This window comes from Pseudomonas sp. 910_23 (assembly GCF_052850795.1).
The window spans coordinates 115,344-165,125 of sequence record NZ_VXCZ01000018.1; the positions used below are offsets into that span (position 1 = coordinate 115,344).

The 49,782-nt window shown below is 60.4% G+C and carries 43 protein-coding genes (1 of these 43 cut by a window edge); 17 read left to right on the top strand and 26 right to left on the bottom strand.

Going from position 1 to position 49,782, the window contains the following annotated elements:
• The 4 genes in view from FW800_RS20855 to FW800_RS20870 are tightly spaced (each overlapping or abutting the next) and all read left to right on the top strand, a layout consistent with a single transcriptional unit that may run on beyond the window.
• A protein-coding gene (locus tag FW800_RS20855) for an amino acid ABC transporter permease (RefSeq protein ID WP_005783759.1) crosses the window boundary here: on the top strand, positions 1–569 show its 3' portion. Its footprint begins 97 nt before the window's first position; the window shows 569 of its 666 coding nt (coding positions 98–666); the start codon falls outside the window, past its left edge; its stop codon occupies positions 567–569.
• Positions 550–1,209: an amino acid ABC transporter permease gene (locus FW800_RS20860; protein WP_078820016.1), complete on the top strand. Its 660-nt coding sequence runs from the start codon at positions 550–552 to the stop codon at positions 1,207–1,209. Before FW800_RS20855 ends, FW800_RS20860 begins: the two co-directional genes overlap by 20 nt.
• Positions 1,206–1,982, top strand: a complete 777-nt coding sequence (locus FW800_RS20865; RefSeq protein WP_005783763.1) for an amino acid ABC transporter ATP-binding protein — start codon at positions 1,206–1,208, stop codon at positions 1,980–1,982. Before FW800_RS20860 ends, FW800_RS20865 begins: the two co-directional genes overlap by 4 nt.
• Positions 1,979–2,827 (top strand): transporter substrate-binding domain-containing protein, encoded by an 849-nt coding sequence (locus FW800_RS20870; RefSeq protein WP_122734780.1) that lies wholly within the window; start codon positions 1,979–1,981, stop codon positions 2,825–2,827. The genes FW800_RS20865 and FW800_RS20870 overlap by 4 nt, the downstream gene beginning before the upstream one ends.
• A gap of 145 nt (positions 2,828–2,972) precedes the next feature.
• Here FW800_RS20870 and FW800_RS20875 read toward each other — a convergent pair whose 3' ends face one another.
• Positions 2,973–4,133, bottom strand: a complete 1,161-nt coding sequence (locus FW800_RS20875) for an AAA family ATPase (protein ID WP_446438374.1) — start codon at positions 4,131–4,133, stop codon at positions 2,973–2,975.
• Between the two features lie 121 nt (positions 4,134–4,254).
• On the opposite strand from FW800_RS20875, the gene FW800_RS20880 reads away from it, so the two are divergent.
• The 4 genes from FW800_RS20880 to FW800_RS20895 all read left to right on the top strand — a co-directional run bounded on the left by FW800_RS20880 (position 4,255) and on the right by FW800_RS20895 (position 11,866).
• Positions 4,255–5,337: an efflux RND transporter periplasmic adaptor subunit gene (locus tag FW800_RS20880; protein WP_248135701.1), complete on the top strand. Its 1,083-nt coding sequence runs from the start codon at positions 4,255–4,257 to the stop codon at positions 5,335–5,337.
• Positions 5,334–6,404 (top strand): efflux RND transporter periplasmic adaptor subunit, encoded by a 1,071-nt coding sequence (locus tag FW800_RS20885; protein ID WP_446438375.1) that lies wholly within the window; start codon positions 5,334–5,336, stop codon positions 6,402–6,404. The genes FW800_RS20880 and FW800_RS20885 overlap by 4 nt, the downstream gene beginning before the upstream one ends.
• Positions 6,401–9,466, top strand: coding sequence for an efflux RND transporter permease subunit (locus tag FW800_RS20890; RefSeq protein ID WP_078820019.1), 3,066 nt, complete (start codon positions 6,401–6,403; stop codon positions 9,464–9,466). The genes FW800_RS20885 and FW800_RS20890 overlap by 4 nt, the downstream gene beginning before the upstream one ends.
• A 210-nt stretch (positions 9,467–9,676) precedes the next feature.
• Positions 9,677–11,866 (top strand): glycoside hydrolase, encoded by a 2,190-nt coding sequence (locus FW800_RS20895; RefSeq protein WP_446438376.1) that lies wholly within the window; start codon positions 9,677–9,679, stop codon positions 11,864–11,866.
• Between the two features lie 109 nt (positions 11,867–11,975).
• Here FW800_RS20895 and FW800_RS20900 read toward each other — a convergent pair whose 3' ends face one another.
• Positions 11,976–12,602, bottom strand: a complete 627-nt coding sequence (locus FW800_RS20900) for a class I SAM-dependent methyltransferase (RefSeq protein WP_032878428.1) — start codon at positions 12,600–12,602, stop codon at positions 11,976–11,978.
• A gap of 177 nt (positions 12,603–12,779) precedes the next feature.
• Here FW800_RS20900 and FW800_RS20905 point away from each other — a divergent pair, with 177 nt between their 5' ends.
• A complete protein-coding gene (locus FW800_RS20905; protein WP_248090632.1) occupies positions 12,780–13,883 on the top strand; it encodes a hypothetical protein in 1,104 nt (367 codons plus the stop codon).
• Between the two features lie 307 nt (positions 13,884–14,190).
• Here FW800_RS20905 and FW800_RS20910 read toward each other — a convergent pair whose 3' ends face one another.
• The 12 genes from FW800_RS20910 to FW800_RS20965 form a co-directional block, all read right to left on the bottom strand.
• Positions 14,191–15,456, bottom strand: a complete 1,266-nt coding sequence (locus tag FW800_RS20910) for a hypothetical protein (RefSeq protein WP_446438377.1) — start codon at positions 15,454–15,456, stop codon at positions 14,191–14,193.
• A gap of 92 nt (positions 15,457–15,548) precedes the next feature.
• Positions 15,549–16,193 (bottom strand): methionine ABC transporter permease, encoded by a 645-nt coding sequence (locus FW800_RS20915; RefSeq protein WP_446438378.1) that lies wholly within the window; start codon positions 16,191–16,193, stop codon positions 15,549–15,551.
• Positions 16,183–17,298: a methionine ABC transporter ATP-binding protein gene (locus FW800_RS20920; protein ID WP_446438379.1), complete on the bottom strand. Its 1,116-nt coding sequence runs from the start codon at positions 17,296–17,298 to the stop codon at positions 16,183–16,185. The genes FW800_RS20915 and FW800_RS20920 overlap by 11 nt, the downstream gene beginning before the upstream one ends.
• Positions 17,295–18,110: a MetQ/NlpA family ABC transporter substrate-binding protein gene (locus tag FW800_RS20925; RefSeq protein WP_446438380.1), complete on the bottom strand. Its 816-nt coding sequence runs from the start codon at positions 18,108–18,110 to the stop codon at positions 17,295–17,297. Before FW800_RS20925 ends, FW800_RS20920 begins: the two co-directional genes overlap by 4 nt.
• A 153-nt stretch (positions 18,111–18,263) precedes the next feature.
• Complete coding sequence (locus tag FW800_RS20930; RefSeq protein ID WP_446438381.1) at positions 18,264–19,616, bottom strand: LLM class flavin-dependent oxidoreductase; 1,353 nt, start codon at positions 19,614–19,616, stop codon at positions 18,264–18,266.
• Positions 19,616–20,809, bottom strand: coding sequence for an SfnB family sulfur acquisition oxidoreductase (locus tag FW800_RS20935; RefSeq protein ID WP_446438382.1), 1,194 nt, complete (start codon positions 20,807–20,809; stop codon positions 19,616–19,618). Before FW800_RS20935 ends, FW800_RS20930 begins: the two co-directional genes overlap by 1 nt.
• A gap of 40 nt (positions 20,810–20,849) precedes the next feature.
• A complete protein-coding gene (locus FW800_RS20940; RefSeq protein ID WP_032803216.1) occupies positions 20,850–22,091 on the bottom strand; it encodes an SfnB family sulfur acquisition oxidoreductase in 1,242 nt (413 codons plus the stop codon).
• A 187-nt stretch (positions 22,092–22,278) separates the two neighbouring features.
• On the bottom strand, positions 22,279–23,073 hold the full coding sequence (locus tag FW800_RS20945; RefSeq protein WP_148854262.1) for a hypothetical protein: 795 nt from the start codon (positions 23,071–23,073) through the stop codon (positions 22,279–22,281).
• A 371-nt stretch (positions 23,074–23,444) separates the two neighbouring features.
• Positions 23,445–24,191 carry an L-cystine ABC transporter ATP-binding protein TcyN gene (gene tcyN / locus FW800_RS20950; RefSeq protein ID WP_446438383.1) on the bottom strand — a complete coding sequence of 249 codons (747 nt, stop codon included), beginning with the start codon at positions 24,189–24,191 and terminating at the stop codon, positions 23,445–23,447.
• Between the two features lie 3 nt (positions 24,192–24,194).
• Positions 24,195–24,860 carry a cystine ABC transporter permease gene (tcyL, locus tag FW800_RS20955; protein ID WP_032878420.1) on the bottom strand — a complete coding sequence of 222 codons (666 nt, stop codon included), beginning with the start codon at positions 24,858–24,860 and terminating at the stop codon, positions 24,195–24,197.
• The gene (tcyJ, locus tag FW800_RS20960; protein ID WP_103733992.1) at positions 24,860–25,654 is read right to left on the bottom strand and encodes a cystine ABC transporter substrate-binding protein; all 795 of its coding nucleotides are present in this window, start codon (positions 25,652–25,654) and stop codon (positions 24,860–24,862) included. The genes tcyL and tcyJ overlap by 1 nt, the downstream gene beginning before the upstream one ends.
• Positions 25,655–25,826: 172 nt before the next feature.
• Positions 25,827–26,822, bottom strand: a complete 996-nt coding sequence (locus FW800_RS20965; RefSeq protein WP_446438384.1) for a D-cysteine desulfhydrase — start codon at positions 26,820–26,822, stop codon at positions 25,827–25,829.
• A 167-nt stretch (positions 26,823–26,989) separates the two neighbouring features.
• On the opposite strand from FW800_RS20965, the gene epsC reads away from it, so the two are divergent.
• From epsC to mgrA, 3 genes are all read left to right on the top strand, one after another.
• Positions 26,990–27,916 carry a serine O-acetyltransferase EpsC gene (gene epsC / locus FW800_RS20970; protein ID WP_005783794.1) on the top strand — a complete coding sequence of 309 codons (927 nt, stop codon included), beginning with the start codon at positions 26,990–26,992 and terminating at the stop codon, positions 27,914–27,916.
• Positions 27,917–28,255: 339 nt separating this feature from the next.
• Positions 28,256–30,217, top strand: coding sequence for a choline transporter BetT (gene betT, locus FW800_RS20975; RefSeq protein ID WP_164366000.1), 1,962 nt, complete (start codon positions 28,256–28,258; stop codon positions 30,215–30,217).
• A gap of 126 nt (positions 30,218–30,343) precedes the next feature.
• Positions 30,344–31,381, top strand: coding sequence for an L-glyceraldehyde 3-phosphate reductase (mgrA, locus tag FW800_RS20980; protein WP_005783797.1), 1,038 nt, complete (start codon positions 30,344–30,346; stop codon positions 31,379–31,381).
• Positions 31,382–31,541: 160 nt separating this feature from the next.
• Here mgrA and tauD read toward each other — a convergent pair whose 3' ends face one another.
• The 7 genes from tauD to FW800_RS21015 all read right to left on the bottom strand — a co-directional run bounded on the left by tauD (position 31,542) and on the right by FW800_RS21015 (position 39,759).
• Positions 31,542–32,378, bottom strand: a complete 837-nt coding sequence (gene tauD, locus FW800_RS20985; protein WP_223018004.1) for a taurine dioxygenase — start codon at positions 32,376–32,378, stop codon at positions 31,542–31,544.
• A gap of 14 nt (positions 32,379–32,392) precedes the next feature.
• Complete coding sequence (gene tauC, locus FW800_RS20990) at positions 32,393–33,229, bottom strand: taurine ABC transporter permease TauC (RefSeq protein WP_078820031.1); 837 nt, start codon at positions 33,227–33,229, stop codon at positions 32,393–32,395.
• A complete protein-coding gene (gene tauB / locus FW800_RS20995; protein ID WP_032878412.1) occupies positions 33,226–34,005 on the bottom strand; it encodes a taurine ABC transporter ATP-binding subunit in 780 nt (259 codons plus the stop codon). The genes tauC and tauB overlap by 4 nt, the downstream gene beginning before the upstream one ends.
• A gap of 18 nt (positions 34,006–34,023) precedes the next feature.
• On the bottom strand, positions 34,024–35,001 hold the full coding sequence (gene tauA, locus FW800_RS21000; RefSeq protein WP_446438385.1) for a taurine ABC transporter substrate-binding protein: 978 nt from the start codon (positions 34,999–35,001) through the stop codon (positions 34,024–34,026).
• Between the two features lie 252 nt (positions 35,002–35,253).
• Positions 35,254–36,837: a glutamate--cysteine ligase gene (gene gshA, locus FW800_RS21005; protein WP_248128497.1), complete on the bottom strand. Its 1,584-nt coding sequence runs from the start codon at positions 36,835–36,837 to the stop codon at positions 35,254–35,256.
• Positions 36,838–37,051: 214 nt separating this feature from the next.
• Positions 37,052–37,435 carry a PaaI family thioesterase gene (locus FW800_RS21010; protein WP_050549370.1) on the bottom strand — a complete coding sequence of 128 codons (384 nt, stop codon included), beginning with the start codon at positions 37,433–37,435 and terminating at the stop codon, positions 37,052–37,054.
• Positions 37,435–39,759: a Tex family protein gene (locus FW800_RS21015; protein ID WP_032878409.1), complete on the bottom strand. Its 2,325-nt coding sequence runs from the start codon at positions 39,757–39,759 to the stop codon at positions 37,435–37,437. Before FW800_RS21015 ends, FW800_RS21010 begins: the two co-directional genes overlap by 1 nt.
• 357 nt (positions 39,760–40,116) lie before the next feature.
• Between FW800_RS21015 and ompR the strand changes: the two genes are divergently transcribed.
• A complete protein-coding gene (gene ompR, locus FW800_RS21020) occupies positions 40,117–40,857 on the top strand; it encodes an osmolarity response regulator transcription factor OmpR (protein ID WP_003187669.1) in 741 nt (246 codons plus the stop codon).
• A gap of 116 nt (positions 40,858–40,973) precedes the next feature.
• Complete coding sequence (locus tag FW800_RS21025; protein WP_005783812.1) at positions 40,974–42,287, top strand: ATP-binding protein; 1,314 nt, start codon at positions 40,974–40,976, stop codon at positions 42,285–42,287.
• 140 nt (positions 42,288–42,427) lie between these two features.
• Here FW800_RS21025 and rimK read toward each other — a convergent pair whose 3' ends face one another.
• From rimK to rimA, 3 genes are read right to left on the bottom strand one after another with little or no spacing between them, the layout of a single operon-like run.
• Positions 42,428–43,333, bottom strand: a complete 906-nt coding sequence (gene rimK / locus FW800_RS21030; protein ID WP_003187674.1) for a 30S ribosomal protein S6--L-glutamate ligase — start codon at positions 43,331–43,333, stop codon at positions 42,428–42,430.
• Positions 43,330–43,812 carry a retropepsin-like aspartic endopeptidase RimB gene (gene rimB / locus FW800_RS21035; RefSeq protein WP_446438386.1) on the bottom strand — a complete coding sequence of 161 codons (483 nt, stop codon included), beginning with the start codon at positions 43,810–43,812 and terminating at the stop codon, positions 43,330–43,332. The genes rimK and rimB overlap by 4 nt, the downstream gene beginning before the upstream one ends.
• 12 nt (positions 43,813–43,824) lie before the next feature.
• On the bottom strand, positions 43,825–44,604 hold the full coding sequence (gene rimA / locus FW800_RS21040; RefSeq protein ID WP_446438387.1) for a S6 modification regulatory phosphodiesterase RimA: 780 nt from the start codon (positions 44,602–44,604) through the stop codon (positions 43,825–43,827).
• 116 nt (positions 44,605–44,720) lie between these two features.
• On the opposite strand from rimA, the gene FW800_RS21045 reads away from it, so the two are divergent.
• Positions 44,721–45,128: an RNA-binding S4 domain-containing protein gene (locus FW800_RS21045; protein WP_005783819.1), complete on the top strand. Its 408-nt coding sequence runs from the start codon at positions 44,721–44,723 to the stop codon at positions 45,126–45,128.
• Between the two features lie 135 nt (positions 45,129–45,263).
• On the opposite strand, the gene FW800_RS21050 is transcribed toward FW800_RS21045, so the two are convergent.
• Entirely contained in the window at positions 45,264–46,067 is an 804-nt protein-coding gene (locus FW800_RS21050) for a phosphatase PAP2 family protein (RefSeq protein ID WP_148853146.1), read from the bottom strand.
• Positions 46,068–46,191: 124 nt separating this feature from the next.
• On the opposite strand from FW800_RS21050, the gene hslO reads away from it, so the two are divergent.
• Together hslO and FW800_RS21060 are read left to right on the top strand one after the other, a co-directional pair.
• Entirely contained in the window at positions 46,192–47,094 is a 903-nt protein-coding gene (gene hslO / locus FW800_RS21055; RefSeq protein WP_005783822.1) for an Hsp33 family molecular chaperone HslO, read from the top strand.
• 179 nt (positions 47,095–47,273) lie between these two features.
• Complete coding sequence (locus FW800_RS21060; protein WP_005783824.1) at positions 47,274–48,815, top strand: phosphoenolpyruvate carboxykinase; 1,542 nt, start codon at positions 47,274–47,276, stop codon at positions 48,813–48,815.
• 57 nt (positions 48,816–48,872) lie between these two features.
• On the opposite strand, the gene FW800_RS21065 is transcribed toward FW800_RS21060, so the two are convergent.
• A complete protein-coding gene (locus FW800_RS21065) occupies positions 48,873–49,736 on the bottom strand; it encodes an EamA family transporter (RefSeq protein WP_446438388.1) in 864 nt (287 codons plus the stop codon).
• Between the last annotated feature and the right edge of the window lie 46 nt (positions 49,737–49,782).

Genomic DNA, 49,782 nt, shown 5'->3' on the forward strand with positions numbered 1-49,782 from the left:
CCTTGCTGGTGGCGCTGATCAATGCAGCCTTGTTGGTGTTTCGCACGCCGTACCTGTCACGGCTGGTAGCGCTGTATGTGGAGCTGGCGCGGAACACGCCGCTGTTGATCCAACTGTTTTTCGTCTACTTCGCACTGCCGGCCCTGGGTTTGAATATCTCCGGGTTCTGGGCGGCAATCATCACCATGACCTTTCTCGGCGGCGCCTACCTCACTGAAGTGTTGCGCGCCGGTGTGGAAGCGGTGCCGCTGGCGCAGATCGAGTCGGGCAAGTCCATTGGCCTGTCCGACTGGCAGCTGTTGCGCCATGTGATTCTGCCCCAGGCCGGCATCCTCAGCCTGCCGGCGCTGTTCGCCAATTTCATCTTTCTGCTCAAGGAAACCACGGTGGTTTCCGCGGTGGCGGTGCCGGAGATTCTCTACACCACCAAGAGCTACATCGCCCTCTACTACAAGACCTACGAGATGCTCGCCGTGCTGACGCTGATTTGCGTGCTGCTGTTTTTGCCGTTGTCGTTGCTGCTCAGCCGTTTGGAAAGGAGGCTCCAGCATGGCCAGTTCGGGTCTTGAGTTGCTGTGGGTGTCGTTGCCACAACTGGGCAAAGGCGCTGCGCAAACCCTGTCGATTTCGTTTTTGAGCATCGCTTTCAGTACGGTCGGCGGCGTGCTGTATGGCGTGCTGCGCACCTTGAATAACAAGGTGATCAACGGTGTGCTGCGCATCTACCTGGAGCTGTTCCGGGCGATTCCGGTGCTGGTGTGGTTGTACCTGCTGTTTTTCGGCCTGCCGATTTTCTTTGGTGTGAGCCTGCCGAGCTTCTGGTGCGCGGTGCTGGTGTTGTCGCTATGGGGCGCCAGCGAAGTCGGCGAGGTGGTGCGCGGTGCATTGCATTCGCTGCCGCGTGGCCAGCGTGAAGCGGGCTTGTCGATTGGCCTGTCCGACCCGCAGTTGTACGGCTACGTGCTGCTGCCCCAGGCCCTTAAACGCATGACGCCGCCGACCATCAACGTCTACACGCGCATCATCAAGACCAGTTCCCTTGCGGTGCTGATTGGCGTGGTGGATGTGATCAAGGTCGGCCAGCAAATCATCGAGCGTACCTACGAGTCGGTATTGATCTACGGCGCGCTGTTCCTGTTTTTCTTCTTTATCTGCTACCCGTTGTCGGCCGCCTCCAAGGTGCTGGAACGGCGCTGGGCCCACGCATGAGCGCATTGATCGAGTTCCAGGGTTTCAACAAATTCTTTGGCCAGGCACAGGTGCTCAAGGGCATCGACTTGAGCGTGCAAAGCGGCGAAGTGGTGGTGATCCTCGGCCCCAGCGGCTGTGGCAAAAGCACCTTGCTGCGCTGCCTCAATGGGCTGGAAGTCGCGCACAGCGGCAGCCTGCGGTTTGCAGGCGTTGAGCTGCTGGATAAAAACACCGACTGGCGCCAGGTGCGCCAGGACATCGGCATGGTGTTCCAGAGTTACCACCTGTTCCCGCACATGAGCGTGCTCGACAACATCCTGCTCGGCCCGCTGAAAGTGCAAAAGCGTGACCCCCGCGAGGCACGTGAGCAGGCGCAAAAACTGCTGGAGCGCGTGGGCCTGGCCGACAAGCGCGACGCGTTCCCGCGCCAGCTCTCCGGCGGCCAGCAGCAACGCATCGCCATCGTGCGTTCATTGTGCATGAACCCCCAGGTCATGCTCTTTGATGAGGTCACGGCGGCTCTTGACCCGGAGATGGTCAAGGAAGTGCTGGAAGTGATCCAGGGCCTGGCCCGCGATGGCATGACCCTGCTGATCGTCACCCACGAAATGGCCTTCGCCCGCGCCGTCGCTGACCGCGTGGTGTTCATGGAGGCCGGTCGCATCCTCGAACACAACACCCCCGAGGCATTCTTTACGAACCCGCAGACCGCACGCGCGCAGCAGTTCCTGGAGAAGTTCTCCTTCGTTTCAACACTGCCAAAAAAGATCAAGGAACTGGAGCTGATATGAAAAAGTTACTGCTGCCACTGTTTGCCGTCGCCTTGCTGGCCGGTTGCGATAAAAAGGCCGAAGAGCCTGTAAAACCCGCGGCTGTCAGCTACATCGACAAAATAAAAGCGCGGGACAAGCTGATCGTTGGCGTCTTCACGGACAAGCCACCGTTTGGCTTTGTCGACGAGGCTGGCCGCTACGTCGGCTTCGATACCGACATTGGCCGTCAATTCGCCAAGGACCTGTTGGGCGACGAAAACAAGGTGGAGTTTGTCGCCGTTGAGCCCGCCAGCCGCATTCCGTTCCTGCAAAGCGACAAGGTCGACCTGATTCTCGCCAACATGACGGTGACGCCCGAGCGCAAGGAAGCGGTGGACTTTACCAACCCCAACCTGAAAGTCGCGGTGCAGGCCCTTGTACCGAATGACAGCACGGTAAAAAGCCTGGATGACCTGGCCACTCGCACCACCATTGTCACCACCGGCACCACCGCCGACATCTGGCTGACCAAAAACCACCCGGACTGGAAGCTGCTCAAGTTCGAGAAAAACTCCGAGTCGCTGCAAGCGCTGTCGGCCGGGCGTGGCGATGCCTATGCCCAGGACAACCTGGTGCTGTTCAGCTGGGCCAAGCAGAACCCGGGCTACCGTGTGCTGGAAGAAAAGCTGGGTGATGAAGCACCGATTGCTCCGGCGGTGAAGAAGGGCAATACCGAACTGCGCGACTGGGTGAATGCCGAGCTGGCAAAGCTGGGCGAGGAGAAGTTCCTGCTCAAGCTCTATGACCAATATGTGCGCAAAGAACTGAGCGATGACACCAAGCCTGAAAGTGTGATTGTTGAAGGTGGGAAGTGGCAGGGCTGAAACCTGACTTTTTGTGTTGGCTGCACCGGCCTCATCGGGAGCAAGCCCCCTCCCACACTGGATCGGGTTCACACATTCCGATGTGTGAATACAGGTCAAAATGTGGGAGGGGGCTTGCTCCCGATGAGGCCGGTACAGTCACCACCTACTCCGGCCAATGCCAGGCCGGCCCATCCAGAATCCCTTGCCCCACGATCCGCGTTTCCCCCAACACCTTCTCCAGCACAATCGAATTGCACCCCTCATCCTGCTGCAACGCCGCAATCAAGCGGCTGGCATGGGACACCACCCACACCTGGCACTGCTTCGACGCCTGGATAATCAAGCGCGCCAATGCCGGCAACAGGTCCGGGTGCAGGCTGGTCTCCGGCTCGTTCAGCACCATCATGGTCGGTGGCCGTGGCGTCAGCAGTGCGGCGATCAGCAACAAGTAGCGCAGGGTGCCGTCTGACAGTTCCGCCGCCGACAACGGCCGCAGCAAGCCTTCCTGATAGAACTCAATGGCAAAGCGTCCGCCTTGCAACGGTTCAATGTTCAGGCGCGCCCCCGGGAATGCATCGCTTACGGCACGTTGCAGCGCCTCGGGGTCGCCGATCTCGCGGATAGTCTGCAACGCGGCCGCCAAATCGCGGCCATCGTGATGCAACACCGGCGTACGCGTGCCCAACTGGGGCTGGCGCACTGGCGCGTCCACGTCGCTGCGAAAGTGATCATAAAAGCGCCAGCCACGAATGCTTTCACGCAACAGCAGCACTTCCGGCGAGCCGCGCAGGCTGCCGACCTGATCGAACAGGCTGTGGTAGTTGGGTGTGTGCTGCGCCAGTACATCCCAGGCACGGCCTTCGCGGGCACGTACCATGGCACCTGAGCGCTGCACCAACAGGCTGGCCGGGCGGTAGACGTGGCCGGCCCAGATGCATTCCCTCTTCACTTCGGGGTCGAGGCTGAAGAACGACGAGGTTTTTTCCGGCAATCCCAGAGAGATTGCGTAGCTGAAATCTTCGGCGGCAAACCCCAGGCGCAGGCGTTTGAGGCCCTGGCGCACATTGGATTCGATCGGTACTTCACCAGTGCGCATACGCCGGCTGATGGTTTCCGGCCCGGCCCAGAAGGTCGAGTCCAGCCCGCCTTCACGGGCCAGGGCATTGATCACTCCGCCCTGGGCGGTTTCTGCCAGCAGGCGCAGGGCCCGGTACAGGTTGGACTTGCCGCTGCCATTGGGCCCGGTGATCAGGTTCAAGCGGTCCAGCGGCACTACCAATTTGTTGATCGAGCGGTAATTGGCCACCGCGAGGGTTTTCAGCATATGCATTTAATCGGCTGGGGAACCATTGGAGTATGGGATCCTCCATGCAGATAAGGAACCCTGTTCTAAGCTCACAGTCGCATACACACTTGTACGTGAGCATCACGCAAAAGGAGCCTGCATGGGCGGTCGCGCTTCGACATTAATTTTCAGCCTTGGCCTCCTGGCGCTGCTGAGCGGCTGTGGCCAAGACAAAGCCGAGCCCAAGCAGCATTCACGGGTATTTGTGCAAACCGTGCAGCCGGCGGATTTTGCCGCGGCGGTCACGCTGACGGGCGATATCCAGGCGCGGGTGCAGACCGATTTGTCCTTTCGCGTGGGTGGCAAGATCATTCAGCGCATGGTGGACGTGGGCGACCGAGTAACGGCCAAGCAAGTACTGGCCAAGCTTGACCCCAAGGACCTGCAAACCAACGTCGATTCCGCCCAGGCCCAGGTTGTGGCCGAACAGGCGCGGGTCAAGCAGACCGCCGCCGCCTTCGTGCGCCAGGAAAAACTCTTGCCCAAGGGCTACACCAGTCGCAGCGAATACGACGCCGCTCAGGCCGCGTTGCGCAGCAGCCAAAGTGCCCTGGCCGCCGCGCAGGCGCAATTGGCCAACGCCCGTGAGCAACTTGGCTACACGGCGCTGGTCGCCGATGCACCGGGGATCATCACGGCGCGCCAGGCCGAAGTCGGCCAAGTGGTACAAGCCACCGTACCGATCTTCAGCCTGGCCCGTGATGGCGAACGTGACGCGGTGTTCAATGTGTATGAATCCCTGCTGGTGGAGCCGCCGCCGGATGCGCCGATTACCGTCAGCCTGCTGGACAACCCGAGCATCAAAGCCGTGGGCAAGGTGCGGGAAGTGACCCCGGCAGTGGCGGCCAATACCGGCACCATACAAGTGAAGATCGCCCTGCAAAACCTGCCTAAAGGCATGGAGCTGGGTTCGGTGGTGAGCGCCACCGCCAACGGCCCGGCCAAGGCCAGCATCGAATTACCCTGGGCGGCCTTGACCAAAGACCTCAGCGAGCCTGCCGTATGGCTGGTGGATGCCGACGGCAAGGCGCAGCTGCACAAGGTCAAGGTGGCCCGTTACCTCACCGGCAAGGTGATTATTGGCGAGGGCCTTAAAGGCGGCGAAAAAGTCGTAGTGGCCGGTGGGCAATTGCTGCACCCCGGCATGGTGGTCGAGATCGCCCAGCAAGGAGCCCAGCCATGAAGCAACTGACGGTTATCGTCGCCGCCAGCCTGTTGCTGATGGCTTGCTCCAAGGAAGAGGCGCCGCCTGAACCTGTGCGCCCGGTGTTGTCCATGCAAGTGAAGGCTGAAGATCAGGAAAACCTCGGCCGCTTCGCTGGCACTATCCAGGCCCGCTACGAAAGCAACCTGGGTTTCCGGGTGTCGGGCCGCATCGCCCGTCGCGCCGTCGACGTGGGCGCCGAGGTGGAGAAGGGGGCCTTGCTTGCCGTGCTCGACCCCACCGACCAGCAGAACCAACTGCGTGCCGCCCAGGGCGACCTCGCCCGCGTGCAGGCACAGTTCATCAATGCCCAGGCCAATGCCCGTCGCCAGCAGGAGCTGTTCAACCGGGGCGTCGGCGCCCAGGCTCAGTTGGATGTGGCGCAGACTGACCTGAAAACCACCCAGGCCACCCTTGATCAGGCCCGCGCCTCGGTCAATCAAGCCAAGGACCAGCTCAATTACGCCGAACTGCACACTGACCACGCCGGTATCGTCACCGCCTGGAATGCCGAGGCTGGCCAGGTAGTCAGCGCGGGGCAGCAGGTGGTGACCCTGGCTCGCCCGGACATCAAGGAGGCGGTGATCGACCTGCCTGCCGGCCTGGCCGAGCGCCTGCCGACGGATGTGGTGTTTCTGGTCGCCGGGCAACTGAACCCCAGCGTGCATACCACCGCCATCGTGCGTGAGATCGAACCCCAGGCCCAAAGCGCCACGCGCACCCGCCGCGCACGTCTGAGCCTGACCGACACTCCCGCCGCGTTCCGCCTGGGCACGGCCATCAGCGTGACCTTGAGCAGCGCCATTACGCCGCGTATCGAATTGCCCTTGAGCGCCTTGCAGGACGTCGACGGCAAGACGCGCATCTGGCTGCTTGATACCCAGAGCCAGACCGTGCAGCCACGCGACGTCAGTGTGGTCAGCCGGGATGCTGACAGTGCCTTGGTCAATGGCGGCATCAAAGCCGGTGAACGCATCGTCACCGCCGGCGTGAACAGCCTGAAACCCGGGCAAAAAGTCAAAATCGACGAGGACAGCCCGCGATGAAAGGGAGCTTCAACTTATCCGACTGGGCACTCAAGCATCAGTCCTTCGTCTGGTACCTGATGTTCGTCGCGCTGCTGATGGGCGTGTTCTCGTATATGAACCTGGGCCGCGAGGAAGACCCCTCGTTCACCATCAAGACCATGGTGATCCAGACCCGCTGGCCGGGCGCTACCCAGGAGGAAACCCTCAAGCAGGTCACCGATCGCATCGAGAAAAAACTCGAAGAGCTCGACTCCCTCGACTACGTGAAAAGTTATACGCGACCGGGTGAGTCCACGGTGTTCGTGTTCCTCAAGGACACCACCAGCGCCAAGGCCATTCCGGAGATCTGGTACCAGGTTCGCAAGAAGATCGATGATATTCGCGGCACCTTCCCCCAGGGCTTGCAGGGGCCGTCGTTCAACGATGAATTCGGTGATGTGTTCGGCTCGGTGTACGCCTTTACTGGCGACGGCTTGTCGATGCGCCAGTTGCGCGACTACGTGGAGCAGGTGCGCGCCGAAATCCGCTCGGTGCCGGGGCTGGGCAAGGTCGAGATGATCGGCCAGCAGGACGAAGTGATCTACTTGAACTTCTCCACGCGCAAACTGGCGGCATTGGGCATTGATCAACGTCAGGTCGTGCAAAGCCTGCAATCGCAGAATGCGGTAACGCCCGCCGGGGTGATCGAGGCCGGGCCGGAGCGGATTTCGGTGCGCACCTCCGGGCAGTTCGCTTCGGAGAAAGACCTGGCCAACGTCAACCTGCGCCTCAATGACCGCTTCTATCGGCTGGCGGATATCGCTGACATCAGTCGCGGTTACGTCGACCCGGCAAGGCCGATGTTCCGTTTCAATGGCAAGCCGGCGATTGGCTTGGCGATCGCCATGCAAAAGGGCGGCAATATCCAGTCGTTCGGCAAGGCGCTGCACGGGCGCATGGATGAGCTGACTGCCGACCTGCCGGTGGGCGTCGGTGTGCACAAGGTGTCTGACCAGGCCGAAGTGGTGGAAGAGGCCGTCGGCGGCTTTACCAGCGCGTTGTTCGAAGCCGTGATTATCGTGCTGGTGGTGAGCTTTATCAGCCTCGGTATGCGCGCCGGGCTGGTGGTGGCGTGCTCGATTCCGTTGGTGCTGGCGCTGGTGTTCGTGTTTATGGAATACAGCGGCATCACCATGCAGCGGGTATCGTTGGGCGCCTTGATCATTGCCCTCGGCCTGTTGGTGGATGATGCGATGATCACCGTGGAGATGATGATCACGCGCCTGGAAAAAGGCGAAACCAAGGAGCAGGCCGCCACCTACGCCTACACCTCAACAGCGTTCCCGATGCTCACCGGTACGCTGGTGACCGTGGCCGGTTTCGTGCCGATTGGCCTCAATGCCAGTTCGGCGGGCGAGTACACCTTTACTCTGTTCGCGGTGATTGCCGTGGCGATGTTGGTGTCGTGGGTGGTGGCGGTACTGTTTGCGCCGGTGATCGGCGTGCATATTCTCAGCGCCAATGTGAAGCCGCATAACGCCGAGCCTGGGCGCATCGGCCGCGCGTTCAATGGCGGTATGCTCTGGGCCATGCGCAACCGCTGGTGGGCCATCGGTATCACTGTGGCGCTGTTTGCGGCCTCGGTGTTTTCCATGCAGTTTGTGCAGAACCAGTTTTTCCCGTCATCGGATCGCCCGGAAATCCTGGTTGATCTGAACCTGCCGCAGAACGCCTCGATCAACGAGACGCGCAAGGCGGTTGACCGCCTCGAAGCGATCATCAAGGACGACCCGGACATCGCTCGCTGGAGCACCTACATCGGCCAGGGCGCGATCCGTTTTTACCTGCCGCTGGACCAACAACTGGAGAACCCGTACTACGCGCAGTTGGTGATCGTCAGCAAAGGCCTGGAAGAGCGCAGCGCCTTGATTGCGCGATTGCAGAAACGCCTGCGCGATGATTTTGTCGGTATCGGCAGCTATGTGCAGCCGCTGGAAATGGGCCCGCCGGTCGGGCGGCCGATTCAGTACCGCGTCTCCGGTAAAGACACCGACCAGGTGCGCAAGCACGCCATCGAACTGGCGACCTTGCTGGACCAGAACACCCACTTGGGCGAGATCATCTACGACTGGAACGAGCCGGGCAAAGTGCTACGCGTCGACATCGCCCAGGACAAGGCGCGGCAACTGGGGCTGTCGTCGGAAGACGTGGCGCAGTTGATGAACAGCGTGGTCAGCGGCGCGGCGGTGACCCAGGTGCACGACGATATCTACCTGATCAATGTGGTCGGTCGCGCCGAAGATGCCGAGCGCGGTACGCCGGAAACCTTGCAGAACCTGCAGATCGTTACGCCCAACGGCACCTCGATCCCGTTGCTCGCGTTTGCCACGGTGCGTTACGAGTTGGAGCAGCCGCTGGTGTGGCGTCGTGACCGCAAGCCGACGATTACCATCAAGGCCGCGGTGCGCGATGAGATGCAGCCGACCGACCTGGTCAAGCAACTGGCGCCGACCATCCAGAAATTCAGTGACGGCCTGCCGGTGGGCTACAAAGTCGCCACCGGCGGCACCGTGGAAGAAAGCGGCAAGGCCCAGGGCCCGATTGCGAGTGTGGTGCCGTTGATGCTGTTCCTGATGGCCACGTTCCTGATGATCCAGTTGCACAGCGTGCAGAAAATGTTCCTGGTGGCCAGCGTTGCCCCGCTGGGGCTGATCGGCGTGGTGCTGGCGTTGATCCCCACCGGTACGCCGATGGGGTTTGTGGCGATCCTGGGGATCCTGGCGCTGATCGGCATCATCATCCGTAACTCGGTGATTCTGGTCACACAGATTCATGAGTATGAAGTGGCGGGCTATACGCCGTGGGATGCGGTGGTGGAAGCTACCGAACACCGGCGTCGGCCGATTCTGCTTACGGCGGCAGCGGCGAGCCTGGGCATGATCCCGATTGCCCGGGAAGTGTTCTGGGGGCCGATGGCCTACGCGATGATTGGCGGGATCATCATCGCCACGTTGCTGACGCTGCTGTTTTTGCCGGCGCTGTATGTGGCCTGGTACAAAATCCGCGAACCCAAACAAGAGCATCAGGAACAGCGCGGTTAAAAATGTGGGAGGGGGCTTGCTCCCGATGGCGATGGTTCAGTCAGTGCATCTGTATCTGGCCCATCGCCATCGGGAGCAAGCCCCCTCCCACATTTGGATCTTCATCTCGCTTGAGGCTGTGGGAAGCTTCCGAAAGATCCACTTGTTGCCCCGGGCACTATCTGCATGCTTTACCCTCTCGACCTAACTTCTCCGTCCAGGTCGATTCCCATGCAGTGCCTGCGCCTCATCTTTGTGCTCTGTGCGCTTGTTCTTGCGCCCTCAGTCTTTGCCTCCACCGTGCTGGAAAACGCCCTGTGGCGCGTTGACCTCGACCCTGCAACCCTGGCGCTGCGTGTCACGCCAGCGGGGGAGGCCCCGGTACAAGCCTCCAGCGGTGTCGCCGTGCACGCTGTCAGTGCGTTGCAAGCTGATGCCGCACAGGTCTCCTGGCAATGGGACAGCGGCGCCTATCGCCTGACGGCCCGGCTTGAACAGCGCGAACTGTCTCTGTCTATCAGCGCCCGCGAGCCGGGTGAACTGGCCCTGCTGCGCCAGCCGGCCACGGCCATGGGCCAGGCGCTGATCTGGCCGTTGGCTGAAGGGCATTATGTGCCCTTTGATAACCCCGTGTGGAAGGCGTTCCTGCTTGAGCACGGCGAAGTCAATACCACCCAGGACCTGAGCTTGCCCTTGTGGGGCCTGGATCACGGGCGCTTCACGCTTAACTGGCTGCTGACCAACCCCTACAACAATCGCCTTGAATGGCAAGCGGACGGCCAGGGCCTGGCGCTGTCAGCGGCCCATGAGTTCACTACCCTTGCCCCCGACGCACCGATGACGCTGCGCCTGTACCTGGGCGATGCCGACCCATTGGCCGGCGCCAAGCGTTATCGCCAATGGTTGGTGGAGCAGGGCCGTTACGAGCCGCTGGCGGACAAGCTGCGGCAAACCCCCGAGGCGGTGAAATTGCTCGGCGCCAGTCACGTTTACCTCTGGGGCAACGGCTTGCTGACGCTGGATGATGTCCGTGATTGGCCAACGTTGATCAAACGGCTGCGCACCCATGAGCTTGGCAGGCTGCTGGACAAAGAGTCTGCGAAGGTGCTCGCACAGACAACCGCATTGAATCGTTATGAGCAAACCGTGCTGCTGCGCGGCCTCAATGCGGCCATCAACCAGAAGGCCCGGCAAGCCTGGCAAGTGGAAGAGCCCGACATGAGTCGCCTTGGCACTCGCTACGGCGAGTTGCGTAGCGAGCTGGCCGTGGATTTCGCCTCAGCCTTGAGTGATCGCCCCGAAACCTGGGGGCATTCGACTATCCAAGCCTTGCGTGACGCGGGGCTCTCGCATCTGCTATTGGCCCTGGGGGATGGCTGGGAAGGCGGGCTCTGGCATCCCGAAGCGATTCGCGCAGGCGTGGATGCCGGGTACTTGATGGCGCCTTACGATTCGTATGAAACGGCGCTGTCGGCCAGCGAAAATCCGGACTGGGCCACTGCCCACCTGGGCGGCAAGGCGTACCGTGACTGCGCAATCATATTGAAGAACGGCCAGCCGAAAGCCGGTTTCCAACAATCCGGCCACTACACGGACCCGCGCTGTGTGCGACCGTTGCTGGAAGCACGGGTAAAGGCGGTGCAGGCCGCAGCCGGATTCAATGCCTGGTTCCTCGATGCGTACGCCACCAGCATGATCTTTGACAGCTACCGCGACGGCGCCTCCATGAGTCAGGTGCAGAATGCCCAGGGCAATATCGACGCCTCGCGCTGGATCAACACTTCGCTAAAACTGCCCGCAGGTTCCGAAGACGGCAACGCCGTCACCGCTCAGGGCATTATGTTTGCCCATGGTATGCAAACTCCGGTGATCGGCTGGGGTGACCGGGACATGACCCGCGACCGGCAGTCGCCCTATTACGTCGGCAACTGGTACCCGGCGCAACAGCCGGCGGTGTTCTTCAAGCCTGTGCCGTTGAAAGCGTCGCTGCGCACGGTGTATTTCGACCCGACGATGCGGCTGCCGTTGTATCAGGCGGTGTTCCATGGCTCGGTGATCACCACTCATCACTGGCTGTTCGACAACCTCAAGCTGAGCAATGTACGGGCTGAAAATGAACTGGCCCAACTGCTCTACAACGTACCGCCGCTGTATCACCTGAGCGCGACGACACTCAAGGACAGGCTGCCGGTGATTCAGCGCCAGGACCGGTTCTTTCGGCCGCTGCATCAACGGTTGGGGACTCAGGCAATGACTGAGTTTCGCTGGCTGACAGCGGACAAACTGTTGCAGCAAACCACCTTCGCCGATGGGACGCGGTTGGTGGCGAATTTTTCGGACGCGCAGAAAGATGGGTATGCCGGGCGCAGTGTGACGGCGCTGGTGGAGGGGGAGGAGCCGGTGGTGTATCAGGTGAAATAACGCTGCCCGTTACGGCGCCATCGCGGGCAAGCCCGGCTCCCACAGTGAAATGCATTCCGAATGTGGGAGCTGGCTTGCCTGCGATGAGGCCGGTACAGGCGATGCGGCACTAAATTTTACGCCACACACTCGCCAACCAAGGCTGCTGCTCCCGAGGCAACCCGGCCGGTCGGTAGTAGTGCTCCAGCTCTTCAAATCCGGCCTCGGTCAGCAAGCCCCGCCACGCCTCCAGGTCGTGATAAGAGCCATACCGCGGCCCATTCCAACCCTCCTGGTTCTCACCCCGTGGGTTGGAGCTGAACAGCACGCCTCCAGGCTTCAACGTGCCATGCAGCTGCTTGAGAACCCGCGGCAATTCCTGCTTGGGAATATGAAACAGCACCGCATTGGCAAACACGCCATCGAAGCGCTCGGGTGGCAGGTCCAGCTTGAGAAAATCCTGTTGCAACACCTCACAGCCGCTGTCGTCCCGCGCCATCTGCGCAAACCGCTCGGAGCCATCCAGCCCCACGGCGATATGCCCCATGCGCGTAAAAGTCTGCAAATCCCGCCCCGGCCCGCAGCCGAAATCCAGCACGGTAAACGGCGCCGAGCCCTGGATATGTCGCAACAGCGCGTCGATGTTCTGGCTCACATCGTGATCGCGGGTGCCTTCACGGAAGTCTTCGGCCACCTTGTTGTAATGGCCGAGGGTGGTGGAGGTGATCTGGTTGAGGTCGTCGGGGGCGAGTTTCATGGTGTGGCGCACCGCTGCGGTTGAGGTGGTCGGACTATACCTCAGGCTCACCCTTGAGTTGAAAGACGTGTATCTGGTGTAGGGCGGTTCATCGTGTGCGTGTTGGGAGAATCCGACAGACCGCCCCGCAGGATTCTGGGTAAGATTCGGCCCTCATTCAAAGAGGGTTGTACATTCATGGAAGAAGAAAAACGTTCACGTGAGGGTCAGAAATTCACTGCAAACAAGGTGGACCAATACGCCACGAAACTCAGCAGCGGCCTGTTCTGGCTCAATGAACGCGCCTGGCCGCTGACGGTGGGGATCCTGTCGGTGGCAGGCTTGTATTTGTACCAGTACATCCAGGTGGAAAAAGTACCCCTGAGCATTCTGTCGGCCGCCGCATTCACTGCGCTGCCAGCGATGTTCGCCATGCTGGTGTTTGTGATCGGTATGATGGGCGCGTCGATCCTGGTGCCCACGTTCATCTTGTTCACGCGGCTGAACGGCACGGGTGTGCGCCTGAGTGATCAGCTTAATCTCAGCCCGGCATCGCCGCAGGTGACGGCGCAACATCGCCGTTTGTTGCTGCACTGGGCCGCCAGTCTGGTCGTCATGGGTATCTTTTGGATGTCCGCTGTTTACCTGTCCGTGAATGCCCAGAGCGGGCCTCTACTGACCATCAGCTGGATAGTGGCGGTCGTGCTGGCGGTTGTGGTCTACGTTGGCATCATCCTTCGCGCCCGTCCCACCCATATTGCACTGCGTGACCTGTCCGGAGAATTCTGGCTGGCCAGTGTCGGTGCAGGTGCCGTTCAAATGCTGGTAATCCTCATGGTGACGGTGCCGGTCTCCCGGGCCTTTCGCGAGTATTCCGACAGTGCGGTGCTTTTTGCGCCATTCATGTTTGCCGAACTGGTGGTGCTGTTCCTGGTCCAGGGATGTGCCGCTTGCCTTGTGGTGTGCATGAGGGATCATAAAAACCCGGTGGCATTCGCCTCAATGGCGGCCTTTGCACTCATCGTCTTCCTCGGGCTGATCCCGGCAAGCGGGTCGAAGCTGGGTGGGTTGCCATTGCAAGGCTCCGCCTCCGGAGGGCGCGTGTGTACGCTGATGACCTGGTCGGACGACGCCAAGGTTCTTCGCGTGCTGGTAGACGCCGACAACCCGCAGCGCAGTGTAAAACTGCGGGTAATGGCAGACTCGGACGGCAGCTACATCGTGCGCCCCTGGCAGGCCAAGGAAAAAACCGTCAGCTTCGTACCCCATGCCAGCGTTGCCCAGTTGGACGAATGTCCCTGACCTCGCGGGTTTTCAGGCGGACTGGGCTCGCTACCCAACCTCCTGGGTCTAACGGTTTCCGGGTCGGATGTTAATCCATTCAAAGCCGGATTGACCGCTTCGGATGATTTTTGCGAAGTTCTGTGGGACAACGAGTGAAAGTAATGGGGAAATTGGAGTGGCTGCTGCATTTTCGTGTACGGCAGCGAACAGTACGAATACAGCCGACACGAAACCGCTGGCAGTCTTGAGGCTTGGCATGTGCTGACTCTCCTGAGCCGAATGTAGCTAGTATTGAATAGTGCTTAGCTGGTCAGTGTCATGCTATTCAGTAAAATTTTACCGCCACGGCTTGAACGTCCTGCTCGCTATTAACGTTTTGGCCTGCCGCGTAATTGCCGCTTTGGGAAAACGCCTTCAACGCACTGTTTTGGCCACCTTCAATTGGGTCAAGGCAGTTGTATTGGGCAGGATGTTCACTGGACGCAGGACGCCAGATACATCCAACTGGGTACTGGGTGTTATCAGTTATGTTCAGAACCACGGTGTTGTTGTCAGCGATGCTGAGAGCTTGCGCCCAAGTTTTCAGCGGGAGTTCAATCAGTTGGATACCAAATATTCCTGCAGGAGGAATCCACGTCAAATAGCTGGTTCTGCCGTCATTATCTTTGCGCTCTACCAGGGCAATTCCATTGTTATTGATCGCGCGTCCGTAGTTCATGGTGCTGATCGTCAGATTCAGAAGCAGTGGTGCTGACGCGGGTGTGTTCCAGAATGCCGTTCGGGCTGGGTTGGCGTTGATGTTGGGGTATTCGCAAAAGCCTATCGCTTGCAGGGCGTCATTCAGACCGCTGAGCAGGCAAAGATTGGCCCCAGTAGCGATGGGTAATGATGTCACGGTATAACCGGTAGCGGCGGCCTGGGCTATTTTAGGAACGGTAGTGCCGCTGCTGCCTGGGCAGTTCATGGCAATTGCGGGGTAGCCGCTTGTGAGAGTGTTGTTTATGTCTACAGGGAAGCATGCGTCGTTGTACCCCGCCAACCCAAGCAGCGACGAAAAAATACGCGTAGGTGTGCCGGTCCCGGCAAGCCACACAACCGTGGAGTACTCCTTACCGTCGCTGCTGATGCTTGATCCAATCATATCGCCACGCTGATTGAGCGCTTTGACGGTGGTCCGTGCATCCGCAGCGCGTAGCAATGTGCCCGGAAGCGGCGCGAGCGCTGTAGGAGTGCTGCTTGGGGTGGTAGCGTTCCAGATCACTGCAGTTTCGACATTGTTAGCGTTCTTGCAAATGCCAGCAATCCAGCCCCCATTGGAGACAGCACTTGCATAGCAGGGTTGACCCATCATCAGTGGCGCTAACTCTACTTGTGAATCCGGGGTGCTTACGTTCACTACCCAAGGAGTGTTGTTGGCACTGGAGCTGAGCGGCGAGCAGTTGCCAACAGCGATAGCGTGGTTGTTGATGCCAGTGGTTTCGCACTGTCCTTCCATGGGGGTCAGTTTGACGTAATTTGCGGCATTGGCCGTCAATCCGAATGTGCCCACTAGCATGCAGCTCAGGTATTTCAAAAAGTGCATCTTCATCACCAGTCCATTCCTTTGGAGTAGAACCCTGGCTTGATTAGATACACGCGATAAACGGTCGGCAACTGTCAGAGTTGACAGGTCTAGACGAGCATTTAGCGCTTGTTCAACCCCCGCGCCAACCGGTCCCCACCCAATTGGATCACCGCCACCAGGACCACCAACAGCACAATCACCGTGAGCATGATCTGGGTGTCAAAGCGCTGATAGCCATAGCGGTAGGCAATGTCGCCCAGGCCACCGGCACCGATCGCACCGGCCATGGCCGATGAGTTGATCATGGTGACCAGGGTGATGGTGAACCCGCCGACGATCCCCGGCAGGGCTTCCGGCAGCAGCACATGCCAGATGATGTGCCAGCGCCGGCAACCCATGGCCTGAGCCGCTTCGATCAGGCCGTGGTCGACCTCGCGCAGGCTGACTTCGGCAATGCGCGCAAAGAACGGTGTGGCGGCGATGGTCAGCGGTACCACGGCGGCCCATACACCGTAGGTGGTTCCGACGATCAGCCGAGTGAACGGGATCAGCGCCACCATCAGGATCAGGAACGGAATGGAGCGGAACAGATTGACGAACGCCCCCAGCACGCGGTTAAGCGCCGGCGCCTGGTAGATGCCGCCCTTGTCGCTGGTAACCAGCAATACCGCCAGCGGGATACCGACCAGCAAGGCAATCAGCGACGACACACCGACCATCAACAAGGTGTCGATAGCGCCCTGTACTAAACGATCAAACCACATAGCCCAGCACCTCCACCCGTTGTGCCCAATTGCCGGCGCGGTTACGCAGCTCTTCGGCATTGTGCGGCGACCCATTCACCGCCAGCAGCAGTTGCCCCAAAGCGTGCCCCTGGATACGTTCCACACCGCCTTGCAGCAAACGCACGCGGCCGCCGAGGGCGCAGAACAGTGCGGCCAGGTCCGGCTCATCGGTATCGCTGCCGGTGAACTGCAAGCGCAGCACCAGCGCCGCATCAGCCGAGGTTTGTGTCGGTTGCAGGCGGTTCTGCAATTCGGGCGGCAGGCCGTGTTGCAGCGGTGCGAGCAGGGTCTTGCTGACCTCATGCTGCGGGTTGCCGAACACTTGCCACACCGGGCCTTGCTCGACGATGCGCCCGTGTTCCAGCACCACCACGCGGTCGCAGATTTCGCGGATCACCGCCATCTCATGGGTGATCAATACGATGGTCAGGCCCAGGCGTTGGTTGATCTCACGCAGCAGGCCGAGGATCGACTGGGTGGTCTCCGGATCGAGGGCCGAGGTGGCCTCGTCGCACAGCAGAATCTCGGGGTCGTGCACCAGCGCGCGGGCGATGCCGACGCGCTGTTTCTGCCCTCCGGAAAGCTGCGCCGGATACGCCTTGTGCTTGTCTTGCAGACCTACCAGCTCCAGCAGTTCATGCACCTTACGCACGCGTTGTGCCTGGGTCACGCCGGCGACCTTGAGAGGCAGTTCGACGTTCTGCCACACAGTCTTGGCCGACATCAGGTTGAAGTGCTGGAAGATCATGCCGATGCGCCGGCGCAGTGCGACCAGATGGTCTTCATCGAAGCCGCCGATGTCCACCTGATCGATCAGCACGCGCCCGCTGCTGGGTTGTTCCAGGCGGTTGATGGTGCGGATCAGCGACGACTTGCCGGCGCCGCTGCGGCCGATGATGCCGAACACTTCGCCACGCTGGATCGCCAGGTCGATGCCTTGCAGGGCGTGCACGGTGCCGCCATAGGTTTTGCCCAGGTTGATAAAACGCACGTGGGCGCGATTGAGGTCCGGGTGCAGTTCAGTTTGCTCGGCGTCCCTGGGCGCATGGCCCAGGTCGCGCAGTTGGGCGTTGGCGGCGGTCATTTTTTATCTTCCCAGCCGACTTGGTAGAGCTTGCCCAGGGATTTATCCAATGCGGCACGTACCACCGGCGAGTGCTGGTAGATGTCGACGAACTTGATCACTCGTGGGTCGGTCTTGCTCTTGGGCTGAATCACGAACTGAATCACGTACTCCGGGTGGTCGAGGCCATCGAACAGCAGCGCCGATTCGGCATCGAAGGTCTTGGACAGGCGGATATACGCCGGGTAGCCCTGCACCAGGTCGGCGTCGTCGTAGGCGCGTACCAGTTGCACGGCTTCCACCTGCAGGATCTTGAGCTTTTTGGGGTTGCTGACGATGTCTTCTTCCGTGGCCTTGTAGCCCACGCCCGGCTTGAGGGTAATCAACCCGGCCTTGGCCAGCAGTTGCAGGCCGCGCCCGCTGTTGATCGGGTCGTTGGCAATGGCCACGCTGGCGCCTTCGGGCAGGTCGTTGAAGCTTTTGTATTGCTTCGAATACAGGCCGACGTTGTTGATGATGCCCGGTGCGTAAGACACCAGGTCGAACCCGGCGGCGGCCTTGGCGTTTTCCAGGAAGGGAATGTGCTGGAAGTAGTTCACGTCGATATCGCCGGCGGCGAGGCTGACGTTGGGGGCGATCCAGTCGCTGAACTCGACCAGTTCGACTTTCAGGCCCTGTTTGCCGGCCTCTTCAACGGCCGCCTCCAGCGGAATGGCGAAGGCGGCGGTGGTGCCGATTTTCAGGGGAGGGTCGGCGGCGAAGACCGCTGTGCTGAATAACCCGAAGGCCAGGGCCAGTGCTTTGACTGGGTGGGTGAGCAGGGTCTTTTTCATAATCAATTTCCAGTCATAAGGTATAGGCACAATGGAGATCCAATGTGGGAGGGGGCTTGCTCCCGATAGCGGTGTGCCAGCAAACATCCGGTGACTGATTCACCGCTATCGGGAGCAAGTCGAATCGTCGCACCGCCCCTCCCACATTTTTGATCAGTGTCGGTAGCTGGAGCCGGTGTGTTGTTCGGGTAGCCGAGCGGTGCCGTGGAAAACTTTTTCCCGCAGGGTGCCCTGCTCATAGGCGGTCTTGTACGACCCACGTCGTTGTAGTTCCGGTATCACTAGGTCAATGAAATCCACATAGCTCTCCGGCGTCACAATGCGCGTCAGGTTGAAACCATCCAGCCCGGTTTCGCTGATCCAGGATTCCAGTTCATCCGCCACCTGCTCAGGCGAGCCCACCAAGGTGATATAGCGCCCACCCAGGGCGTGCTGTTCGAGCAATTTGCGCCGGGTCCAGTCGTTGTTTTGCAGGTTCTTGGTGGCCGACTGGATCGCGTTGCTCTTCACGTACTGGATGGGTTCGTCCAGTTCGTAGGCAGAAAAATCAATCGCTGTGGACGCCGAAAAGTGCGCCACGCCGGCTTCCGCACTGGCATAGCTCAGGTACTCGGCGTGCTTGGCCCATGCAAGTTCTTCGGTGGCGCCCACGATCACGTTGAGGCCCATGAACACCTTGATGTCATCCGGGTTGCGCCCAGCCTCCACTGCGCTGGCGCGCACCTTGTCCACCTGTAGCCTGGTCGCGGCCTTGTTCTGCCCGCTGATGAACACGCACTCGGCGTGGCGCCCGGCGAACAGCAGCCCTCGCTCGGAACTGCCGGCCTGGAACAGCACTGGCGTACGCTGCGGCGATGGCTCGCACAGGTGATAACCCTCTACCTGATAAAACTCACCGTGGTGCTCCACCTTGTGCACTTTGCCCGGTTGCGCATACACCCGAGTTTGCGGGTCGTTGAGCACCGCGTCGTCTTCCCAACTGCCTTCCCAGAGTTTGTACAACACCTCCAGGTATTCATCGGCCTGGTCGTAGCGCCGGTCATGTTCGACCTGTTCGGTGAGGCCCATGGCTTTGGCGGCGCTGTCGAGATAGCCGGTGACGATGTTCCAGCCGACGCGGCCACGGCTCAGGTGATCGAGCGTGGACATGCGCCGGGCGAACAGATAGGGCGGCTCGTAAGTCAGGTTGGCGGTAAGGCCGAAGCCAAGGTGCCGGGTGACGGCGGCCATGGCCGAGACCAGCAGCAACGGGTCGTTGACCGGTAGTTGGATGGACTCCTTGAGCGGCACGTCAATCGAGTTCTGGTACACGTCATAGACGCCGACGATATCGGCGATAAACAAACCATCGAACAACCCGCGCTCAAGGGTCTGCGCCAATTCAGTCCAGTATTCGAGGCTCTTGTACTCGGTTGAGTTGTCCCGTGGGTGAGTCCACAAACCGTGGTTGATATGCCCGATGCAGTTCATGTTGAAGGCATTGAGCAGGATCTTTTTCTTGCTCATCAAATGGTCCCCCGCAGCGGCGGGTTTTCATCGTTGAGGTAATAGTTGCCTACCGCATGATATTTCCAGCGCACCGGATCATGCAGGGTGTGCACCCGGGCGTTGCGCCAATGGCGGTCCAGGCCATGCTCGGCCAAAGTCGCCTGGCTGCCGGCCAGTTCGAACAAGGTGCTGCCCGCCGCGAGGGAAATCTCGGTGCTCAGGGCGCGCACTTCGGCCACGGCGATGGACGCGGCGGCGACGGTCTGGGCATTGCTGTCGGCCTGGGCGCGGTCGAGGAATTCGCCGGAGCGCTCCAGCAACGCCTCGGCGGCGTGCAAGCGAATGCTCAGGTGGCCGAAGCTCTTTAGAGTCAGCGGGTCTTCGGTGGCTTTATCGTTGCCGGAATCGATCCACGGGCGGGTCTTGGTGCGCACAAAATGCAACGCATCTTCAAAGGCGGCGCGGGCGATGCCGGTGTCGATGGCGGCGTGAAGGATCTGCGCCAAGGGGCCCACGGTGGTCGGGCGTTCGAAGGCGCTCTGAAATGGGATCACGTCCTGCGCTGCGACCCACACGTTATCGAACACCACCGAGCCGCTGCCAGTGGTGCGCTGGCCGAAGCCGCTCCAGTCGTCGATGACCGTCAGGCCCTCGCTGTCACGGGGTACGAACGCCAGTTGCTGGATGCCGTTTTCATCCACCACCGAGGTGGGAGTGCGTTGGGCATAGATCGCGCCGGTGGCGTAGAACTTGCGCCCGTTGATGCGAAAACCGTCGCCGTCGCGGGTGAGGCTGGTCACGCGGTCATGGGCGGTCTTGGTGCCCAGTTCCGCCAAGGCGTTACCAAAGCGCTGACCGGCCAGCACCTCGGCGTACAGGCGCTTTTGCTGCTCGGGGTTGCCGTTTACGCGCAGCACTTCAAGGGCATAAAAATGATTTTGCGGGATCTGGCCCAAGGAACCATCGGCCTGGGAAATCAGTGCAATCACCTTGGCCAGGGTGACATTGGATACGCCCGCGCCGCCGAATGCCTTGGGCACCGTGATACCCCACAGGCCGGAGCGCGAAAACACGTCCAGCTCGGGCCACGGCAGGCGGCGTTCGCGGTCGCGCTGGGCGCTGTCGCGGCGCAAATCTTCAGCGAGGTCGCTGGCGACAATAAGGGCTTGCTCATCGCTGGTGATAACTGCGACGTGGTGAGAAAGGGTCATGAGTTTCTCCAGAAGCTCGTGGAAAAAGTGTTCTGGTCGGTTAAATCCAGGAATGACGAGCAGGTAAGGTGCCGTTCAGTCGATAGGCGCCGATGGCGTGATACTTCCAGCGCACCGGATCGTGCAGGGTATGCACCCGCGCGTTGCGCCAGTGACGGTCAAGGTTGAATTCGGCGAGGGTGGCGCGGCTGCCGGCCAGTTCGAAGAGCTTTTCGGTAACCTGCAATGCCACTTCGGTGGTGAGCACCTTGGCCTCGGCCACGGCAATCGAGGCGCGCGCGGCGGACTGCGCGGTGATCGGCGCCGCGCTGACCTGGTCCAGCACCTGACCGGCCTTGCGCAACAGTGCTTCGGCAGCGTGCAGTTCGATCTTCAACTTGCCGATATCGGCGATCACATACAGGTCATCGCTGGCCCGCTCGACCTTGGCGTCGATCCAGGGGCGTGAACGCTCGCGTACAAAGGCGATAGTGTCGTCGAGGGCACCACGGGCGATGCCGGCGTCAATGGCTGCCTGGATCAGTTGCGACACGGCACCCTGGATATTCGGGCTTTCGCCCAGGCGCCAGTTGTCGATGACCAATTCCGGGTCTACCGCCACCCGGTCGAGCAGTACGGTGCCGCTGGCAGTGGTGCGTTGGCCAAAGCCCGACCAGTCATCGACGATGCGCAACCCCTCGCTGCCGCGCCGCACGAAGGCCATGACTTGCTTGCCGTCATCGTTCAATGCCTTTATCGCGACCCAGTGGGCAAATAGTGCGCCGGTGGAGTAGAACTTCTGGCCGCTGACCACGAACCCATCGCCTTCGGCCGTGAGGCGTGCCTTGAGCTCCAGCGTGTTTTTGGTACCGCGTTCCGGGCCGCCGTTGCCGATGCGCCAACCGTCGAGCACGCTCTGGAACAGCTGCTTTTTCTGGCGCTCGGTCGCGGTGCCCTGCAACACGTGCAGGATGCCGAAATGGTTCTGCGGGATCTGCCCGAGGGCCGGGTCGGCTGCGCTGATGATCGCGAAGACTTCGGCCAGGGTCACAAACGACACCTGTGGGCCGCCATATTCGCGGGGAATGGAAATACTGCCCAGGCCGCTGCGGGTGAATTGTTCGAGTTGCGCCCACGGCAGTTTGCGCTGCTGGTCGCGCGTAGCGGCCTGCAGGCGCGCAGCCTGGGCCAGCTCATGAGCCGCACTCAGTGCCTGGGCGTCGTTGCGCAGCACCGTGGCGGGCAACAACAGGGGGGCTACGTCCAGATCACTCTGGGGGGGTGTTAGAGCCAAGTTAGACATCAGCGCCGCTCCTTGGCTGCACGCAATGCCCTGGCGTTGTGCACCGGGGTAATTCTGACCATACCGACCTCGCATTCAATGAAATAAAAACAGAAAAATCAGGAATGTCCGGTGGTCCGGTGCATATACCCTAAGCGTGTTAATTCTTTAAATAAACTAACTTTTAGGAATATGCATAGAAGGGCTGTCACCCCGGTTCACAGGGTGAGCCGAAGCGACGCGGTTGATAGCCCGGCGCGGGCGAGGCAGGCGGGGTTGGCAAGACTGGCGTGCAAGCGGCGATGCGTAGCGTGCGGGCCGGTGCCCAGCGTGAATTATTGCCCACGCGATCGAGAATGCAGTACGTGACTTCCAATCGGCAGTCGTCGCCCGCTTCGACAATGATCTGGGACGGTACCCACACCTGCACTGCCAGGCCAACGTTTTTGGCCTGGATTTTCGGCAGGTCCAGGCGTACATCACCCCAGCGCAGTGTGATGGCATCGCCGGCACTCATGTTCAAGTAAGGTTCGATGGTCAGCGGAATGCCGCGCCGAACCTGGTTGCGATTGACGCCATGGCGGCGGATCGTCTCGGGCAAACCCACGGGGGCGAGATTCTGGTTTTCATCACTTTCGTGGTTGAGGCATGGCGCAGGCTGGCCTCCGGGGTAGTTGGTCTTGACCCGCACCAGGGCGACGGCCGAGCGCATCGGACCATGGCCGATTTGCAGGACCTGGTAGTGGACGCGTGCCGGCCCGTCCTGCACGAAGCTTTCCGGTACCCACAGATGAGTGAACGTGCCGATCTTGCACGCCGTCACCTTGCGCGAGGCGGCAAAGCAGTTGTTCCAGAACAGTTCGATCAGGTCGCCTTCCTCCATGCCCGAGTAGGGGGATATGTCGACCTGCAGATGGGTGGAAGCCAGGGCGCTGATGCCGTTTCCTACCGCCTGGGGCAGCTTCGGGGCAGGCAGCATGGCCAGGGTTTGGGTGTGTGTCATAAGTAATCTCCTTGTTGCAGCCAGCAGTCATCGTTCCGAACCTTCGGCGCATAGGCACAGGGCGATTCGAAAGGAACGATTCAGTCAGTAGCCGGGATGGGATCCAATCCTCAAGGCGCTAGATAAGAGGGTTGGCCGGGGAGCGTCAATGGAGGCAAAAGGCTAAACGGCGGGTTTGAGGATATTCAGAAGGGTCTGACGGGGAGGGGGATTTTAAGGGGGGGACGGCGGGGGTATTTTATGCGCTGAAATGGTAACCCGTTGTAGGAGTGAGCTTGCTCGCGAAGAACGTAAACGGTAACGCGGTGATTCAGATCGACCGAGTTGCCTGGGCGTTTTTCGCGAGCAAGCTCGCTCCTACAGAGGGTGAGTCAGTGGGCGAGGAATTTGCTCAGAAACTGCCGGGTGCGTTCTTCCCTGGGGTTGGCGAACAACGCTTTGGCTTCACCCTGTTCAACGATCACGCCCTTGTCGAAAAAGATCACCCGGTTGGCCACGTCCCGCGCAAAGCTCATTTCGTGGGTCACGATGACCATGGTGCGGTTTTCTTCGGCCAGGCTGCGAATGGTTGCCAGCACTTCGCCCACCAGTTCCGGGTCGAGAGCCGAGGTGGGTTCGTCGAACAGAATCACCTCCGGCTCCATGGCCAACGCACGGGCAATCGCCACACGCTGTTGCTGGCCGCCGGACAGCCGCCTTGGGTAGGACGCCTCCTTGCCCGCCAGGCCGACCCTGGCCAACAGCTTGCGCCCCAGTTCGGTGGCCGCTTCCCGTGGCATCTTCTTGACCACAATCGGGCCTTCGATGACGTTTTCCAGCGCAGTGCGGTGGGGGAACAGGTTGAAGTTCTGGAACACAAAGCCCACGTGCTGGCGCAGACGACGCACCAGCCCCTGTTGCTGGATGAGCGGCTTGCTGCCGTCGATCTGGATATCCCCCACCTTGATGCGGCCGCTGGTGGGTTCTTCGAGGAAATTCAGGCAGCGCAGGAAGGTGGTCTTGCCGGAACCGCTGGGGCCGATGATGGCGACCACTTCGCCTTCCTTGACCTCAAGGTCGATGCCGTCAAGCACCACTTGACCGTTGAATTGTTTGGTCAGTTTTTCAACCACGATCATGCTTCAGGACTCCAGGTCATGCCGGTTGACCCGGTCTTCCAGACGATTTTGCAGATGCGCCAGGATGCTCGCCAGGATCCAGTAGATCAGGGCTGCGGACAGATACATGGTGAAAATTTCGAAGGTCCGCGCCGATACCAGTTGGGCCTGACGGAACAGCTCGGGCACCTGGATGGTGGCGGCCAGCGCAGTGTCCTTGACCAGCGAAATGAAGCTGTTGCCCAGGGGCGGCAATGCCGTGCGCATCGCTTGCGGCAGAATGGCCCGGCGCAGGGTTTGCGCGCGGGTCATGCCAATACTGGCGGCGGCTTCCCACTGGCCACGCTCGATGGAGGCGATGGCGGCCCGCAGGATTTCACACGCATAAGCGGCCATGTTCAGCGAAAAGCCGATCATGGCCGCCGGGATCGGATCCAGCTCGATGCCCACTTGCGGCAAGCCGTAGTAGATCAGGAACAGCTGCACCAGCAACGGCGTACCGCGAAAGAACGACACGTAGACTCGGGCCGTCCAGCTCAGCAACTTGAAGCGCGACAGGCGCATCAAGGCCAGGCCGAAGCCCAGCAGCAAGCCGAAAAACATCCCGCCCAGGCTGAGGATTACCGTGTAGTACGCGCCCTTGAGCAGAAAGGGCGCGGAGTCCAGCGCGAGTTGAAGACCTGCTTCCATTATTGAGTGACGTCAGCGTTGAAGTACTTCTCGGACAGCTTCTTCAAGGTGCCGTCGGCGCGCAGTTTGTCGAGGGCCGTGTTGACCGCATCGAGCAATTCAGGCTCGCCTTTGCGCAGGGCGATACCGGACTCCTGACGGGAGAAGGCGTCGCCGGCAGCGGCAGTGTCGGGGGCTTTCTTGGCGTATTCGAGGGCGGCCAGGCGGTCGATCAGGATCGCGTCGATACGGCCGATGCGCAGGTCCTGGAACTTGGTTGGGTCGTCGTTGTAGGTCTTGATAGTGGCTTTGGGTTGATTGTCCTTGAGCCATTGTTCGTAGTTGGTGCCCAGGCCCACGCCGACCTTTTTACCGGCCAGGTCGTCGGCTTTCGTGATCGAGTCGACGTTCTTTTTCAGCACCAGTGCCTGGATGCCGGACACGGTGTATGGCTTGGAGAAATCGTACTTTTTCTTACGCTCTTCAGAGATGGTCACCTGGTTGACCACTGCGTCCAGGCGCTTGGATTCCAGTGCGGCGAGAATGCCGTCCCACGGTGTAGCTTGCAGCTTGACCTTGACACCCAGCTCCTTGGCCAGTGCTTCGGACAGTTCCACTTCGAAACCGCTGAGCTTGCCGCTTTCGTCGACGAAGCTGAACGGTGGGTAGGTGCCTTCCAGACCGATCTTGATCTCGCCGGCCTTCTTGATGGTGTTCAACTGCTCGCCGGCAACCGCCTGGCCCAACCAACCGGCGCCAAGCGCCAGGCCCAAAGTGCTGACCAGCAGCGTGCGACGCAATACAGAAATAGTCATGAAGAGCCCCTGTGTTTTTATGGTGAGCGAAGCAGGTGACGCAGTAGTCGTATCCTGCCTTAAAGCGCGAAGCGCGTCTTCGCCTTCGGCGCGATGATAAAGCGGGTTTTTAAGACTTGAAAATAATAAAAAAACAATTTCATATTTCTTTTGAGAATATATGCGTATTCAATCAATTGAATACTGAGTCATAGGCAAACAATGCCGGCGCCCCACCGGTATGCAGGAAAATGATCGGCCCCTCTTCAAACCGCTGGCGCCCGATGCCGTCCAGCAAACCGGCCATGGCCTTGCCGGTATAGACCGGGTCCAGCAGCAGACCTTCCTGGCTGGCCAAAAGTTTGATCGCGGAAAGTGTGCCGGCATTCGGTTCGCCATAACGGGGGCCGAAATACTCGTCCCACAGGATCACTTTGAAGGCGTCGGGAATAGCCACTCCGAGCAACTCGACAGTGCGTTCTGCCAGGCTTTGCACTTTGGGCAACTGCGCTTGCTCGGTGCGCGACACGGTGATGCCGATCACCGGCAACTGCGGTAGTGCTTCGCTCAAGGCCAGGGCCAGGCCGCTGTGCGTGCCGGCACTGCCTGAGGCGAGCACCACGGCGGCGAACTCAATCCCGCTGTCTTCAATCTGCGCGGCCAGTTCCAGCCCTGCGCGCACGTAACCCAAAGCGCCAAGTGCATTGGAGCCACCGATAGGCACCAGGTAGGGCTTCTTGCCATTGCTGCGCAGGCGGTCGGCGAGGGCGGCGAGTTGGGCGTCGGCGTTGTCGAGGTTTTCCACCAGTTCCACTTTGGCGTCAAACAGCTCCAGCAGCAGGCGGTTGCCATTGGCCAGGTAGTTGGCGTCTTCGGTGCCAGTAGGGTTTTCCAGCAGAGCAACGCAGCCCAGGCCGAGTTTGGCGGCCAGTGCGGCGGTCTGGCGGACGTGGTTGGACTGGATCGCGCCGGCGGTGACCAAGGTGTCGGCGCCCTGGGCAATGGCGTCGGCCGCCAGGTATTCGAGTTTGCGCAGCTTGTTGCCACCCATGGCCAGGGGCGTGGTGTCATCGCGCTTGACGTAAATGTCCCTGCCCAGCCAGGCCGACAGCCGTTCAAGTTTTTCCAGAGCGGTGGCACCGCCCAGTAGTTCCAGACGGTTAAAGCGCTCGAGCTGTTGTTTGATCATGGCTACGCACGGTGACTGAATGATGGGGAGGACTATAGGCAGGCACTTTTCATCGGGCAACCGTCAATCGCTTATGAACAATAGTTCTTACGATCACACCATTGGTTCTTAAGAGCTGCCAGGGTGCATACCGTAAAGTGATGGCCATTTCGTCAGGAGTGAATACCGTGAGTGAGCGTTCCAGTCATTGGCAATTGCAGACCATCGTCAGCCAGCTGCGCGGCGCGCGGGACCAGTGGCGAACGCGCAACGGTCGCTTGAGCGGCGAGCACGGTGGCCGTGAATTGCCGTCCCGCGAGGCGGTGGCGCAAATCCTCGAAGCCTTGTGCGGCGCACTATTTCCCATGCGCCTGGGCCCGGTGGACCTGCGTGAAGAAAGCGAAGACTTCTACGTGGGGCATACCCTCGACGTGGCGCTCAACGCCTTGCTCGCCCAGGCGCGCCTGGAGTTGCGCTACGCCGCACGCCAGGGCGGCGAAGATGACAGCGGTGTGGATGCCCATGCCATTCGGCTGATCCAGGATTTTGCCCTGGCATTGCCGGCTCTGCGCAGCCTGTTGGATACCGACGTACTGGCCGCCTACCACGGCGACCCGGCTGCACGCAGTGTGGATGAAGTGCTGCTGTGCTACCCGGGCATCCTGGCGGTGATTCACCATCGCCTGGCCCACCACCTGTACCGCGCAGGTTTGCCGCTGCTGGCGCGCATCAGTGCAGAAATCGCCCACTCGGCCACTGGCATTGATATCCACCCCGGCGCGCAGATTGGCCCGAGTTTCTTCATCGATCACGGGACTGGCGTAGTGATTGGCGAAACGGCGATCATCGGCGAGCGCGTGCGTATCTACCAAGCGGTGACACTGGGCGCCAAGCGCTTCCCAGCCGATGAGGATGGGCAACTGCAAAAAGGCCATCCGCGGCACCCCATTGTCGAGAATGATGTGGTGATCTACGCCGGGGCGACGATTTTGGGGCGGATCACCATCGGCCAGGGTTCGACCATTGGCGGCAATGTGTGGCTGACCCGCAGCGTGCCGGCGGGGGCGAATATCACTCAGGCGAACTTGCAGCATGACGATGGGGCGCAGAAGTAATACCTGAGCCAACCGCCGACCCGTGTGGGAGCAGGCAAGCCAGCTCCCACATTTCGTATGTATTTCAACGTGGGGTCGCTGAACGATTTGCCTTCTTCATCCGTCATACCAATCCTTGAGCTAGTGTAGGAATCATCTACCACTCAGCCCTGCGATTAGTCCCAGACCGCCTATTCATGTTTAACTTGAATGTTCGTTCAAGTTAAACCCGGTGGTTCGCTGCCCGCTCACAACAGGAGGCTTACCTTTGCTGAGTCCGTTATTTACAGCCATATCCCGCAACCTTGAGGTGCATCGTTCATGAGTGCATCGTCCACCCCTTCCAGCGGCATGGTGCGCATGAATGCGCCCGTTTTCTACTTTGCCGCCACCTTCATCCTGCTGTTTGGCATCACAGTCATCGCTATCCCGCAACAGGCCGGAGCCTGGCTGCTGGCGGCGCAAAACTGGGCGGCCAATACGGTCGGCTGGTACTACATGCTGGCGATGACCCTGTATCTGGTCTTCGTGGTGGTCACCGCGCTATCGGGCTACGGCAAGATAAAACTCGGTGCCGACCACGACGAGCCCGAATTCAGTTACCTGTCATGGGCCGGCATGTTGTTCGCCGCCGGAATCAGCATCACGCTGTTTTTCTTCTGCGTCTCGGAGCCGTTGACGCACCTGGTGCAGCCGCCCCAGGGCGAGGCGATGAACGCTGATGCAGCGCGCCAGGCCATGCAGGTGCTGTTCCTGCACTGGGGCCTGCATGGCTGGGGTGTGTTCGCGTTCGTGGGCATGGCCCTGGCGTATTTCGCCTACCGGCATAACCTGCCGCTGGCATTGCGTTCGGCGCTGTACCCGCTGATCGGCAAGCGCATCAATGGCCCTATCGGTTATGCGGTGGATGGCTTCGGTATCATCGCGACGGTGTTCGGCCTGGGCGCTGACATGGGTTTTGGCGTGTTGCACCTCAATTCCGGCCTGGACTACCTGTTTGGCATTGCTCACACCCAGTGGATCCAGGTGGGCCTGATCACGTTGATGATGGGCGCGGCGATCATTGTTGCGGTAGCCGGCGTCGACAAGGGCGTACGGGTGATGTCCGACATCAACATGCTGCTGGCCTGTGCGCTGTTGCTGTTTGTGTTATTCGCCGGGCCTACCCAGCACCTGCTCAACACCTTGATCCAGAACATCGGGGACTACCTGGGCGCGCTGCCGACCAAGAGTTTCGATGTGTACGCCTACGACAAGCCAAGCGACTGGCTGGGCGGCTGGACAGTGTTCTACTGGGCCTGGTGGATCGCATGGTCGCCGTTCGTAGGTCTGTTTATTGCGCGTATCTCCCGTGGCCGTACCATCCGCGAATTCGTGTTTGGCGTGCTGCTGATTCCGCTGGGCTTTACCCTGGCGTGGATGTCGATCTTCGGTAACAGCGCCATCGACCAAGTGCTCAACCATGGCATGGCTGCGCTGGGCCAGTCGGCCATCGATGACCCATCGATGAGCCTCTACCTGCTGCTGGAAACCTACCCGTGGAGCAAGACGGTGATTGCGGTCACGGTGTTTATCAGCTTTGTGTTCTTTGTGACCTCGGCGGACTCAGGCACGGTGGTGCTGTCCACCCTGTCGTCCAAAGGCGGCAACGCTGATGAAGACGGGCCGAAGTGGCTGCGGGTGTTCTGGGGTGCGATGACAGCGCTGGTGACCAGTGCCCTGCTGTTCGCCGGCAGTATCGACTCGCTCAAATCAGCGGTGGTGCTGACCTCGCTGCCGTTCTCGCTGATTCTGCTGCTGATGATGTGGGGGCTGCACAAGGCGTTTTACCTGGAGTCGCAAAAGCAGATCGCGCAGTTGCATTCCCTTGCGCCAATATCGGCTTCACGCAAAGGCCGTGGCGGCTGGCGCCAGCGCTTGAGCCAGGCCGTGCATTTCCCGTCACGTGATGAGGTGTATCGCTTCCTTGAATCGACGGTGCGCCCGGCGATCGAAGAAGTGACGGCGGTGTTTGTCGAGAAGGGCCTGAATGTAGTCACTCAGCCGGACCCGTCCAACGACAGCGTCAGCCTGGAAATCGGCCATGGCGAGGAGCACCCATTCATCTACCAGGTGCAGATGCGCGGCTACTTCACGCCGTCGTTTGCCCGCGGTGGCATGGGTTCCAAAGAGATCAACAACCGCCGTTACTATCGTGCGGAGGTGCACTTGAGTGAGGGCAGCCAGGACTATGACCTGGTGGGCTATACCAAGGAGCAGATCATCAACGACATCCTCGACCAGTACGAACGCCATCTGCAGTTCCTGCATTTGGTGCGCTGATACCGTTCCTCTCAAGTAGGTCTTTGCTGTAAAAGGAAGAGGCAGACTTAAGCGATTCAGCGGGTTAAAAGGCTTGGGAATAACCTTATTCCCGGGCCTTTCAACCCTCAGTCCAGAGAGGATTCGATGACGTACATTGCTGCCGAAAACCGCTATGAATCTATTCCCTATCGCCGCGTAGGCCGCAGTGGATTGGTGCTGCCGGCACTGTCCCTGGGGCTGTGGCACAACTTTGGCGACAGCACCCCGATCGACACCCAGCGCGCTTTGCTGCGCACGGCGTTCGACCTGGGTATCAACCACTTCGACCTGGCCAACAACTACGGCCCGCCCTATGGCAGCGCCGAGATCAACTTCGGCCGTTTGCTGCGTGAAGACTTCAAGCACTACCGCGACGAATTGATCATCTCCAGCAAAGCCGGTTGGGACATGTGGCCCGGCCCCTACGGCCAGGGCGGTGGCTCGCGCAAATACATCCTGGCGAGCCTGGATCAAAGCCTGCAACGCCTGGGCGTCGACTACGTGGATATTTTCTACTCCCACCGTTTTGACCCCGACACGCCCCTGGAAGAAACCGCCAGCGCCCTCGCCACCGCTGTGCAACAAGGCAAGGCGTTGTACATCGGTATATCGTCCTATTCCGGGGTGAAAACCCGCGAAATCGCAGCCTTGCTCAAAGAGTGGAAAGTGCCGCTGTTGATTCACCAACCGGCTTACAACCTGCTCAACCGCTGGGTGGAAAAGGACCTGCTCGACACCACCGAAGAACTTGGCGCTGGGGTGATCGCCTTCACGCCGCTGGCCCAGGGTTTGCTCACCGACAAGTACCTCAATGGCATACCGGCCGATGCACGGGTCAATCGTCCGGGTGGTGGTTCGTTGCAGGCCCAGCACCTGTCCGAGGCCAACATTGCCCATGTACGCGGCCTGAATGAAATCGCCCAGCGTCGCGGCCAGAGCCTCGCGCAATTGGCGCTGGCCTGGACCCTGCGTGATCCACGGGTGACCAGCGCGCTGATCGGCGCGAGCCGGCCGGAGCAGATTATTGAAAACGTTGGGGCGTTGAAGAACTTGAGCTTCAGCGCTGAAGAACTGGCGGAGATTGATCGGTTTGCGCAGGAAGGCGGGATCAACTTGTGGGAAAAGCCATCCACTGCTGAATAACTGACACAACTGGGTCAAAAATGTGGGAGGGGCGGTGCGACGATTCGACTTGCTCCCGATAGCAGTGGGTCAGCTACGGATGAGCTGACTGAACCACCGCCATCGGGAGCAAGTCGAATCGTCGCACCGCCCCTCCCACATTTGGTTTTCGGTGTGGCGACTAGAACGGCACATCCCCAAGAATCGTAGCCCGGTGCATCACCCGCCGCTGTGGCCGGTAGTCATCCACGGCGTAATGCTGGGTCACGCGGTTATCCCAGAACGCCACGTCATTCTCTTGCCAGCGCCAGCGGATGGTGAATTCCGGGCGGGTGGCGTGGGCGAACAGCAGCTTGAGAATGGCCTCGCTTTCGGCCGCTTCCAGTTCATTGATTCGGGTGGTGAAACCGTCGCTGACGAACAGCGATTTACGCCCACTTACCGGATGCGTGCGCACGACTGGGTGCGATAGCGGCGGGTTTTTCTTGCGAGTTGCCTCCCAGCGCACCAGGTCCTCGGCGGTGTTGCCAAAGCGCTCCAGCGGGAACGACTTGGTGAAGTCGTGTGTGGCGGTGAGGCCATCGAGCAAGCGCTTTAGCGGTTCAGACAGTGCTTCATAAGCCGCAATCCCACTGGCCCACAAGGTATCGCCCCCGAACGCCGGCAATAGCTTGGCGCTGAGCACCGCGCCGAGGGCCGGGGTTGGCAGGAAGGTTACGTCGGTGTGCCACACGGCATTGTCGCGCACGTCGGTGACGGCGGTGTCGAGGATCAGCACTTCGGGCTGTTCCGGCACGTTAGGGTAGATCGGATGAATGTGCAGGTCGCCGAAGTGCGCCGCGAACCGCGCTTGTTGCTGCGGGGTGATCACCTGGTCCCGGAAGAACAATACCGAGTGGTCGAGCAGCGCCTGCTCGATGGCACCGTGATGTGCCTCGCTTAGCGGCTGGGAGATGTCGACGCCACTGATCTGGGCGCCCAGGGCGGTACTTAATGGGGTAACGGTCAGGCTGCTCATTGTAGATTCTTCACTCAGTGTGCCTGGCCATGCCAGGGCACTAATTTACGCTGCAGGGCGCGCAGGCCCATTTCCATGGCGAAGGCGATCAGGGCGATCACCAGGATCCCCAGCACCACCACATCGGTGACCAGAAACTGCGCCGCCGACTGCACCATGAAACCCAGGCCGCTGGTGGCGGCAATCAACTCGGCGGCGACCAGGGTCGACCAGCCCACACCCAGGCCGATACGCACACCGGTGAGGATATCGGGCAGGGCGCTGGGCAGGATCACATGGCGAATCAGTTGCGCACGGGTGGCGCCCAACGACTGCGCAGCCCGCAGCTTGGCCGGGTCGACGGTGCGCACCCCGGTTGCGGTGGCGATGGCGATCGGGGCGAAAATCGCCAAGTAAATCAGCAGCACCTTGGACAGCTCGCCAATGCCGCACCAGATCACGATCAGCGGCAGGTAGGCCAGCGGCGGAATCGGCCGGTAGAACTCGATCAACGGATCGAAAATGCCTCGGGCAATGCGGTTGGCACCGATGGCAATCCCCACCGGCACGGCGGTCAGCACTGCAAAACCCAGGCCCAGGCCGATGCGGCTCAGGCTCGCGCCCAGGTGCTGCCACAAGGTGGAATCCATGTAGCCGGTGGTCGCCAGCAGCCAGCCTTTTTGCAACACGGCGGACGGTGGCGGCAGGAACAAAGGTTCGATCAAACCGGTGGCGGTCACCGCCCACCACAAGGCAAGCAGAGCGACCAGGGTCAGTACGCTGATCCAGCGTGTGCTCAGGCTGCGGCGTAACGGGATAACGGCGGGTGCCACCGGCTTGCTGGCGGTGGCGGGAAGTTCGTAGCTGCTCATGCGTACACCTGCCGTTGGGAGAACACTTTGCCCAGCACGTGCTCGCGGGTTTCGATAAAGCGCGGGTCGGACTTGATTGCGCGGGCTGATTCACCGGCGGCGTAACGTTGGCCGAAATCCAACTGCAGGCGTTCGACGATCTGGCCGGGGTTGGGCGCCAGCAGGATCAGGTCCGTGGCCAGGAACACCGCTTCTTCAATGTCATGGGTAATCAGGAACACCGGCTTGGCCGTGCGCCGCCACACTTGCAGCAGCAACTCCTGCATTTGTTCGCGGGTGAAGGCATCCAGCGCACCGAAGGGTTCGTCCATCAGTAATACGCGAGGGTCGGCCGCCAGGGCGCGGGCGAGGCCGACGCGTTGCTTCTGGCCGCCGGAGAGTTGCCAGATGCGCCGGCTGTCGAAACCGGCCAGGTCCACCAGAGCGAGCATTTCGCGGGCGCGTACTTCACGCTGCGCCTTGGGCACGCCGGCCAGTTCCAGGCCGAAGGCGACGTTGGCCAGCACGTCCTGCCAGGGCAGCAGGGCGTCGTCCTGGAACACCACACCGCGTTCGGCGCTGGGCCCTTTGACCGGCACACCGTCGAGGGTAATCCGCCCGGCAGAAGGCTCGACGAAACCGGCAATCAGGTTCAACAGCGAAGTCTTGCCACTGCCGGAGGGACCCAGGGCGACCAGCAATTGCTGGGGCCCAAGGTCCAGTGAAATATCGGACAGTACCGGTTCCGGGGCGCCTGGGTACTGTGCGCTGATGCGCTCCAGCTGTAGCAAGGCCATCGCGATGAACTCCTTGGATCAGTTAGAAATGAACTTGGCGCTGACGTAAGGGGCGTAGTCGGGCAGTACGGCATCGACCTTGCCTTGTTCCTTGAGGAACACAGCAGTGTCGGTGACTGCCTTGGTGGTCGGCGCGCCCAGCAGGGTCACCTGGTCAGCGGCCAGCGGGTAGACGTTGCCTTGCAGCAGCAAGGGAATATCGCTGACCTTGGCGCCGGAGAGTTTCACCAGCTTGTCGACGTTGCCGGTGTCGGCCAGCCAGGCTTGTGGGTCTTTACGGTAGGCGGCGTAGGCATCCAGGGTGACCTTGGCGAAGGCGGTGACGATGTCCGGGTGCTTCTCGGCAAAATCCTTGCGCACGATCCAGGCATCGAATGTTGGCGCGCCGAACTTGGCCAGTTCGCCGGAGGTGATCAGCACCTTGCCGTTTTCCTTGGCTACGCCCAGAGCCGGGTCCCACACGTAGGTGGCGTCGATATCACCGCGCTTCCACGCGGCGATGATGGCCGGAGGCGCCAGGTTGAGAATGGTGACTTTGGCCGGGTCGATGTTCCAGTGTTTCAGCGCGGCAAGCAGGCTGTAGTGGCCGGTGGAGACGAAGGGCACGGCGATCTTTTTGCCGACCAGGTCCTGCGGGCTGTTGATCCCCGATCCGTTGCGCGCCACCAGGGCTTCGGCCCCGCCGATCTGGGTGGCGACGAGGAAGGTTTCTACTGGGACTTTGCGGGTTACCGCGGCGGTCAGCGGGCTGGAACCGAGGTAGCCGATCTGCACGTCGCCGGAGGCAATGGCGGCGATGATGTCGGCGCCATTGTCGAATTTGCGCCAGTCGATTTTGGCGTTGGTAGCTTTTTCATAGGCCCCGTCAGCCTGGGCGACTTTGGCCGGGTCGACGGTGGTCTGGTAAGCGATAGTCACGTCCGCCGCCTGGGCAAACAGACTGGCACCGGCCAGGGACAACGCGGCCAGCAAGCGCAGAGGGGTCAGCAGTTTCAAGGGGAAGCTCCTCAATCAGGCGGCCGAGAGTCGGCGTGTGAGGAGACTAAATGATCTAATAACTCGAAAATAAATAACCTTTTCGAATTAGCTTATGAGTAGAAAGGTTGAAGCAAATCTTTGTACCGGTGATGACCAAATGTGGGAGGGGGCTTGCTCCCGATTGCTGAGCGTAAGCCACTGCATCGGTTAGCTGACCCACTGCTATCGGGAGCAAGCCCCCTCCCACATTGGAACTGAGTAGAGCTCCGGTTAGTTGCTGATGGCCAGGATGCTGGCCTGGTACGACCCGACAAACACATCGAAATCGCCCACCTCGTTCTGCTCAAGCTCCGCCTGTTGCGCCAGCGACACACGGGCCAATTCTTCAAAGTGCGCTTGTTCCTCAGGCGCCAAAGGCTCCTTGCGGAAGTATTCGGCATGTACTTCGCTTTGATGCAGAGAGAACTGCGCAAAGCTTTCCTTGCGTTCAGCCATGGCCGCCAACACCTGGGCCGACGGCGTCAGGGACGGGTCCTTGACCTTGGCCAGTTGGGCATCCAGCGCTTCACTGTGTTCGGTCATGCCCTGGCTCTCGTCGAGCAAGGCGGCCAACGGTGCAATCTTCTCCAGCAACTGCGCAGCCCATTCCTTCATGTCCACCGGCTGGCCGTCACGTTGCAATTGCAGGCCCGGACGCCGACCTTCCTTGACCACGCTGAGGAAGTTGGAGGTGGCGTTGCCGCACTCGTTGTTGGCGAACAGCGGGCTGTCGTTCAGCGCGCAATACAGCAGGAATGCGTCGAGGAATCGCGACTCCGGCAAGTCGATCCCCATCGGCAGGAACGGGTTGATATCCAGGCAGCGTACTTCGATGTACTGGATACCGCGGGCCATCAGCGCCTGGATCGGCCGCTCGCCGGTGTAGGTCACGCGCTTGGGACGGATGTTGGAGTAGTACTCGTTTTCGATCTGCAGGATGTTGGTGTTGAGCTGCACCCACTCGCCATCCTTGTGCGTGCCGACTTCAACATACGGCGCGTAGGGCGTTGCCACCGCTTCGCGCAGGCTGTCGGTGTAGCTGGCCAGGTCGTTGTAGCAAGGCGTCAGGCCAGCCTGGGCGTTGCTCTGGTAACCCAGGTCGCTCATGCGCAGGCTCGTGGCGTAGGGCAGGTACAGGGTGTCGGCATCCAGGACTTCAAGCTGGTGCGAGCGGCCGCGCAGGAAACCGGCGTCCAGGGCTGGCGAGGCACCAAAGAGGTACATCAACAGCCAGCTGTAGCGACGGAAATTACGGATCAGCGCGATATAGGCCGTGGACTGATAGTCACGGTCGGTACCGACAAAGCCTTCGGCTTCCTTGAGCAACGGCCACAGCTGTTCCGGCAGCGAGAAGTTGTAATGGATGCCGGCAATGCACTGCATGGTCTTGCCGTAGCGCAGGGCCAGGCCCTTGCGGTACACATACTTGAGCTGGCCGATATTGGAGGTGCCGTAGTAGGCGATCGGAATATCTTCCTCGGCCGGTAACGGGCACGGCATCGAGGGGCTCCACAGGTATTCGCTGCCCAGCTTGGAGTAGGCAAAGCGATGGATCTTGTCCAGGCTGCCCAGGGTCTCGGCCGGGTTGGGCAGGGCTGGGGTGATGAACTCCAGCAGCGATTCCGAATAGTCAGTGGTGATCTGTTCGTTGGTCAACGCAGCGCCCAGGGCTTCAGGGTGCGGCGTTTGCGCCAGGCGACCCTCGCTGGTGACGCGCAGGCATTCGCGCTCGATGCCGTGCAAGCACTGCTCTAGCAGGGAGAGGTGTTCGCGCTTGCCGAGCAGGGCCAGGCGGCGGTTGAGAAGTTCGCTCAAGTTGGATTCCTTCACGCGTCAGTCGCCCCAATATGGGGGTGGGCAGGACGGTCTACAAGGGTGAAGTGGAAACTGGCGTGATCGCCTGGTTCTGAGTCGATTTGACCCGCTCTGAAAATGCCGACTTCACTCCATGAATTGGGCTACAGCGCAGCGAGAAAATTCCGACGCTGTTATCGCAGCGCCGAAATTAACTCAAATCGAGGGTAGGGAGCTATAGGACAGCGAACGTGCCCTGCGCTTTTGCGACAAGTCTTTCGCCCTGGTACACGTCGGCTTCGACCACCAACGTGCGCCGGCCGGCGTGAATTACCCGGCTGGTGCACAGCACGTCACCGTCTTCGACGGCGCGAATATAATTGATCTTGCATTCGATGGTGGCGCTCTGCTGGTCGAAACCATGGGCGCTGGAACAGGCCAGGCCCATCGTGATGTCCACCAGGCTGAAAATCGCCCCGCCATGGAGCTTGCCTGCACGGTTGCGCAGGTGCGGCTCCAGGGTCAGGGCCACCTCGGCAACGCCTTCATCCAGGCGTTGCAGGCGGCAGCCGATCAGCTCGCTGAACGCGCTCTGGGTCAAACCCGCCGGGATTTCCATCAACGCTTCTTCAACTGTTTGGCATTGGCGAACAGCGATGCCATGGCGTTGTTGCTCGGCGCGGCAGTCGTAGCGTCCTTGCGCGGCGCGTTGTTCTGCGACTGGCGCGGTGCCGAACCTGGGCGAGCGCCACGAGCACCGTCGATCTTCTCGCCCGGGGTATCGCTCATGCGCATCGACAGGCCCACGCGTTTACGCGGGATATCGACTTCCATGACCTTGACCTTGACCACGTCACCGGCTTTGACCGCTTCACGCGGGTCCTTGATGAACTTCTCCGAAAGCGCGGAGATATGCACCAAACCGTCCTGATGCACGCCAATATCCACGAAGGCGCCAAAGTTGGTCACGTTGGTCACCACGCCTTCGAGGATCATGCCCGGTTGCAGGTCCTTGAGGTCTTCGACGCCGTCCTGGAACTCGGCGGTCTTGAACTCGGGACGTGGGTCGCGGCCAGGTTTTTCCAGCTCTTGCAGGATGTCGGTGATGGTCGGCACACCGAAGGTTTCGTCGGTGTACTTCTTTGGATCCAGACGCTTGAGGAAGGCGGCGTCGCCGATCAGCGAGCGGATATCACGGTCGGTCTCGGCGGCAATGCGTTGCACCAGCGGGTAGGCTTCCGGGTGAACCGCCGAGGCGTCGAGCGGGTTATCGCCATTCATCACGCGTAGGAAGCCGGCCGCTTGTTCAAAGGTTTTTTCACCCAAGCGTGCGACTTTTTTCAGCGCAGCACGGGTTTTGAACGCACCATTTTCGTCGCGATGGCTGACGATGTTCTGCGCCAGGGTCGCGTTGAGGCCCGAGATTCGCGCCAGCAGCGCTACTGAAGCGGTGTTCACGTCTACGCCCACGGCGTTTACGCAGTCTTCCACCACCGCATCCAGGCCGCGTGCCAGTTTAAGCTGCGACACGTCGTGCTGGTACTGGCCGACGCCGATGGATTTGGGGTCGATCTTCACCAACTCGGCCAGCGGGTCTTGCAGGCGACGGGCGATGGAGACGGCGCCACGGATCGACACGTCGAGGTCCGGGAACTCCTTGGACGCCAGCTCCGAAGCCGAGTACACCGAAGCACCCGCCTCGGAGACCATGACCTTGGTCATCTTCATGGCCGGGTATTTTTTGATCAGCTCAGCGGCCAGCTTATCGGTTTCGCGGCTGGCAGTGCCGTTGCCGATGGCGATCAGATCTACCGCGTGCTTGGCGCACAGGGCGGCAAGGATCGCCAGGGTCTGGTCCCACTTGTTGTGCGGAACGTGCGGGTACACGGTGGCGTGGTCCAGCAGCTTGCCGGTGGCATCGACCACAGCGACCTTGCAACCGGTGCGCAGGCCCGGGTCGAGGCCCAGGGTGGCACGCGGGCCGGCCGGTGCGGCCAGCAGCAGGTCGTGCAGGTTGTGGGCGAACACGTTGATCGCCTCGGTTTCGGCGCCGTCGCGCAACTCGCCCAGCAGGTCGGTTTCCAGGTGGGTGTAGAGCTTGACCTTCCAGGTCCAGCGCACGACTTCACCGAGCCACTTGTCCGCAGGGCGATTCTGGTTCTGGATGCCGAATTGTTGACCGATCATGCCTTCGCACGGGTGCATGGTGCCTGGCAGTTCGTCACCGACTTTCAGCGCGGAGCTGAGAATGCCTTCGTTGCGGCCGCGGAAAATCGCCAGGGCGCGGTGGGACGGCATGCTTTTGAGCGGCTCGTCGTGTTCGAAGTAGTCGCGGAATTTGGCGCCTTCCTCCTCTTTGCCGGCGATGACGCGGGCGCTGAGGATGGCTTCCTGCTTCAAGTAGGTACGCAGTTTTTCCAGGAGGCTGGCGTTTTCGGCGAAGCGCTCCATCAGGATGTACTTGGCGCCTTCGAGGGCAGCCTTGACGTCGGCGACGCCTTTTTCCGCGTCGATGAAGCGAGCGGCTTCGGTTTCCGGCGTCAACGATGGGTCGTTGAACAGGCCATCGGCCAAATCGCCCAGGCCGGCTTCCAGAGCGATCTGGCCCTTTGTACGACGTTTCTGTTTGTATGGCAGGTAAAGGTCTTCGAGGCGGGTCTTGGTGTCCGCGAGTTTGATGTCGCGCTCCAGTTGAGGGGTCAACTTGCCCTGTTCCTCAATGCTGGCGAGGATGCTGATACGCCGTTCGTCGAGTTCTCGCAGGTAGCGCAGGCGCTCTTCCAGGTGACGCAGTTGGGTGTCGTCGAGGCTGCCGGTCACTTCTTTTCGGTAACGGGCGATGAAAGGCACCGTGGAGCCTTCATCCAGTAGAGCGACGGCCGCTTCGACCTGTTGTGGGCGTACACCGAGTTCCTCGGCGATGCGGCTGTTGATGCTGTCCATAAAACCACCTGAAATTCTTAAAATCAGCGCGCCGGCCCGTAAAAACAAGGCCCGGCGAGGCTGGTTGAGCGGCCCGACTGGCGCCGCTGCCTGGGTCAAGAGGCTGCCTATTGACCCTCGAAATCGAAAAATTCACGACAAGCGGGTAAAAAAAGCCCGGCAGCAAACGGTAACGATCTGACGTTGCCCTGCACGGAGGCGCCGCATTATAACCAGCGTTCTGCTATTGGGGGGTACTGCGCCGGAGGTTGTAGGGCGTGGGTTCGCTGGCAGTAGATGAAAAATCTGCTAACAATGCACACGGTGCGTATAACGGCAGCTACGCCATAATGCGCGCCGAGATAAGAGGAGCATCCAATGAGCAGCACCGCACAAACTGCTGAAGGCGAAAAAATTCTCATCGTTGATGACGATCCGGGGCTGAGCAGCCTGCTGGAGCGTTTTTTCAACTCCAAGGGCTACCGTGCCCGCGCGGTGCCGAACACCGAGCAAATGGACCGCCTGTTGGGGCGTGAAGTGTTCAACCTGGTCGTGCTCGATCTGATGCTGCCCGGCGAAGACGGCCTTACCGCCTGCAAGCGCCTGCGTGGTGCCAACAACCAGATTCCAATCATCATGCTCACCGCCAAGGGCGATGAGTTGAGCCGCATCAAGGGCCTTGAACTGGGCGCTGATGACTACCTGGCCAAGCCGTTCAACCCTGATGAGCTGATGGCGCGGGTCAAGGCCGTATTGCGTCGCCAGGCACCGGCCGTGCCGGGCGCACCGGGCAGCGAAGACGAAAGCGTCACCTTTGGCGACTACGAACTGTCGTTGGCCACCCGTGAGCTCAAGCGTGGCGAAGAAGTGCACATGCTTACCACCGGCGAGTTTGCGGTGCTCAAGGCTCTGGTGATGAACGCCCGTCAGCCGCTGACCCGTGACAAGCTGATGAACCTGGCCCGTGGCCGTGAATGGGACGCCCTGGAGCGCTCCATCGACGTGCAGATTTCCCGACTGCGCCGGATGATTGAGCCGGACCCCTCCAAGCCGCGGTATATCCAGACGGTGTGGGGCGTGGGTTATGTGTTTGTGCCGGATGGTACCGCAACCAAGTGACCGATGATTTGCAGGGGCGGGTATCCGGCGTTTGACTCCATAAGAGTCGACGGGATGCCCGGCGTCTGCAATTCTGCGAGCACCGCTCGTTCCTGCAAGGTGTGCAGCTTTCATCTATGAAAACCCCGCTGTGGTTCCCACAAAGTTTCTTCTCTCGCACCCTTTGGCTGGTGCTTATTGTCGTTCTGTTTTCCAAGGCGCTCACGCTGGTTTATCTGTTGATGAACGAAGACGTGCTGGTGGATCGGCAGTACAGCCACGGTGTGGCCCTGACGTTGCGGGGCTATTGGGCCGTAGACCCTGAGAACCGAGAAAAGGTGGCCAAGGCGTCGACCTTGACTCGGGTTGATGGGGCCGGCGTGCCTGAAGGCGAGCAGCATTGGCCTTACAGCGAGATCTATCAGCGCCAGATGCAGGCCGAACTGGGCGCCGACACCGAGGTGAGGCTGCGCATGCATGTTTCACCGGCGTTATGGGTGCGGGCACCTAGCCTGGGCGATGCCTGGATCAAGGTGCCGCTTTATCCGCACCCGCTGCGCGGGCAGAAAATCTGGAACGTGCTGGGCTGGTTCCTGGCCATCGGCTTGCTTTCAACGGCCTCCGCGTGGATCTTCGTCCGTCAGCTCAACCAACCACTCAAGCGCCTGGTATTTGCCGCTCGCCAATTGGGCCAGGGGCGCAGTGTGCGCCTGCCGGTCAGCGACACGCCCAGTGAGATGACCGAGGTGTACGGCGCGTTCAACCAGATGGCGGAAGACGTCGAGCAGGCCGGGCGCGAGCGCGAGCTGATGCTGGCAGGTGTGTCCCATGACTTGCGCACACCGTTGACGCGATTGCGCCTGTCCCTGGAGCTGATGGGGGACCATACCGACCTCACCGATGACATGGTGCGCGATATCGAGGACATGGACGCTATCCTGGACCAGTTCCTGGCCTTCATCCGCGACGGGCGTGATGAAGTGGTTGAGGAGGTGGACCTCACGGACCTCGTGCGTGAGGTGGTTGCGCCCTATAACCAGAACGGTGAGCAGGTGCGCATGCGCCTGGAGCCGATCCAGCCGTTTGCATTGCGCCGGGTCTCGATGAAGCGCCTGCTGAACAACCTGATCGGCAACGCCTTGCATCATGCCGGTTCCGATGTGGAGGTGGCGGCGTATGTCTCCGGTGACAGTGCCGCGCCTTACGTGGTGCTGAGCGTGATGGACCGTGGCACGGGGATCGACCCTGCCGAGCTTGAGGGTATCTTCAACCCGTTCACCCGTGGCGACCGAGCCCGAGGTGGCAAAGGCACCGGGTTGGGGTTGGCGATCGTGCGGCGAATCGCCTCGATGCATGGCGGCAATGTCGAACTTCGCAACCGTGAAGAAGGCGGGTTGGAGGCGCGGGTGCGCTTGCCGCTTGGGCTGATGCTGCCTAGAGATGCGGTCTGACAAACAACAAATATCAAAAATGTGAGAGGGGGCTTGCTCCCGATGGCGGTCTTTCAGTCAAGAAGTGCAGTGACTGTGACACCGCTATCGGGAGCAAGCCCCCTCCCACATTGGTTTCATGTCGGGATTAAAATAGGCTTTTAGCCTTTGCCCTTGGTCCGAGTCATATTCGGCCCACCATTCTTCTCCAAGTGCTGAATGATGATCCCCGCCACGTCCTTGCCGGTGGTGGTCTCGATCCCTTCCAGGCCCGGCGATGAGTTCACTTCCATCACCAGCGGCCCATGATTGGAGCGCAGGATATCCACGCCTGCCACGCTCAAGCCCATCACCTTGGCTGCCCGCAGTGCGGTCATGCGTTCTTCCGGTGTGATCTTGATCAGGCTGGCGCTGCCGCCACGGTGCAGATTGGAGCGGAACTCACCGGGCTTGGCCTGGCGCTTCATCGCCGCGATCACTTTGTCGCCCACCACGAAGCAGCGAATGTCCGCGCCGCCGGCTTCCTTGATGTACTCCTGCACCATGATGTTCTGCTTGAGGCCCATGAACGCCTCGATCACCGATTCAGCTGCCGTCGCCGTTTCACACAGCACCACACCGATGCCTTGGGTGCCTTCCAGTACCTTGATCACCAGCGGTGCACCATTGACCATCTCGATCAGGTCAGGGATGTCATCCGGGGAGTGGGCAAAGCCGGTGACCGGCAAGCCGATACCCCGGCGTGACAGCAACTGCAGCGAACGCAGTTTGTCCCGCGAGCGGGCAATGGCCACGGACTCGTTGAGAGGAAACACCCCCATCATTTCAAACTGACGCAACACCGCGCAGCCATAAAACGTCACCGAAGCGCCGATACGCGGGATCACCGCATCAAAGCCTTCCAGGGGTTTGCCCCGGTAGTGGATCTGCGGCTTGTGGCTGGCAATGTTCATGTAGGCACGTAACGTGTCGATCACCACCATTTCATGGCCACGTTCAGTGCCGGCCTCGACCAGGCGGCGGGTGGAATACAGACGCGGGTTTCGCGACAGCACAGCAATCTTCATGCAGCACCTGGGGCAGAAATAGTGGAGACCGGGAACACCGGCTTGTCTTGAACGTACTTGACGCCTGGATTGACGATCAACTGGCCGTCAATCAACGCCTTGGAGCCCAGTAACAGGCGGTAACGCATGGCTTTGCGACAGGCGAGGGTGAATTCCACCCGCCATACCCGGTCACCCAGCGCCAGGGTGGTGCTGATCACGTAGCGCACCTGCGCATGGCCGTTGGAGCTCTTGATGGTTTTCATCGTCACCAGGGGCGCTTCGCAGCGACGGTGGCGCAGTTGCACCACGCTGCCCAGGTGCGCGGTAAAGCGCACCCACTTTTCACCGTCGCGCTCAAACGGCTCGATATCGGTGGCATGCAGGCTTGAGGTGCTGGCACCGGTGTCGATCTTCGCGCGCAGGCCCGCCACTCCCAGGTCGGGAAGTGCCACCCATTCACGCAGACCCACAACGGTCAAATGGTCAAATGTCTTCAATATGGGTACCGGTCAATTTGCCCAGGCTTGAGGAGAAACCTTGGCCAGGGCATTGAATGCAGGTTTGGCGAACCAAAAACCCTGCATCAGAAATATTCCACAGTCGGAGAGGAAATCCCGCTCGCCAGCACTTTCGATGCCTTCGGCGATGACAGTAACTCCCAACTGCTCACAGATTGTGACAATCCCCCGGACGATCACCTGACGGACACGGTCTTGATCGACATCGCGAATCAACGCCATGTCGAGTTTGATCAGGTCGGGTTGGAAATCGGCCAGCAGGTTCAGCCCCGAATAGCCCGCACCGAAGTCGTCGATGGCGGTCTTGAAGCCGAATTCGCGATATTCACGCAGAATATTCGTCAAATGGCGATAGTTATCTACATGCTCGCTTTCCAGTGTCTCGAAAATCAGCCGGTCCAGCGGGAAATTGTGCGCCCGGGCGGCCTCCAGGGTGCTGCGAATACACAGTTCCGGACGGTATACGGCATTGGGCATGAAATTGATGGAAAGGTGAGTCTGCATGCCCAGCGCTGCGGCACCGGCAATGGCCTTGGTTCGGCAGCGCTGGTCGAAGCGGTAGCGATTGGTTTCGTTGACCTGGGCCAGCACCGAGAGCGCGCCTTCTCCGTGGGTACCGCGCACCAAGGCTTCGTTGGCGAATATCGAGTGGTCACGCAGGTCTACGATAGGCTGGTAGGCGAACGCAAAGTCGAACCCCAGAGGCTCGCTTTGCTGGCAACCCACGCACCGCTGGTTGGGCGAGGTGAGTGAAAGGGGGAAGTCGGTCACAGCGTATCCTCGCGAAAACAGGGTGCTACCTGGCGTATCTTAGGTGAGCCTTGGGGTTTATGCGTCGAAGGGTTTCAACGGTAAGGTTGCGACATTTTTCAGAGCGAGGAATTCAAGTGGGTCAAAAACAGGAAGAGGAAGAAAAGGTCCGACTGGACAAGTGGTTGTGGGCCGCGCGGTTCTACAAAACCCGTGCCCTGGCCAAGGCCGCAATCGAAAGCGGGAAGGTTCATCATCGCGGCGAGCGCTGCAAGCCGGGCAAAGAGCCACGTATCGGCGATGAGTTTCAGATTCGTACAGGGTTTGATGAAAAGACCGTCGTGGTGCAGGCGCTTTCTGTCGTGCGCCGTGGGGCACCCGAAGCGCAGGCGCTGTACACCGAGACCGAAGCGAGTATCGCCAAGCGCGAAAACGCAGCGGCCATGCGCAAGGCTGGAGCGACTGGAATGACCACCGATGGCAAGCCAAGCAAGAAGCAGCGCCGCGATCTATTCAAGTTCCGCGGCAGCGGCAACGACGATTGATTACGAATCTCCTGCCGGCAGCAGATCAAAATGTGGGAGGGGGCTTGCTCCCGATAGCAGAGTGTCAGCCAATACACTTGTGACTGAGCCACTGCAAATCGGGAGCAAGCCCCCTCCCACATTTAACCCGCGCATTTAAGGAGCGGTGCGTATGACGCTCAATCGCCCGATCACCGGCAGTTTTCCAAGCAACCCGAACACCGGCGCGGTTACCCGCAACAGGAACCCCGACACCCTCGCCGCAAACGGCGTGTAATACCCCCACCCCAGCGCCAACAGCGCCAGCAGTACGCCACCTATGTAATCGTCCTGACCCCAGTGCGCGCCCGCAACCAGGCGCGGCATCATGAACAGCAGCGCCAGGCCCCAGATCACCAGCACCTGGCCGATGCGCTTGGCAAATACGGTCATGAACATCCCCCAGATCAACAGCACCGACGCATGGTCGCCCGGGAAGCTCTGGCTGGAACGGTCCTTCAACTCCCAGGTTTTCTCCAGTCCCGGGAAAAAATCACTCATCTGAATCGCGCCGCTGATCACCATGGACGGGCTGCTGTGCTGCCAGCCCATATGCGCCGCGAGTTTGGAGAACAACATGCGAATAAACAGCAACAGCAGCAGAATGCCGAGAAAACCAAAAAACGCCTGGCGCACCTGCACGGCCTTGAACACCCAGTCGCCGCGGATCAGCAGCGTCAGCAAAATAACGCCGACCACTGCATCAAACGGCCGCAGACTGGCCACGGCCCACACATGCAGCCAAGTCGAATTGGTGGCCAGCGGGCCATTGAGCAGATGAAACAGCCACTCGTCGAAAATCACACACAGCATCTGGCCCGTGGGCCACAGCCAAAAACACAGCAGTCCGATAGCGAGTAGATTGCAAAGAGCCCATCGCCGGAGGTTCCAGTTGGCTTGGAACAAACCCGGATTGTTCATAAACTGTCCCTCATCGCTCTATTCAGCTCCTTGAATTCAGGAGAAGTCGCACCAAGATGGTGCTAAAGCGTTTAATTTTATAAACCTTGTAATCATTTTGTCATCACTTCAGATACCCAGACCTATGACTGATCTACCGGATACCGACTTCACCCAACGCTTCATCTTCGATGAGAGCGATGCCCGCGGCGAGATGGTGTCGTTGGAGCTCAGCTATGCCGAAGTCCTTGCCAAGCACGCCTATCCGGAGCCGGTCGCGCAATTGCTCGGCGAGCTGATGGCCGCCGCGGCGCTGCTGGTTGGCACCATGAAGTTCGACGGGTTGCTGATCTTGCAGGCCCGTTCCGAAGGGCCGGTGCCCATGTTGATGATCGAGTGCTCCAGCGAGCGCGAAATCCGTGGCCTGGCCCGTTATGAAGCCGACCAGATCGCCGCGGACGCCACCCTGGCCGACCTGATGCCCAATGGCGTCCTGGCACTCACCGTCGACCCGACCGAAGGCCAACGCTACCAGGGCATTGTCGACCTCGATGGCCAAACCCTGTCGGAGTGCTTCACCAACTACTTCGTAATGTCCCAGCAGGTGGGCACCAAGTTCTGGCTTAACGCCGACGGCAAACGTGCCCGTGGTTTGCTGGTGCAACAATTGCCGGCCGACCGCATCAAGGATGAGGATGATCGTGCCGAAAGCTGGCGGCATATCATCGCCTTGGCTGATACGTTGAAGGCCGAAGAACTGCTGGGCCTGGACAACGAAACCATCCTGCACCGCCTTTACCATGAAGAGGCTGTGCGGTTGTTTGACTCGCAAGCCTTGCACTTTCATTGCAGCTGTTCGCGCGAGCGTTCAGGCAACGCCTTGGTCAGCCTGGGCCTGGAAGATGCGCAAAATCTGGTGGTGGAACACGGCGGCCATATCGAGATCGATTGCCAGTTCTGCAACCAGCGCTACCTGTTCGATGCCGCTGATGTAGCCCAATTGTTCGCCGGAGCGGGCATCGACACCCCTTCCGACACCCGCCACTAAAACGTTTAAGCACAGGTAAATCACCTGACAAACGCCGGATTAGAGGTGTTCTGACGGGAGGGCCCTACTCTTTTTGGGCTTTTCTGGCATAATCCGGCCCACTTTTTTCGCGGTAGTAGTGCGCAACTTTCTACTACAAAACGTTTGGAGCACTCGGCCATAGGCCGACGGGGAACCTCATGACGCAAGCCAATAACGCCGTATACACCGATCTGAGTGTTGACGATCTGGTCAAAGAAGCCCTGCAGCGCGGTGAAGGCGTGCTTGCCGATACTGGTGCGCTGGTTGTCGAAACCGGTCACCGCACCGGTCGTTCGCCGGTCGACCGTTTTATCGTTGAAGAGCCTTCCACCCAGGACGCCATTGCCTGGGGCCCGATCAACCGCAAGTTCCCGGCCGACAAGTTCGATGCCCTGTGGGCTCGCGTCGAGGCGTTCAACAACGCGCAAGAGCATTTCGTTTCCCATGTTCACGTAGGGGCCGCAGAAGACCACTACCTGGCCGTGAAAATGACCACCCAGACTGCCTGGCAGAACCTGTTCGGTCGTTGCCTGTTCATCAACCCGGCCCAGTACAACCCGGCCGGTCGTGAAGAGTGGCAAGTGCTCAACGTGGCCAACTTCGAGTGTGTGCCAGAGCGCGACGGCACCAACTCCGACGGTTGCGTGATCCTCAACTTCGCACAGAAAAAAGTGCTGATCGCCGGTATGCGTTACGCCGGTGAAATGAAAAAAGCCATGTTCTCGGTGCAGAACTTCCTGCTGCCGGCCGCCGACGTACTGCCGATGCACTGCGCCGCCAACATTGGCGAAGCAGGCGACGTGACCCTGTTCTTCGGCCTGTCCGGCACCGGCAAGACCACCCTGTCCGCCGACGAAAGCCGTTACCTGATCGGTGACGACGAACACGGCTGGGGCGAAGGCGTAGTGTTCAACATCGAAGGCGGTTGCTATGCCAAGTGCATCGACCTGTCCGAGAAGAACGAGCCGGTTATCTGGAAAGCCATCAAGCACGGCGCCGTGCTGGAAAACGTCGTGATCGACGAGGCCAAGCACGCCGACTACGCTGATGTCAGCCTGACCCAGAACAGCCGTGCCGCCTACCCGCTGGAGCACGTTGCCAAGCGTTCCGAGAAGAACCTGGGCGGCGAGCCAAACGCAGTGATCTTCCTGACCTGCGACCTGACCGGCGTACTGCCGCCAGTGTCGATCCTCAGCGAAGAACAAGCGGCCTACCACTTCCTGTCCGGCTACACCGCGTTGGTGGGCTCGACTGAAATGGGTTCCGGCAGCGGTATCAAGTCGACCTTCTCCACCTGCTTCGGCGCGCCGTTCTTCCCGCGTCCGGCCGGCGAATACGCTGAGCTTTTGATCAAGCGCATCCGTGGTTTCGGCTCCAAGGTCTACCTGGTCAACACCGGCTGGACCGGTGGCGGCTACGGCGTTGGCAAGCGCTTCAACATCCCGACTACTCGCGGCGTGATCGCCGCGATCCAGAGCGGCGCGTTGATCGGTGCGCAAACTGAACACCTCGACACCATCAACCTCGACGTGCCATTGGCCGTACCGGGCGTTGAGACCGGCCTGCTGAACCCACGTAACACCTGGGCTGACAAAGCCGCCTACGACGAAGCTGCGAAAGCGCTGGCGGGCCTGTTCATCGAGAACTTCAAGAAGTTTGAAGTGAGCGATGCGATCAAGGCTGCGGGTCCTAAGTTGTAAGACTCAGCTGTTGTGAAAAAGCCGCCTTTTGCAGGCGGCTTTTTTGTGCGCGCAGGGTTAGTGGGCGATGTGCAGCAGCACCGCGCCGACCAGCACCAGCACAACCCCGAGCACCTGTACTGCCGACAAGCGCTCATTGAAAAACACAAACCCCAGGATCGCCGCAATCCCTCCAGAGAGCGTACTGATCACCGTTACCACCGAAACCGAGCCGGCCATCGCGCCCCACGAAAACGCCGAGAACCCGCCGAGGTTCATCAGGCTCGCACCGGTCAACGTCGCGCAATTTTTCAGCGGTGGGATCTTCAGGCCGTCCTTGATCTTCAGTACCATCACCACCAGCACGCACAGGCCCACCAGGTACCCCAACCACAACATGGTGATCGGCCCCAGTGCCGGTAGTGTGTAGCGACCTTGCAGCCAGAAACTGGTGCCGTACAGCGTTGCTGCGAGCATGGCGTATGCGATGGACAGGCGCGGGTTGTTGTGGGGCGTACCGTTGTCCTTGTGGATGCTGGAGAGGATCACTCCGAGTACGCACAGCGCGATGCAGCCGAGTTGGACCAGGCTGATATGTTCACCGCTGGCCCAGGACAACAGGGTGGTTACTACACCATAAGAAGTGACCAATGGCGCGACGATGGCGGCTTTGCCCAAGGCGAATGCCTTGGACAGTGCGAGGGCGCCAGAGACGGTCAGCAGGGCCGCTGCGATGCCCAGGAGCCAGACGCTCAACGGCGCATCGAGGGATTTGAAAAGGTAGGTCGGGAATATGACCAGCAGCAACGTCATGATCAGAAAGCCGACGGCCTGGCCAAAATACACCGCGCGTTTAACGCCAACGGCGCGGGCATTGAGGCCCACGAGAAAGTCCGTGCCACCCCAGAGCAGGGCGGCCAGCAGGCCCATTAGTACGTCCATGTAAGGTCCTTGTTATGCATACCGCTCGCCAGATTAACGCAGAACC

Bases quoted from the DNA above. Each gene is read 5' to 3' on its own strand.
- tauB (WP_032878412.1), bottom strand. From the start codon at position 34,005: ATGGCCTTGCTACAGCTGGAGCGCATCAGCGCACAGTACCCAGGCGCC.
- FW800_RS21010 (WP_050549370.1), bottom strand. From the start codon at position 37,435: ATGGAAATCCCGGCGGGTTTGACCCAGAGCGCGTTCAGCGAGCTGATC.
- FW800_RS20930 (WP_446438381.1), bottom strand. From the start codon at position 19,616: ATGAGCAAGAAAAAGATCCTGCTCAATGCCTTCAACATGAACTGCATC.
- FW800_RS20895 (WP_446438376.1), top strand. From the start codon at position 9,677: ATGCAGTGCCTGCGCCTCATCTTTGTGCTCTGTGCGCTTGTTCTTGCG.
- FW800_RS21050 (WP_148853146.1), bottom strand. From the start codon at position 46,067: ATGAACAATCCGGGTTTGTTCCAAGCCAACTGGAACCTCCGGCGATGG.
- hslO (WP_005783822.1), top strand. From the start codon at position 46,192: ATGACTGATCTACCGGATACCGACTTCACCCAACGCTTCATCTTCGAT.
- FW800_RS20885 (WP_446438375.1), top strand. From the start codon at position 5,334: ATGAAGCAACTGACGGTTATCGTCGCCGCCAGCCTGTTGCTGATGGCT.
- FW800_RS20890 (WP_078820019.1), top strand. From the start codon at position 6,401: ATGAAAGGGAGCTTCAACTTATCCGACTGGGCACTCAAGCATCAGTCC.
- FW800_RS21065 (WP_446438388.1), bottom strand. From the start codon at position 49,736: ATGGACGTACTAATGGGCCTGCTGGCCGCCCTGCTCTGGGGTGGCACG.
- FW800_RS20900 (WP_032878428.1), bottom strand. From the start codon at position 12,602: ATGAAACTCGCCCCCGACGACCTCAACCAGATCACCTCCACCACCCTC.
- FW800_RS20915 (WP_446438378.1), bottom strand. From the start codon at position 16,193: ATGTGGTTTGATCGTTTAGTACAGGGCGCTATCGACACCTTGTTGATG.
- mgrA (WP_005783797.1), top strand. From the start codon at position 30,344: ATGACGTACATTGCTGCCGAAAACCGCTATGAATCTATTCCCTATCGC.
- FW800_RS20905 (WP_248090632.1), top strand. From the start codon at position 12,780: ATGGAAGAAGAAAAACGTTCACGTGAGGGTCAGAAATTCACTGCAAAC.
- tcyL (WP_032878420.1), bottom strand. From the start codon at position 24,860: ATGGAAGCAGGTCTTCAACTCGCGCTGGACTCCGCGCCCTTTCTGCTC.
- FW800_RS21060 (WP_005783824.1), top strand. From the start codon at position 47,274: ATGACGCAAGCCAATAACGCCGTATACACCGATCTGAGTGTTGACGAT.
- FW800_RS21015 (WP_032878409.1), bottom strand. From the start codon at position 39,759: ATGGACAGCATCAACAGCCGCATCGCCGAGGAACTCGGTGTACGCCCA.
- tcyJ (WP_103733992.1), bottom strand. From the start codon at position 25,654: ATGACTATTTCTGTATTGCGTCGCACGCTGCTGGTCAGCACTTTGGGC.
- FW800_RS20875 (WP_446438374.1), bottom strand. From the start codon at position 4,133: ATGCTGAAAACCCTCGCGGTGGCCAATTACCGCTCGATCAACAAATTG.
- FW800_RS20870 (WP_122734780.1), top strand. From the start codon at position 1,979: ATGAAAAAGTTACTGCTGCCACTGTTTGCCGTCGCCTTGCTGGCCGGT.
- FW800_RS20880 (WP_248135701.1), top strand. From the start codon at position 4,255: ATGGGCGGTCGCGCTTCGACATTAATTTTCAGCCTTGGCCTCCTGGCG.
- FW800_RS20925 (WP_446438380.1), bottom strand. From the start codon at position 18,110: ATGAAAAAGACCCTGCTCACCCACCCAGTCAAAGCACTGGCCCTGGCC.
- FW800_RS20865 (WP_005783763.1), top strand. From the start codon at position 1,206: ATGAGCGCATTGATCGAGTTCCAGGGTTTCAACAAATTCTTTGGCCAG.
- rimK (WP_003187674.1), bottom strand. From the start codon at position 43,333: ATGAAGATTGCTGTGCTGTCGCGAAACCCGCGTCTGTATTCCACCCGC.
- FW800_RS20940 (WP_032803216.1), bottom strand. From the start codon at position 22,091: ATGTCTAACTTGGCTCTAACACCCCCCCAGAGTGATCTGGACGTAGCC.
- ompR (WP_003187669.1), top strand. From the start codon at position 40,117: ATGAGCAGCACCGCACAAACTGCTGAAGGCGAAAAAATTCTCATCGTT.
- FW800_RS20920 (WP_446438379.1), bottom strand. From the start codon at position 17,298: ATGACCGCCGCCAACGCCCAACTGCGCGACCTGGGCCATGCGCCCAGG.
- FW800_RS20965 (WP_446438384.1), bottom strand. From the start codon at position 26,822: ATGATCAAACAACAGCTCGAGCGCTTTAACCGTCTGGAACTACTGGGC.
- tauD (WP_223018004.1), bottom strand. From the start codon at position 32,378: ATGAGCAGCCTGACCGTTACCCCATTAAGTACCGCCCTGGGCGCCCAG.
- FW800_RS21025 (WP_005783812.1), top strand. From the start codon at position 40,974: ATGAAAACCCCGCTGTGGTTCCCACAAAGTTTCTTCTCTCGCACCCTT.
- FW800_RS20945 (WP_148854262.1), bottom strand. From the start codon at position 23,073: ATGACACACACCCAAACCCTGGCCATGCTGCCTGCCCCGAAGCTGCCC.
- tauC (WP_078820031.1), bottom strand. From the start codon at position 33,229: ATGAGCAGCTACGAACTTCCCGCCACCGCCAGCAAGCCGGTGGCACCC.
- betT (WP_164366000.1), top strand. From the start codon at position 28,256: ATGAATGCGCCCGTTTTCTACTTTGCCGCCACCTTCATCCTGCTGTTT.
- tcyN (WP_446438383.1), bottom strand. From the start codon at position 24,191: ATGATCGTGGTTGAAAAACTGACCAAACAATTCAACGGTCAAGTGGTG.
- FW800_RS20860 (WP_078820016.1), top strand. From the start codon at position 550: ATGGCCAGTTCGGGTCTTGAGTTGCTGTGGGTGTCGTTGCCACAACTG.
- FW800_RS20935 (WP_446438382.1), bottom strand. From the start codon at position 20,809: ATGACCCTTTCTCACCACGTCGCAGTTATCACCAGCGATGAGCAAGCC.